This is a genomic window from Bacillus sp. LNXM65, assembly GCF_002998575.1.
Classification (GTDB): Bacteria; Bacillota; Bacilli; order Bacillales; family Bacillaceae; genus Bacillus.
Genome location: NZ_PVRB01000002.1, coordinates 1 through 57671, shown reverse-complemented (window position 1 = coordinate 57671; position 57671 = coordinate 1). Strand labels below are relative to the sequence as shown.

General features: G+C 41.8%; 50 protein-coding genes, 1 rRNA gene and 1 pseudogene (1 of these 52 running past the window's edge). 24 read left to right on the top strand and 28 right to left on the bottom strand.

From position 1 onward, the window contains the following. The 11 genes from C6Y03_RS03875 to C6Y03_RS03825 all read left to right on the top strand — a co-directional run. On the top strand, positions 1–412 hold the 3' portion of the coding sequence (locus C6Y03_RS03875) for a 2,3-dihydro-2,3-dihydroxybenzoate dehydrogenase (protein WP_066031476.1). 374 nt of this gene lie to the left of the window's left edge; 412 of the gene's 786 nt are visible here — the last part of the coding sequence; the start codon falls outside the window, past its left edge; it ends in the stop codon at positions 410–412. 26 nt (positions 413–438) lie between these two features. Then, a complete protein-coding gene (dhbC, locus tag C6Y03_RS03870) occupies positions 439–1620 on the top strand; it encodes an isochorismate synthase DhbC (RefSeq protein WP_066031475.1) in 1182 nt (393 codons plus the stop codon). A gap of 23 nt (positions 1621–1643) precedes the next feature. Further along, a complete protein-coding gene (locus tag C6Y03_RS03865; protein WP_106031724.1) occupies positions 1644–3263 on the top strand; it encodes a (2,3-dihydroxybenzoyl)adenylate synthase in 1620 nt (539 codons plus the stop codon). A 19-nt stretch (positions 3264–3282) separates the two neighbouring features. Further along, positions 3283–4188 carry an isochorismatase family protein gene (locus C6Y03_RS03860; protein ID WP_106031723.1) on the top strand — a complete coding sequence of 302 codons (906 nt, stop codon included), beginning with the start codon at positions 3283–3285 and terminating at the stop codon, positions 4186–4188. A 15-nt stretch (positions 4189–4203) separates the two neighbouring features. After that, positions 4204–11352 carry an amino acid adenylation domain-containing protein gene (locus C6Y03_RS03855; protein ID WP_106038855.1) on the top strand — a complete coding sequence of 2383 codons (7149 nt, stop codon included), beginning with the start codon at positions 4204–4206 and terminating at the stop codon, positions 11350–11352. A 20-nt stretch (positions 11353–11372) separates the two neighbouring features. Beyond that, the gene (locus C6Y03_RS03850) at positions 11373–11600 is read left to right on the top strand and encodes an MbtH family protein (protein WP_025093680.1); all 228 of its coding nucleotides are present in this window, start codon (positions 11373–11375) and stop codon (positions 11598–11600) included. Positions 11601–11724: 124 nt separating this feature from the next. Next, positions 11725–13350: an AraC family transcriptional regulator gene (locus C6Y03_RS03845; RefSeq protein WP_106038854.1), complete on the top strand. Its 1626-nt coding sequence runs from the start codon at positions 11725–11727 to the stop codon at positions 13348–13350. Between the two features lie 98 nt (positions 13351–13448). Next, positions 13449–14414 (top strand): ABC transporter substrate-binding protein, encoded by a 966-nt coding sequence (locus tag C6Y03_RS03840; RefSeq protein ID WP_106038853.1) that lies wholly within the window; start codon positions 13449–13451, stop codon positions 14412–14414. 114 nt (positions 14415–14528) lie between these two features. Next, positions 14529–15263, top strand: a complete 735-nt coding sequence (locus C6Y03_RS03835; RefSeq protein WP_106038852.1) for an alpha/beta hydrolase — start codon at positions 14529–14531, stop codon at positions 15261–15263. Positions 15264–15335: 72 nt separating this feature from the next. Next, a complete protein-coding gene (locus C6Y03_RS03830) occupies positions 15336–15482 on the top strand; it encodes a YycC family protein (RefSeq protein ID WP_003214589.1) in 147 nt (48 codons plus the stop codon). A gap of 22 nt (positions 15483–15504) precedes the next feature. Then, entirely contained in the window at positions 15505–16719 is a 1215-nt protein-coding gene (locus tag C6Y03_RS03825) for a CynX/NimT family MFS transporter (protein WP_060597692.1), read from the top strand. A 41-nt stretch (positions 16720–16760) separates the two neighbouring features. Here the strand turns inward: C6Y03_RS03825 and rplI are convergent, their stop codons facing one another. Genes rplI through C6Y03_RS03810 form a run of 3 tightly spaced genes read right to left on the bottom strand, consistent with a single transcriptional unit; the run spans position 16761 to position 20155 of the window. Next, a complete protein-coding gene (gene rplI, locus C6Y03_RS03820; RefSeq protein WP_034323903.1) occupies positions 16761–17210 on the bottom strand; it encodes a 50S ribosomal protein L9 in 450 nt (149 codons plus the stop codon). Continuing rightward, the gene (locus C6Y03_RS03815; protein ID WP_060597693.1) at positions 17207–19186 is read right to left on the bottom strand and encodes a DHH family phosphoesterase; all 1980 of its coding nucleotides are present in this window, start codon (positions 19184–19186) and stop codon (positions 17207–17209) included. The genes rplI and C6Y03_RS03815 overlap by 4 nt, the downstream gene beginning before the upstream one ends. Before the next feature lie 30 nt (positions 19187–19216). Then, a complete protein-coding gene (locus C6Y03_RS03810; protein WP_142393299.1) occupies positions 19217–20155 on the bottom strand; it encodes a YybS family protein in 939 nt (312 codons plus the stop codon). A gap of 302 nt (positions 20156–20457) precedes the next feature. Here C6Y03_RS03810 and C6Y03_RS03805 point away from each other — a divergent pair, with 302 nt between their 5' ends. Then, the gene (locus C6Y03_RS03805) at positions 20458–21384 is read left to right on the top strand and encodes a manganese-dependent inorganic pyrophosphatase (protein ID WP_106038850.1); all 927 of its coding nucleotides are present in this window, start codon (positions 20458–20460) and stop codon (positions 21382–21384) included. Positions 21385–21431: 47 nt separating this feature from the next. On the opposite strand, the gene rsiV is transcribed toward C6Y03_RS03805, so the two are convergent. The 3 genes from rsiV to C6Y03_RS03790 form a co-directional block, all read right to left on the bottom strand. Continuing rightward, the gene (rsiV, locus tag C6Y03_RS03800) at positions 21432–22289 is read right to left on the bottom strand and encodes an anti-sigma-V factor RsiV (RefSeq protein WP_106036341.1); all 858 of its coding nucleotides are present in this window, start codon (positions 22287–22289) and stop codon (positions 21432–21434) included. After that, positions 22290–22784 (bottom strand): RNA polymerase sigma factor SigV, encoded by a 495-nt coding sequence (sigV, locus tag C6Y03_RS03795; protein ID WP_060597696.1) that lies wholly within the window; start codon positions 22782–22784, stop codon positions 22290–22292. Between the two features lie 149 nt (positions 22785–22933). Continuing rightward, on the bottom strand, positions 22934–23590 hold the full coding sequence (locus C6Y03_RS03790; RefSeq protein WP_106038849.1) for a hypothetical protein: 657 nt from the start codon (positions 23588–23590) through the stop codon (positions 22934–22936). A gap of 194 nt (positions 23591–23784) precedes the next feature. Between C6Y03_RS03790 and katX the strand changes: the two genes are divergently transcribed. Then, the gene (gene katX / locus C6Y03_RS03785; protein ID WP_252067886.1) at positions 23785–25284 is read left to right on the top strand and encodes a catalase KatX; all 1500 of its coding nucleotides are present in this window, start codon (positions 23785–23787) and stop codon (positions 25282–25284) included. A gap of 48 nt (positions 25285–25332) precedes the next feature. Here the strand turns inward: katX and wrbA are convergent, their stop codons facing one another. From wrbA to C6Y03_RS03735, 10 genes and pseudogenes are all read right to left on the bottom strand, one after another. Further along, positions 25333–25947, bottom strand: coding sequence for an NAD(P)H:quinone oxidoreductase (gene wrbA, locus C6Y03_RS03780; protein ID WP_189318274.1), 615 nt, complete (start codon positions 25945–25947; stop codon positions 25333–25335). A 72-nt stretch (positions 25948–26019) separates the two neighbouring features. Beyond that, positions 26020–26628 carry an alpha/beta hydrolase gene (locus tag C6Y03_RS03775; protein ID WP_142393298.1) on the bottom strand — a complete coding sequence of 203 codons (609 nt, stop codon included), beginning with the start codon at positions 26626–26628 and terminating at the stop codon, positions 26020–26022. Beyond that, complete coding sequence (locus C6Y03_RS03770) at positions 26625–27596, bottom strand: ring-cleaving dioxygenase (RefSeq protein WP_045210176.1); 972 nt, start codon at positions 27594–27596, stop codon at positions 26625–26627. The genes C6Y03_RS03775 and C6Y03_RS03770 overlap by 4 nt, the downstream gene beginning before the upstream one ends. Positions 27597–27787: 191 nt before the next feature. After that, positions 27788–29294, bottom strand: a pseudogene (locus C6Y03_RS03765) (ABC transporter permease/substrate-binding protein). Then, entirely contained in the window at positions 29287–30252 is a 966-nt protein-coding gene (locus C6Y03_RS03760; RefSeq protein ID WP_106038846.1) for an ABC transporter ATP-binding protein, read from the bottom strand. Before C6Y03_RS03760 ends, C6Y03_RS03765 begins: the two are co-directional and overlap by 8 nt. Positions 30253–30464: 212 nt before the next feature. Continuing rightward, the gene (gene rpsR, locus C6Y03_RS03755) at positions 30465–30704 is read right to left on the bottom strand and encodes a 30S ribosomal protein S18 (protein ID WP_008347556.1); all 240 of its coding nucleotides are present in this window, start codon (positions 30702–30704) and stop codon (positions 30465–30467) included. A 40-nt stretch (positions 30705–30744) separates the two neighbouring features. Continuing rightward, entirely contained in the window at positions 30745–31290 is a 546-nt protein-coding gene (ssbA, locus tag C6Y03_RS03750) for a single-stranded DNA-binding protein SsbA (protein WP_034660649.1), read from the bottom strand. A 36-nt stretch (positions 31291–31326) separates the two neighbouring features. Next, complete coding sequence (gene rpsF / locus C6Y03_RS03745) at positions 31327–31614, bottom strand: 30S ribosomal protein S6 (RefSeq protein ID WP_003215073.1); 288 nt, start codon at positions 31612–31614, stop codon at positions 31327–31329. Between the two features lie 108 nt (positions 31615–31722). Beyond that, positions 31723–32823: a redox-regulated ATPase YchF gene (ychF, locus tag C6Y03_RS03740; protein WP_034660650.1), complete on the bottom strand. Its 1101-nt coding sequence runs from the start codon at positions 32821–32823 to the stop codon at positions 31723–31725. A 216-nt stretch (positions 32824–33039) separates the two neighbouring features. Further along, the gene (locus C6Y03_RS03735) at positions 33040–33246 is read right to left on the bottom strand and encodes a DUF951 domain-containing protein (RefSeq protein ID WP_012011910.1); all 207 of its coding nucleotides are present in this window, start codon (positions 33244–33246) and stop codon (positions 33040–33042) included. 294 nt (positions 33247–33540) lie between these two features. Here C6Y03_RS03735 and C6Y03_RS03730 point away from each other — a divergent pair, with 294 nt between their 5' ends. Then, the gene (locus C6Y03_RS03730) at positions 33541–34860 is read left to right on the top strand and encodes a hydrolase (protein ID WP_106038845.1); all 1320 of its coding nucleotides are present in this window, start codon (positions 33541–33543) and stop codon (positions 34858–34860) included. A gap of 15 nt (positions 34861–34875) precedes the next feature. Next, positions 34876–35286, top strand: a complete 411-nt coding sequence (locus tag C6Y03_RS03725) for a hypothetical protein (protein WP_106038844.1) — start codon at positions 34876–34878, stop codon at positions 35284–35286. A 25-nt stretch (positions 35287–35311) separates the two neighbouring features. Here the strand turns inward: C6Y03_RS03725 and C6Y03_RS03720 are convergent, their stop codons facing one another. Then, positions 35312–36367, bottom strand: a complete 1056-nt coding sequence (locus C6Y03_RS03720) for a YkvI family membrane protein (protein WP_106038843.1) — start codon at positions 36365–36367, stop codon at positions 35312–35314. Positions 36368–36439: 72 nt separating this feature from the next. Between C6Y03_RS03720 and yyaC the strand changes: the two genes are divergently transcribed. After that, entirely contained in the window at positions 36440–37066 is a 627-nt protein-coding gene (gene yyaC, locus C6Y03_RS03715; protein ID WP_034660655.1) for a spore protease YyaC, read from the top strand. A gap of 25 nt (positions 37067–37091) precedes the next feature. Here the strand turns inward: yyaC and C6Y03_RS03710 are convergent, their stop codons facing one another. The 11 genes from C6Y03_RS03710 to rpmH all read right to left on the bottom strand — a co-directional run bounded on the left by C6Y03_RS03710 (position 37092) and on the right by rpmH (position 47414). Further along, positions 37092–37946, bottom strand: coding sequence for a ParB/RepB/Spo0J family partition protein (locus tag C6Y03_RS03710; RefSeq protein WP_106038842.1), 855 nt, complete (start codon positions 37944–37946; stop codon positions 37092–37094). Further along, positions 37939–38700, bottom strand: a complete 762-nt coding sequence (soj, locus tag C6Y03_RS03705; protein ID WP_034620351.1) for a sporulation initiation inhibitor protein Soj — start codon at positions 38698–38700, stop codon at positions 37939–37941. The genes C6Y03_RS03710 and soj overlap by 8 nt, the downstream gene beginning before the upstream one ends. A gap of 237 nt (positions 38701–38937) precedes the next feature. Beyond that, positions 38938–39762 carry an orthopoxovirus pf05708 family protein gene (locus tag C6Y03_RS03700; RefSeq protein WP_106038841.1) on the bottom strand — a complete coding sequence of 275 codons (825 nt, stop codon included), beginning with the start codon at positions 39760–39762 and terminating at the stop codon, positions 38938–38940. 118 nt (positions 39763–39880) lie between these two features. Continuing rightward, a complete protein-coding gene (gene noc, locus C6Y03_RS03695; RefSeq protein ID WP_034660661.1) occupies positions 39881–40756 on the bottom strand; it encodes a nucleoid occlusion protein in 876 nt (291 codons plus the stop codon). Between the two features lie 105 nt (positions 40757–40861). Next, entirely contained in the window at positions 40862–41581 is a 720-nt protein-coding gene (gene rsmG / locus C6Y03_RS03690; protein ID WP_034660662.1) for a 16S rRNA (guanine(527)-N(7))-methyltransferase RsmG, read from the bottom strand. 13 nt (positions 41582–41594) lie between these two features. Beyond that, positions 41595–43481, bottom strand: a complete 1887-nt coding sequence (gene mnmG, locus C6Y03_RS03685) for a tRNA uridine-5-carboxymethylaminomethyl(34) synthesis enzyme MnmG (RefSeq protein ID WP_066031461.1) — start codon at positions 43479–43481, stop codon at positions 41595–41597. A 17-nt stretch (positions 43482–43498) separates the two neighbouring features. Beyond that, on the bottom strand, positions 43499–44878 hold the full coding sequence (gene mnmE / locus C6Y03_RS03680; RefSeq protein ID WP_060597707.1) for a tRNA uridine-5-carboxymethylaminomethyl(34) synthesis GTPase MnmE: 1380 nt from the start codon (positions 44876–44878) through the stop codon (positions 43499–43501). 402 nt (positions 44879–45280) lie between these two features. Continuing rightward, complete coding sequence (gene jag, locus C6Y03_RS03675) at positions 45281–45904, bottom strand: RNA-binding cell elongation regulator Jag/EloR (RefSeq protein ID WP_066031460.1); 624 nt, start codon at positions 45902–45904, stop codon at positions 45281–45283. Continuing rightward, the gene (gene spoIIIJ / locus C6Y03_RS03670) at positions 45901–46683 is read right to left on the bottom strand and encodes a YidC family membrane integrase SpoIIIJ (protein WP_095286180.1); all 783 of its coding nucleotides are present in this window, start codon (positions 46681–46683) and stop codon (positions 45901–45903) included. The genes jag and spoIIIJ overlap by 4 nt, the downstream gene beginning before the upstream one ends. Positions 46684–46841: 158 nt before the next feature. Beyond that, on the bottom strand, positions 46842–47201 hold the full coding sequence (rnpA, locus tag C6Y03_RS03665) for a ribonuclease P protein component (protein ID WP_034660668.1): 360 nt from the start codon (positions 47199–47201) through the stop codon (positions 46842–46844). 78 nt (positions 47202–47279) lie between these two features. Beyond that, complete coding sequence (rpmH, locus tag C6Y03_RS03660) at positions 47280–47414, bottom strand: 50S ribosomal protein L34 (protein ID WP_008360908.1); 135 nt, start codon at positions 47412–47414, stop codon at positions 47280–47282. Positions 47415–48033: 619 nt separating this feature from the next. Here rpmH and dnaA point away from each other — a divergent pair. The 8 genes from dnaA to C6Y03_RS03620 all read left to right on the top strand — a co-directional run. Further along, complete coding sequence (gene dnaA / locus C6Y03_RS03655) at positions 48034–49374, top strand: chromosomal replication initiator protein DnaA (RefSeq protein ID WP_034660669.1); 1341 nt, start codon at positions 48034–48036, stop codon at positions 49372–49374. A 196-nt stretch (positions 49375–49570) separates the two neighbouring features. Then, a complete protein-coding gene (dnaN, locus tag C6Y03_RS03650; protein WP_034660670.1) occupies positions 49571–50707 on the top strand; it encodes a DNA polymerase III subunit beta in 1137 nt (378 codons plus the stop codon). A 150-nt stretch (positions 50708–50857) separates the two neighbouring features. Then, positions 50858–51073: a S4 domain-containing protein YaaA gene (gene yaaA, locus C6Y03_RS03645; RefSeq protein ID WP_003215257.1), complete on the top strand. Its 216-nt coding sequence runs from the start codon at positions 50858–50860 to the stop codon at positions 51071–51073. A gap of 16 nt (positions 51074–51089) precedes the next feature. Further along, positions 51090–52202: a DNA replication/repair protein RecF gene (gene recF / locus C6Y03_RS03640; protein ID WP_106038840.1), complete on the top strand. Its 1113-nt coding sequence runs from the start codon at positions 51090–51092 to the stop codon at positions 52200–52202. 17 nt (positions 52203–52219) lie between these two features. Next, positions 52220–52465, top strand: a complete 246-nt coding sequence (gene remB / locus C6Y03_RS03635) for an extracellular matrix regulator RemB (RefSeq protein ID WP_008360920.1) — start codon at positions 52220–52222, stop codon at positions 52463–52465. A 57-nt stretch (positions 52466–52522) separates the two neighbouring features. Next, positions 52523–54439: a DNA topoisomerase (ATP-hydrolyzing) subunit B gene (gyrB, locus tag C6Y03_RS03630; protein ID WP_095286181.1), complete on the top strand. Its 1917-nt coding sequence runs from the start codon at positions 52523–52525 to the stop codon at positions 54437–54439. Between the two features lie 232 nt (positions 54440–54671). Then, the gene (gene gyrA, locus C6Y03_RS03625; RefSeq protein ID WP_060597709.1) at positions 54672–57176 is read left to right on the top strand and encodes a DNA gyrase subunit A; all 2505 of its coding nucleotides are present in this window, start codon (positions 54672–54674) and stop codon (positions 57174–57176) included. Positions 57177–57541: 365 nt separating this feature from the next. After that, a 16S ribosomal RNA gene (locus tag C6Y03_RS03620) occupies positions 57542–57671 on the top strand; the annotation flags it as partial.

Here is a 57671-nt window from a genome sequence, read left to right as displayed (position 1 = left end):
AGCTGTCTCCAAATACATGATGAAAAGATCAGAAGGGGTCATTGTGACCGTCAGCTCTAACGCAGGTGCCATCCCTAGAATGAATATGGCTGCCTATGCCGCATCAAAAGCCGCAGCTACTTCCTTTACAAAAACGCTTGGATTAGAGCTAGCAGCCTATGGAATCAGATGCAATGTCGTCTCTCCTGGCTCTACCGCAACACCTATGCAATGGGCTTTATGGTCTGATGAACAAGGAGCAGATCAGGTGATTAAAGGTTCATTAGAGACGTATAAAACCGGTATTCCTTTACAAAAAATCGCTGATCCTCAAAACATCGCTGATGCAGTAATCTTCTTTGCATCTGAGCAATCCAGTCATATTACGATGCAGAATCTCACGATTGATGGTGGCGCAACACTCGGAATCTAGCATTTCATCAAAAAGGAGGCCTTTTCATGAAACATTCAATATTGTCGTCAGAAGAAAAAGTACAGTTGATTCAAGACTATCAGCCAGGCGCTTTTTTCCTTGCTTCCCCTAAACGTACGATACTGGCAGAAGGGATTTTCCAGCATATTGAAACCAATCAGCTAAATGAACTATCCACAAGGGTAGCTCACGTATTTGACGCTGCCAAACAAGCTGGTATTCGAACACCGATTGTTGCTGGTGCTGTTCCGTTTGATCCGGCGCAACCCGTTCGTTTAAGTGTTCCAATCCATGTACAGTTTAGTGATCCACTCGAATTTCATCAAGGTGATGAGGAGTCGGAAATGGCAGCTCCATCCTATGAGGTGACACCTGTCCCCTCTCCAGATGTCTACATGAATGGTGTGAACGAAGGGTTAGCTAAAATTGAGAAAGGAGAGCTTAGCAAAATCGTACTCTCTAGATCTCTCCATCTCAAATCAAATCGAGAAATTAATACGAAAGCAATACTTGAACGACTTGCTCGTCATAATACGACTGGCTATACGTTTGCTACAAATGTAGCTGACCCGGAATCTTCCCAAAAGCGCACACTGCTTGGGGCAAGCCCTGAGCTGCTTCTTTCAAAAACTGGTTCAACTGTTATTTCCAATCCACTTGCTGGTTCTCGGCCACGCAGTTCAGATCCAGTAGAAGACCAGCGTCGTCACGATGAACTCCTTACTTCAGCGAAGGATTTACACGAGCATGCAGTGGTTGTCGATGCTGTCACTAAAGCGCTTGCTCCTTACTGTCATACACTAGATGTGCCTGCATCACCATCCGTCATACAAACAGAAACGATGTGGCATTTATCTACTGTCGTTAAAGGTGAATTAGCAGATTCAGGTGTATCCTCAATTGATTTAGCGCTTAGCCTTCATCCAACACCCGCAGTATGCGGAACACCTACAGCAGATGCTCGTGAAGCAATCCAAGCGATTGAACCCTTCGATCGAGGATTTTTCACAGGAATGATCGGTTGGTCAGATGCAAATGGTGATGGTGATTGGATTGTCACCATTCGTTGTGCAGAAGCTGAGGGGCACTCCCTTCGCCTCTTTGCTGGTGCAGGAGTGGTCAAAGGATCAAAGGCAGAAGAAGAGCTAGCCGAAACATCTGCAAAATTCAACACGATGCTTCATGCGATGGGCATCCATCAGTTATAAAAATACATAGGAGATGACAAAACATGTTTGTTCAACCACCTACATGGCCAGAAGAATTTGCAAAACGCTACCGTGAAAACGGCTGTTGGCGTGGGGAAACCTTTAGCGGCATGCTTCGTGAACGCGCCGCATCGTTAGGGAATAAAACAGCAATTACATATGCTGATACGCACATGAGCTACCAAGAACTTGATGAGCGCGTCAGCAGTCTTGCCGCCGGTTTTCATCAGCTTGGAATTCAAAAGGGAAGTCGAGTTGTCGTTCAGCTTCCTAACATTCCTGCTTTTTTTGAAGTCATTTTCGCTTTATTTCGAATCGGTGCTTTACCCGTCTTCTCGCTACCATCTCATAGAAGCAGTGAAATCACTTATTTCATTGAGTTTGCCGAAGCAGACGCATATGTCATACCAGATATCGATGGCGGCTTTGATTATCGATCACTCGCACGTCAAGTGAAAGAAAAGCTTTCCTCATTACCTCATGTCATTGTCGCAGGGGAAGCTGAGGAATTCCTTTCCTTGGATGATCTGCGCAAAGACCCATCACTCGATCCTCAAATTCATGTAGAGGCAAGCGATATTGCGTTTCTTCAGTTATCTGGAGGCAGCACAGGCCTTTCAAAGCTCATTCCTCGCACACATGATGACTATATGTATAGTCTTTGGAAAAGCAATGAGGTGTGCGAGCTTACACAAGATAGTGTGTATCTAGCTACACTTCCAGTTGCACACAACTATCCATTAAGCTCGCCTGGAGTCCTTGGGACGTTATACGCAGGTGGAAGAGTCGTTCTTGCACCTGGATCAAGCCCTGATGTAGTCTTTCCACTCATTGAAAAAGAACGAGCAACCATTACCGCTGTCGTTCCACCTATCGCATTGATTTGGCTAGAGGCTGCTCCTCATCGATCAGATGACTTATCCAGCCTTGAGGTCTTGCAAGTAGGTGGTGCTAAATTCAGTGCTGAGGCAGCAAAACGAGTGATGCCTGCCCTTGGGTGTAAATTACAGCAAGTTTTTGGCATGGCAGAAGGTCTGGTCAACTATACCAGATTAAATGATCCTGAACATGTCATTATTCATACACAAGGACGCCCGATGTCTGAATATGATGAGGTACTAGTGGTAGATGATGAGGACAAGCCCGTCCCGAATGAAGTGGCTGGACATCTTTTAACAAGAGGACCTTATACGATTCGTGGCTACTATAAAGCTGATGAACAAAACAAAAAAGCATTTACACCCGATGGCTTTTACAGAACAGGTGACATCGTGCGATTAACCAAAGAAGGAAATGTTGTTGTAGAAGGCAGAGACAAGGATCAAATCAATCGTGGTGGCGAAAAGGTTGCCGCTGAAGAAGTTGAGAACCATTTACTTGCGCACCCTGACATTCATGATGCCGCCATGGTGTCCATGCCAGATCCATTTCTTGGCGAACGCTCATGTGCCTTTGTTATTGCAAAAGGAAACAACAAGCCAGCACCACATGCATTAAAGTCATTTCTAAGAGAACGCGGGCTCGCTGCCTATAAAATTCCCGACCGCATTGAATGGATCGATGCGTTCCCACAAACAGGTGTAGGCAAAGTCAGTAAAAAAGCATTAAGAGAATTAGCTGCAATCCATACTGCCAACGTATAAAAAAAGAGGAGTGAAAACCATGGCAATCCCTACTATTCCTGCGTATCCAATGCCGAGCACACAAGATTTACCCGAAAATAAAGTGAACTGGATACCGGATCCGAAACGTGCTGTTCTGCTGATACATGACATGCAACAATATTTTTTAAATGCATTTCAACAAGATACATCACCGATCACAGAGTTAGTTCAACATATTGAACAATTACGTAATACATGCAATGAACTTGGAATTCCAGTCGTCTATACAGCTCAACCTGGTGACCAAGACCCGAAGGATCGTGCCTTATTAACAGATTTTTGGGGACCTGGACTTGGTGATGATGAAGCATTGACAAAAATCATTGATCAGCTTGCTCCATCTGAAGCAGATACAATGCTGACAAAATGGCGTTATAGCGCATTCAAAAAATCCAATTTTTTAGATATTCTTCAAGAAGGCGGGCGTGATCAACTGATCATTACTGGCGTATATGCACATATTGGCTGTATGCTGACAGCCGCAGAAGCATTCATGCTCGATATTGAAACCTTTTTTGTCGCCGATGCCGTTGCTGACTTTTCACTTAAGCATCACAAAATGGCAATGACCTATGCAGCTGAACGCTGTGCGGTCACCACAACGACAAACCAAATCATTAGTCGTTTAACAGGACAGGAAGCAGAAGATGACCTATCTTTTGAGGCCATCCTTCACCAAGTAGCTGAGTATCTCGAAATCAAGCCGAATGAAATACCGCTTGACGAGAATCTCGTCTACCTTGGGCTTGATTCTATTAGAATGATGAGCCTAGCGGAAAAGTGGAGACAGCAAGGAATGACAGTCAATTTCGTTGAGCTTGCAGCAAATCCAACGCTCACTCATTGGCGAACTCTTCTTTTCCCAGAAAAACAGCCATCTATCCCAAATATCGATTACATGTAAAGGAGGTATAGACCCTTGTCGATCCAGTCAGTCGATTCATTCCCACTAACCGGTGCCCAATCAGGCATATGGTATGCGCAGCAGCTTGATCCATCTAATCCCATTTTCAATACAGCTGAGTATATAGATATTAAAGGTTATATTGACCCCATACACTTTGAAGCAGCCATTAGAAAGACTGTCTTAGAAGCAGATTCCTTGTATATGCGCTTCGTTGAGGATACTGACGGTCCAAAGCAATGGTTTACATCTAAGAAAGAGATTCCATTTCAATATATCAATTTACAATATGAAAAACAGCCGCTTGATGCGGCTAAAGCATGGATGAATGCAGATCTTTCAACATCAGTCTCTTTAGAGAAAGATGTATTATTCCGTGAAGTACTTTTTCAACTTGCTGACGACCGATTTATCTGGTATCAGCGCATTCATCACATTGCCATTGATGGATTCGCCTTTTCGCTCATTGCACGCCGTGTTGCTGAGGTCTATTCAGCCCTATCGAAAGGGACACCTGTGCCTCCTCAAACATTTGGAGCCTTACATGACGTAGTCCAAGAGGAGATCACCTATCAACAGTCCAATCGGTATGAAGAGGATCGAGCGTTTTGGAAAAATCGCTTTGCTGATCAACCTGAAATTGTGAGCCTTGCTGAGCTTGCCCCAAGAACTTCAGATGATTTTATCCGAAAAACCGCTAGCTATGATGCTGAAAAGGTAAGCAAAATGAAAAAAATTGCTCAAGCTTTCGGTTGTACCTGGCATGAAATGATTCTTGCCGCATCCGCTCTATATATGCATCGTATGACTGGTGCACACGATATTGTTTTAGGATTGCCTGTTATGATGCGCCTTGGATCTTGCGCCTTGCAAACACCCGGAATGGTCATGAACCTAGTACCGCTTCGTTTAACATGCAAACCAGAAATGACGCTCTCAGCACTTGTTCGCCAGGTATCTGATGAACTGAAAGCCATTCGGCCTCATCAAAGATATCGTCACGAAGACATGCGGAGAGACTTTAAACTCATCGGAAGAAATCAACGATTATTCGGCCCACAGATCAATATCATGCCATTTGATTATGATCTCATGTTCGATCAGAGCATTGGTCAAGCACATAATCTTTCAGCAGGACCCGTAGATGATTTATCGATCAACATATACGACCGCGCGGACGGGAACGGATTTCAAATCGACTTTGATGCAAACCCTGCCGTTTACAAAGAGCAAGCAGTTGACGCTCATCAGCATCGTTTTCTTCAATTGCTCGAGGAAATAACTGGACTAGAACAAGATCAGACAATCAGTCAATTCAACCTTCTTTTGTCTAAAGAAAAAGAGAACATCCTCAAGCACTGGAATGATACAAAACGAGAATTACCAAAAGAATCTTTACGGGAACTATTTGAAAAACAAGTCAGCAAAACACCACAAGCAAAAGCAATACAGTTTGAAGGAACCACTTTGACCTACGAAGAGTTAAATCAACGGGTAAATCAATTAGCTCATTATTTGAAAAGGCATGGCATCGGACCAGAACAATTTGTCGCAATTGCTCTGCCTCGATCCATCGATATGGTCGTAAGTCTGTTGGCCGTCGTCAAAACAGGAGCCGCATATCTGCCATTAGACCCTGATTACCCTAGCGATCGTGTCGCCTATATGCTAAATGATGCCAAACCAGCGTGCTTGCTCACAGTCAAAGAGACTGCAGACCGTTTGGACCATCCACACATCGTTCAACTCGATGATTCAACTGTTTATCAGGAGATCGTAGGGAGTCCGCATCTCAATCCGACCTGGAACGAAGGCTCTCCACATCACCCGGCTTACATCCTCTACACGTCAGGATCGACAGGCAAACCAAAGGGTGTTGTTGTAACAAAACGAAATGTGATCAACTTTATATTGTCCATGCAAGATTCATTTTTATTAGATCAAGGAGACCAGCTTTTAGCGGTAACGACCATTGCCTTTGATATTTCCGGGCTAGAAATGTTCCTCCCACTCTTACATGGGGCTGCTCTTTTATTGGCAAAAAAAGAAATCATACAAGAGCCAGCAAAGCTTTCAGACATGATTCGTTCTCATCATGTCACAATCATGCAGGCAACACCAACGTTGTGGCATGTATTGGCAGATGAATACCCTGACGTGATAACAGGTATGCGTGTTCTTGTTGGAGGAGAAGCACTCCCTGCCTCCCTTTTGCACACATTGCAATCTCTTCAATGCGACATTACCAATTTGTACGGACCTACAGAAACGACGATCTGGTCTACGATGGAAAATGTCACAGCACATCAAGAGAATAGCGGGCCGCCAATTGGCAAACCCATTTGGAATACGAGTATTTACATTTTAGATGAAGGGCTAAACCCTGTCCCAGCAGGATCAATCGGTGAACTTTATATTGCAGGTGAAGGAGTATCCAGAGGATATCTTGGACGATATGATTTAACGGCTGAACGTTTTGTGGCTGATCCATTCGGTACAAAAGGCACGAGAATGTATCGTACTGGTGATTTAGCCAGATGGCGTGAGGATGGTTCAATTGATTATATCAGCCGTGCCGATCATCAAATTAAAATCCGCGGCTTCCGTATTGAACTAGGTGAAATCGAAACCGTGATTATGCAACACCAATCCATAAAGCATACATCTGTTATCGTTCGTGAGGATCAACCTGGACAACAGCTGCTTTGTGCGTATGTTGTGCTGACAGATGGCACTTCTCTGCACCCTTCAGAGCTCAGGCAGTTTGTGGCTGCATCACTTCCTGATTACATGGTGCCTTCTGCTGTTGTCGTTTTGCCAGACCTTCCACTTACACCAAACGGCAAAATCGATCGCAAAGCATTACCAGCACCAAATATGTCTTTAGTTAGTTCTGACCGTACACCTAGAACGCCCCAAGAAGACATGTTATGTAGTTTATTTGCAGAAACCCTTGGCCTATCTCAAATTGGCATAGATGATAGTTTCTTTGACTTAGGCGGACATTCCTTACTCGCCGCTCGTCTGCTTAGACGTATACGCGATACACTTGGTGCAGACCTAAGCATGAGTACCATTTTTGAATCACCTCGAGTTGCTGAGCTTGCGCAGCACATTGACAAAGCGAAGGACATTCGGCCGCCGCTTCAGGTAGAAAACAAGCCAGATGAGATTCCGTTATCCTTTGCCCAAAAACGGCTCTGGTTCCTTCATTGCCTTGAAGGGCCAAGTCCAACTTACAATATCCCACTTGTCATTCAGCTGACAGGTACACTAGATCAAAAAGCTTTAATTGGTGCATTGGCAGATATCACTGAAAAACATGAAACCCTTAGAACCATTTTTCCAAATAAGAACGGCATGCCAAGACAGGTCATTTTACATCCAAAAAGTGTTCAGCCTGAACTCCATGTCACAGCTTCAAGCGATCAACAAATTGAGAATCAGTTAAACGAAGCCATTCGCTATAGCTTTAAGATTGAAGAAGAACCCGCACTGCGAGCAGATTTATTCAAGCTTGATGCAAATCGATCCGTACTGCTTCTATTGCTACATCACATCGCTGGTGACGGCTGGTCACTTGCACCATTGACACGAGACTTAGCTGCTGCTTACGAAGCACGTATACAAGGGAAATCACTCTCCTTGCCAGCCGAACCTGTTCAATATGCTGACTATGCTATTTGGCAACAGAAGCTGTTGGGCAGTGAAGAAGAGACGGATAGTCTATTTGCCAAGCAACTAAGCTATTGGACAGGTGCCTTACAGGACCTGCCAGAAGAACTGGAGCTTCCCTATGACTTCCCGCGTCCACAGGAAGGAAGCTTCAACGGTGCTACGATAGACTTTACGATTGAGCCCGCTTTACACCAGCTGCTCCTTGAGCTTGCAAAGCAGCATCAAGTGAGTTTGTTCATGGTGCTTCAAGCATCACTTGCAGCATTACTGACACGCCTTGGGGCGGGGACAGATATCCCAATTGGCAGTCCAATTGCTGGACGGAATGACGATGCACTTGACGACATTGTGGGATTGTTTGTGAACACACTAGTATTACGTACAAATACAGCTGGTAATCCAACCTTTAGTGAGCTATTGAAGCGAGTTCGAGACGTTGACTTAGCAGCCTATGAGCATCAGGATCTGCCATTTGAACGGCTAGTCGAAATCCTAAATCCAACCCGATCCAGATCACGCAATCCATTGTTCCAGGTCATGCTTGCCTTCCAAAATACACCGAAGGCGGAAATGAAGCTGACACAACTTGACTCAGATCTCTACGTGAAACCAGTAGGGTCAGCTAAATTTGATCTGACCATCGAATTGACAGAACAAAGAACTGAAACTGGATCAGCAGCAGGATTAACAGGTTTGTTTGAATTCAGTACAGATGTATTTAAACAAAGCACCATTCGAGCAATCGCTGACAGAATGAAGCGCTTTTTAACAGAAGTAGCTGAGCGCCCACACCTGCCGATTGGTCAAGTGAACATTTTGTCGGATAAAGAACGACAAACATTTTTCCCTGACAAAAAGACATTCGCTCAGTTAGACCAAGCACCTAGTCTCCCAGCCTTATTTGAAAAAACGGCGCAGCAATACCCTGATCGAGTGGCTGTAACGGATGGCAATCAACAGCTTACCTATGAAGAGTTAAACAACAAAGCCAATCGACTTGCTCATTTATTAATAGAAAGAGGCGTTGGACCAGAACAGTTCGTTGCACTTGCCCTGCCTAGATCAATCGATATGCTCGTAAGCTTATTAGCCGTTCATAAAGCAGGCGCAGCCTATGTTCCGCTTGATCCTGACTATCCAGCAGACAGGCTGGCTTACATGATACAAGATGCCAAACCCGTTTGCAGCATCACAACAAAAGCAGATGCAGTGCATCTCCCTGCTGATTGCGATTTGATTTTGTTAGACGAAAAAGAAACGAGCGATCAATTGCTGACTACGCCAAATCACAATCCGGCTGATATAGACAGAATTGAGCCACTATCTTCTCTGCATCCGGCCTATATTATTTATACATCCGGTTCTACAGGGAAACCAAAAGGAGTGGTCATCCCACACCAAAATGTCATCCGTCTTCTGACATCTACTGCACATTGGTTCCATTTTGATGAAGAAGATGTTTGGACAATGTTTCATTCGTATGCCTTTGATTTTTCAGTATGGGAAATATGGGGACCACTTTTATATGGAGGTCGACTTGTCATTGTACCTCATACCATCTCTCGCTCTCCAGAAGAGATGCTGCAGCTTCTAGTCGAGGAAGGTGTGACTGTGCTTAATCAAACACCTTCTGCCTTCTATCAGCTCATGCAGATAGACAAGGAACAACAGACACTTGGTCAAGCATTATCACTCCGCTATGTCATCTTTGGCGGTGAAGCATTAGAGCTTAGCAGATTAGAAGATTGGTACAGCCGTCACCCAGACTGTAAGCCAAAGCTAATTAACATGTACGGCATTACAGAAACCACCGTACACGTTACGTACAATATACTCAATCGAGACATGATCGCAAAGAAATCCAGTAGCTTAATAGGCGAACCGATTCCTGATCTACACGTTTACGTACTAGATGAATACCTACAACCTGTTCCCCCTGGGACGACAGGTGAAATGTATGTAGCTGGAGCTGGCTTGGCAAGAGGTTATCTAAGCAGGCCTGACCTGACCTCAGATCGATTCCCTGCCGACCCTTATGGAGCACCTGGCACAAGGATGTATCGTACAGGTGACCTCGCACGCTGGACAGAAGAAGGGGCCCTTGATTACATTGGCAGAGCTGATCACCAAATTAAAATACGCGGGTTTAGGATTGAACTTGGAGAAATCGAAGCCGTTCTGGCACGCCACGATGCAGTTGCACAAGTTGCCGTCATTATGCGAGAGGATCAGCCTGGTGACAAACGCTTAGTCGCATATATCGTAACAACTGAAGAAGACTGTTTCGATACAGAGACCCTTCGTCATTTTGCCGCAGCCAGTCTTCCTGATTACATGGTGCCTGCGGCATATGTACAGATTGATACCATGCCACTTACAGCAAACGGGAAGCTTGATCAAAAATCACTGCCGGCACCTCAATTGCATATAAAGCAAACGGATGGCCGCGGCCCAAGAAATCCGAAGGAGGAAATCCTATGTCATCTCTTTGAAGAGGTGCTTGATTTGCCAAAAATCAGCATTGACGATCGCTTTTTTGACATTGGCGGGCATTCCTTACTTGCGGTTCGTTTAATCAGCCGCATTCGTGATGCACTTGGTGTCAAACTAAGCATCGGAACGTTGTTTGAAGCACCAAATGTTGCAAGTTTGGCAGAGAAACTAGAAACAGGAAGCGATGAAAACGCACTAGAAATCTTGCTGCCACTACGAACAAATGGAGAAAGATATCCTCTCTTCTGTGTTCACCCAGCAGGTGGTCTTAGCTGGTGCTATGCAGGTCTCTTGAATACATTAGAGAAAGACATCCCTATTTATGGATTACAGGCACGAGGAATCGCAAGAAAAGATGACTACCCGCGCACACTAGATGATATGGCTGCGGATTATATCAAGCACATCCAAACGATTCAGCCAAAAGGCCCTTATCATCTTCTTGGCTGGTCACTAGGCGGAAACGTTGTACAGGCAATGGCTACACAGCTCCAGCAGCAAGGTGAAGAAATCTCACTCGTTGCGATGCTGGATGCCTATCCGAACCATTTCTTACCGATTAAAGAAGCACCTGATGAAGAAGAAGCACTAATCGCTCTTCTTGCGCTCGGCGGTTATGATCCAGATACCTTAACAGATGAACCGCTCACAATGAAAAGTGCCGTCGACATCTTGAAAAAAGATGGCAGTGCACTAGCAAGCTTAAGTGAAGATGCCATTAGAAATCTAAAAGAAACCTATGTCAATTCAGTTCGATTGCTCGGAGAATATCAGCCAAAAACTTATCATGGAGACATATTATTCTTTAGATCTACCATTATCCCAGATTGGTTTACACCAATTGATCCCGAAGCATGGGCACCTTATATCAACGGAAAAATTGAACAGCACGACATTCATTGCCGGCACAAAGACATGTGCCAGCCTAAACCCCTAGCAGAAATTGGTGTCATCTTAGACAACACACTGCATCGGGTCAAACAAAAGCACTAAGAATAAAGGAGAGATGACAAATGACAAATCCCTTTGATCGTGAAGACGGTGTCTTTCTTGTGCTTGTCAATGAACAAGGACAGCATTCACTTTGGCCATCATTTGCACCAGTGCCAGATGGATGGGAAAAGGTCTTTGGTGAAGACACTAGAAATGCCTGCATCGATTATATCCAGACACACTGGCAGGACTTACGGCCTTTAAGCTTAACAAAAGAACCTGCCCTAGCACATGGAAAAACGGAATAAATCATCGCACCCTGATCTCACTCAGGGTGCTTTTTTGACAGAATAAACATCACCATCTTTCCAGCCCTTTCTGCTACAATTTAATTGAGAATGTTTATCAATCATTAAGAGATCAGGTGGTTTTATGGGAAATAACAATCAATTACGTACAATGGCAAATGCCGAACAATTCATCTATCGATTAACATATACTGAAAAAATAAATAATGCAGAGCTTCCGCATACGGAGCAACAGCTATCAGATACATTCTGCCTCCTCTTCAGCATAAGCGGCAGCGGTTTACTCACATTGAACGATCAAAAATGGCGATTGAAAAATCTGACACTCTATACGATCATGCCTGGGGAAACATTTATGTTGAAAACAGAGCCTTATCAAAAACACGAGCTCTATCTGTTTCGCTTTCAGCTCTACACGCTGCAAGATCAAAACATAGGAGAAGTATCAACTGAACATGCCCGTTCTTTACTGAATGTATGGCAATTTGTCGATATTAGCTCGATTGAACAAATTCATTCTTTACTGCCTGAAATGACAGAGGAATGGAAAAGACCTGAATCCATTAGCTTTTTTAGAAGCCAAACTCTTTTTCAACAGCTCATTATGCAGCTTTTCACACTGCATCAAGAAGATATTTGTGACACGGCACATGCCCTTTTCAAAACAAAACAATATATTGATCAACATTCCGAAGAACCCCTCAGCCTTACAAGTCTATCTCATATGGCTGGCATCAGCGCCAATCATTACAGTGAGCTATTTAAAAAGCATTTTGATGTGAGTGTCACTGATTATATCACCAAGAAAAGGATGGCTAGAGCCAAACAGTTAATGGCAAAAAGCAATGCAAAGCTCAAAGACATTGCACTGGAAATCGGCTATCAAGATCCCTATTACTTTAGCCGCATCTTTAAGAAAAAAACTGGCATGACCCCTTCTGCTTATATGAAAAGCCGTCAGCGGAAAATTGCAGCCTATGGTCATTCCATACTCGGTCAGCTCACACCAATTCATATCATCCCATATGCTGCCCCTCTTCATCCTAAATGGACAGCACATGATTTTGAGCATCATGCAGAAGAAATTCCGATTCACCTGAGTGCACATCGTATCAACGAGCACGCTGAAGCCAATTTACAGCAATTAAAGGAAACAAAACCTGAGCTGATCATTGCCAATGATCATGTGACAGAGGAAGAAAAACAAGTGTTGAAAACCATCTGTCCTGTTCACTTTGTTCCATTCACACAATTGAATTGGCGCGCTCAATTCAGACAAACAGCTATGTTCCTGAACGAAGCGAAGGAAGCAGAAGAATGGTTGCTTCATTACGAGGAAATCGTCATTCAAGCGAAAAAGGCATGCCTTGTTGATCATCCACCAAAAACCGTCCTGCCTCTTCGTATCTTTCAAGATCAGCTCTACTTGTCTGTAAATCGCACCATGTCAGAAGTGATTTTTCATGACATTGGTCTTCTGCCAGCTTTTCAGAATGATGGTCAGCTAATAGAAAAAAAAATCAGCATTCGCTCCATACAACAGCTAGACCCAGACGCCATCTTCCTCTTCTTGCATAAGGAGCCAAAAACCATTGCATTTTATCAAAAGTTAAAGCAACAGGAGGCTTGGCAAAATCTCAAGGCTGTGAGTCAACAAGCAGTCTATCCACTCGCTTCTGACCCTTGGCGTGAATACACAGCAGCCAGTCATCAACGAGTCATTCAGGACCTTTTATCTTTTTTTCCGTAAAAAGTCCATCATTTGATAGAGAATTGTCTATGGCTAAAAGGACGAAAGCCTATTACAATCTTTAATTGAGAACAATTATCAGTTAAAGGAGAAAACAAATGAAAAAATGGTTAGCATTGCTTACCCTTTGTATCATGACGATCACCACAGCAGCCTGTGGTGCTACAGAAAATAAACCTGCTTCAAACACAGCCAAAAGCAAGTCAGCTGAAGCAACAGAAACAAAAATCAATTACTTAGATCAAACGTACAAGCTCAAAACACCAGTGAAACGAATCGTCATTGCTGGAAGCCTAGAATCAATGGAAGATGCAAAATTACTTGGTATCCAACCTATTGGTGCTTCTACCGTAGGCGGCACATTCCCTGAATTATTTAAAGACATCACAGCGAAAACAGAAGGCATCGGTGAAAAAACAGAACCAAACCTAGAGAAAATCTTAAAACTAAAACCAGACGTGATACTCGGATCAACAAAGTTCCCACCTGCAACAATTAAAAAACTGGATAAAGTCCAAACGACGATTCCGGTATCCCATGTCTCTTCTGACTGGGAAAGTAATCTTTTATTGCTCGGTACACTGACTGGAAAAAGTGAAGAAGCCAAAACCCTCATTTCTGATTATCAGAAAGATCTCAAACAGGCGAAAGAAACCCTGAAAGACAAAAGCAACAACAAAACAGCTGTCATTTTACGCATTAGACAGGGAGACCTGTACGTGTATCCTGAAGATGTATACTTCAACTCTACCTTATATGGGGACTTAGGATTTACAGCACCAAGTGATATCAAAAAAGCCAAAGCACAAGCGATGATTTCAATGGAGCGACTTGGCGAACTAAATCCTGACTATATTTTTGTTCAGTTCTCTAAAGAGGAAAACTCATCGAATCCAAACGCATTGAAGGACTTAGAGCAAAATAAAATTTGGACAAGCCTAAAAGCTGTGAAAAATGGGCACATCAATGCAAATGTCGTTGATCCTATGCTTCAAGGAGGAACAGCACTAAGCAAAACAACCTTCCTTGATAAAGCTGTCAAATGGTTAGAGAAAAACAACTAAAAAAGAAGCGCCAATTTGCGCGATCAGATGGTTGACAAAGAGCTAAAATGATCTTTATTTTTAGCTCTTTGTCTTCTTTTCAGCGTAGTTGAAAACCTTGAGGAGAGAATACACATGAACGGAACGTTTCTATATGACGAGTTTAATGGGCGTCAGCTTGATATTTACCTTCCACAGGACACCTCTATTGATGTTCCAGCTGTCTTTGTACAAGATGGCTCTTCTTTGTTTAGAACACATCTGCTAGAGATCGAAAGAATGATCGAAGCCAATACCATCTCGCCAATCATCATTGTCGGCATACACCCCTTCAATCGACTTGATGAATATACACCATGGAAGGCGTCATCACTGCGTTCTGAGTTTCCTGACTTTAATGGCGAGGCACAGACGTATATGTCATTTTTAGCAAATGACTTGCTCCCATATATCAAAAGAGAATATCCAGTCAAGCAGACCTGTCATCAACATAGTCACGTAGGTGCTTCATTAGGTGGACTATTTGCTATTTATACCCTATTGATGCACCCTGCCCTTTTTAAAAACATCGCATCTATCTCTGGGTCATTTTGGTATCAAGATTTTCTACCGTTTGCTAAACAACAAAGCATTCAGTGTGTGGATCACCTTGTCTATTTATCTGTAGGCAGTGAAGAAGGTAAAGGCAAAACATCTGCTCAACAGCACATGCCTTTATTCAACAAACAACTACATGACCTTTTATTACAGAAAGGGATGCAGGATTGGCAGCTGCAATATCACATCGAACAAGGGGAGGGCCATCATCTGAAACAATTTCAAAAAAATTTCTTATCGGCCATAAAGTGGTTTTATAAAAGAGAACTCTAATTTTTTATCAGCATGGTACAAAGCTGATATGTTATATTGGAACGTATAGATTGAAAGAGGAGGGATTTGCTCATGAGACCTTTACAAATCTCAGCCGATACAGCACAAAAACTTGCGGCATCACTCAATGTACCCATTGAACAAATCATGCACATGCCGCAGCATATCTTAATCGCTAAACTAGCAGAACTTGAACAGAAGAAAGATCGTTCTTCTTAAAGAAATAAAGGAGTTTACATTCATGGAACAACATCTAGAACAATCAACATTACATCCTCGCAGTAAAGGACAAACCATCCTGCTGATTGCTGGGATTTTACTCATTGCATTTAATCTGCGGCCTGCCATTACGTCCGTGGGGCCTCTCATCGGCGCCATTCGTTCCGATTTACAGCTTTCAAATGGACTTGCGGGTTTTCTCACAACATTACCACTGCTCTCATTCGCATTGCTTTCTCCAATTGCACCTAAAATCGGAAAACGTCTTGGCAATGAACGAACCCTTTGGCTTGGGCTTGCTGTCCTTTTATTTGGGATTGTGATTCGCTCGTTTGGCACGATCATCTTCTTAATGATGGGAACCGCGCTTGTCGGTGTCGGGATTGCAATATGTAATGTGCTCTTACCGGGGCTCGTGAAGCATAAATTTCCTGCACATGCTGGATTGATGACGAGCGTGTATACGACCTCGATGTCCGTCTTTGCGGCACTTGCATCAGGTGTCAGTGTTCCACTCAGTCATACGATGCCTGGCGGCTGGAATACATCATTCCTCGTATGGGCTGGCCTTGCTCTTCTCGCGATGATGGTCTGGGCGCCACAGCTTCTTCATCAGAACACAGCGGCCGTCAAAAGCATTTCGCTCACAGAGCAGCCAATATGGCGTTCACGTGTCGCATGGCAGGTGACCTTTTTTATGGGGTTGCAGTCATTCCTTTTCTATAGCAGCATCGCCTGGTTTCCCGATATTTTAACATCACATGGAATGAACCTGTCGACAGCCGGCTGGATGCTGTCCATTATGCAGTTTGCTGGGCTGCCATCCACCTTTTTAACGCCTGTTTTTGCAGAAAAATTAAAAACACAAAGACCGCTTGTGTTCGGACTTGTCCTTGTGTATTTACTCGGCATGATCGGACTTCTTCTCGGAGGATCGTCGCCTATTCTCGTGATCTCTGTTTTATTGATCGGTATTGGACAAGGTGCCAGCATCAGTCTGGCGCTCACATTTATCGGATTACGGACGACCAATATGGAGCAAGCCGCTGCCCTTTCCGGAATGGCGCAGTCTCTCGGTTATTTATTAGCCGCCGTTGGTCCGTTCATGATCGGTATCCTTTTTGATCTCACACATACATGGACGCCATCCATTATCATCTTTATCATCATCCTATTTTTCATGTTTTTATCCGGTATGCGAGCCGGACGAAGCGTCTATATTTCAGATCCATCATAAAAAAAGAACCCGCCTCCTCATGAGACGGGTTCTTTTCTGCTTTATGCTTGTTCTGTCACATGAACCTTTAACGTTGCTTGTACCTCTGGATGAAGCTTCACCGGTACATTTGTGTAACCTAATGCACGGATGGCGTCATTCAGCTCGATTTTGCGCTTATCGAGTTTGATTTGATGATCTTTTTGTAATTTATCAGCGATTTGTTTGCTTGTAATCGATCCAAACAGACGACCGCCTTCACCTGATTTTGCAGTGAGCTCCACTGTTAACGCCTCAAGTGTCTCTTTTAGTTGCTTCGCTTGTTCAAGCTCTTGGATGGCATTCTTTTTCTCTTTGTTTTTCTGCCCTTCCAATGCGCTTAGGTTCGTTGGATTTGCTTCAACCGCTAACCCTTGTTTGATGAGAAAGTTGTGAGCGTATCCGTCAGCTACATTCTTGACTTCGCCTTTTTTCCCTTTGCCTTTTACGTCTTTTAGAAAGATGACTTTCATCTTTGAACCCCTCCTTCGAAATATTCATCAATGGCAGCTTTTAACTGCTCTACCGCTTCTTCAATGGTTATACCATACATTTGGGTGGCAGCGTTAGTCAAATGACCGCCGCCATCTAACGCTTCCATGATAATTTGGACGTTGATATCTCCTAATGATCTCGCACTAATGCACACCGTGTTGTCATCTCGTCTAGCGACAGCAAATGACGCTTCTACCTCACTCATTGACAACAGAGAATCAGCCGTCTGGGCAATCGTAATTTGATCATAATACTCCGAGCTGTCTGACGGCAATGAAGCAATCGCCACCTGATTTTGATACAAATCTGTATGTTGAATGAGTTTTGCCCGTTTGATGTAATGATCAACTGTCTCTTTTAGGAATTTTTGCACAAGGACAGGATCTGCCCCCTTCGCACGAAGATAGGATGCTGCATCAAACGTTCTTGATCCCGTTCTCAGCGAGAAACTCTTCGTATCCACGATGATCCCTGCGAGAAGCGCAGTAGCTTCAATCATGTTAATACGCAATTTCTTCGGCTGATACTCTAAAAGCTCTGTCACAAGCTCTGCTGTGGATGAAGCATACGGCTCCATATAGACAAGTAATGGATCACGGATAAACTCTTCGCCGCGTCTATGATGGTCAATGACCACGACATTTTCAATCTTATTGAGCAGTCGTTCTTCCATGACGAGAGACGGTTTATGTGTATCCACGACCACAAGCAATGTATCATCCTCTGCAAGCTCCATGGCTTCCTCTGGGGTGATAAAACGTGACCAAAGATCTTCATAATTCTTAATCTCACTAATCAAGCGTTGAACACTGTCACCAATCTGGTTGGCATCAATGACAATATAGCCTTCTTTCCCATTGGCCTGGGCGACCTTTAAAATTCCAATTGATGCACCGATCGAGTCCATGTCTGGGAACTTATGCCCCATGATCATGACATTTCCGCTTTCAGATACAATTTCTTTTAAAGCATGAGAAATGACTCGTGCGCGTACACGTGTCCGTTTCTCCATTGGATTCGTTTTCCCGCCGTAGAATTTCACTTTTCCATTTGGCTGCTTAATGGCTACCTGATCCCCGCCTCGTCCGAGGGCAAGATCAAGACTCGACTGCGCAAGTGCCCCAAGCTCTTTTAAAGAAGGAACGGACGCACCAATCCCGATACTCAGAGTAAGCGTCGCACTATGCGCCCCTGTTTTCTCACGGACCTCGTCTAAAATGGAGAACTTCGACGCTTCAAGCTCTGCTAAGATGCTCTCATTTAGAACCGCCATAAATCGTTCAGACGAAATTCGCTTCAGGAAAATGCCATATTCTTGTGCCCAATTGTTTAACAGCGACGTCACTTCACTATTAATGGTGCTGCGCACCTGATCATCAAGACCTTGCGTGACATCATCGTAATTGTCTAAAAAGATATAAGATAACACCGTTCGTTCATTTTCGTACTGTCTTTCAATCTGCACCTGTTCCGTGACATCAAAGAAATATAAAAGGCGCTCTGACCGTTTAATAATGACTTTGAATTTCCGATCATTCAGCGTCACATTTTCTGTCTCGACCTCTTGTTTAATAAGAGGCACAACGGACTCGAATGTATCATACAAAGATCTGCCGACAAGCGTGCTTTCATGAAAGCACGAAGCGAGAAATGGATTTGTCCATTCGATATAATACTGGTCATTAAACAGCATAATACCAATTGGCATTTCCATTAATGCTTCTTCTCCAACCTTTTTGACTCGATAGGATAATGTTGAAATATATGAATCAATCTCTTTTTGCACTTGCGTATCTGCCCACTTTAAGAAGTAGAGCACACCTGCAAGAACGAAAAGACCAACCGCTCCTATGATCCAATTATAATAAAGGTTGAGGAGGACTGTGACCACCGCAAGGACAATCAAAGCGATGATCGGATACTTGATGACAGGTTTTCTATAGAAGCTTGGCACTGATATCAACTCCTCAACATTCAGAGTGAATTATTTGTTTTTTACTTTCTCTCTTAAATCAAAGCCTATGTCAGCAATCCCTATAATACGCACAATCACACCGACTGGCGGATAGAGAACCCCTAACACGATAGCGAAAATGGGCACCGCTTTTGAGATGCTTTTTTCGTGGCAATAATAGAAGATAAAAGAAAATCCCTGAATAAGCACCAGTATAAATAAAATTTGAAAAGCACTCGTTTGAACAAGCCATAAAAAGCTGCCTTTTTCCGTCTGAATCAGCATCAAAAGCAGTGTGAGTAAATAATACCATACCATGCTTTTTGGCAGCCGCATATCCTTAAATTTCTTCAAGACCGGCATGTCTTTGACAAACCGTTTGATCAGAGGCTGCACGAACCAGTGATTCACGAACGCCAGCAATGTGACACCAATTAACAGCGCTACAGGCAAAGCACTCAATGCAGCATCCTGCATCTCTCTGAACTGCTTCAGCTGCTTCGTAATGTTCTGCTCAGAAGCGCCGGATTGCTTTAAGACACTCTCTAACATCGGAATCATTTGTTCAATCGACTCTTTCGCGATACCCATGATATCGACTTGAAAAAGCTGAACACTGACAATAAAGGAGATAAGAAAAATGAATAAATAGATCAGCGCACCTGTAATGATGGCATTCCCAGGCTGCCTTCTGCTGTAGAAAACACCCATGCCTAATCCGGCAGCAATCAGAATTGGCGCACTCATGAGTCCAGCAAGAGACCCAATTAAAAAGCTGATCACTATCCCAATAGCGCCAGCAGCAATTCCTTTTTTCAAGCCGTGCCTGATTGTATAGAGGATAATCGGTATCGGAGCAGCTAGAAAGAAAATAATGGATAATAGCGGCACATACAAATAAAACAGCATCATGACAGAAAAAATACTGATCATGATAGCGCTCTCTACTAACGCTTTTGTTTGTTTCACACCTTCACCTCTATCCAATCCTTTTTCTATATCTTGCTCAATGTGTCCTTCTATGTATACGTACGATGTAAGCTACACCATGTCTTACCCCAACCTTTATTTTACCATAGCGGCAAATCGCAAGTAAAATGCAGGCTATCTTAGGAGCGTTTCACGTGGAACACCGATATAGATTCGAACATGCAACTTTTCAATCAGCATGTTACAATTTTTTAGATTATTCTTAGCTATAAACCCTGAATTCAAGGTCAAAAGCTGTTAGAATAGAAACATCATCAATAAATGTAAGAAGGAGAATTCACATGGGAAAAACACTCGTATTCGGACACAAAAACCCTGACACAGACACGATTTGCTCTGCTATCGCTTACGCTGATCTGAAAAACAAAATCGGCCTTCAGGCAGAAGCGGTCAGACTTGGAGAAATCAATGGAGAAACACAATACGCATTAGATTTCTTTAAACAAGAAGCACCTCGTTTCATTGAAACAGCTGCAAACGAAACAAAGCAAGTCATTCTTGTCGATCATAACGAATTCCAACAAAGTGTAAGCGATATTGATCAAGTACAAGTGACTGAGGTCATTGACCATCACCGTATTGCCAACTTTGAAACAAGTGAACCTCTATACTATCGCGCTGAGCCTGTTGGCTGTACAGCAACAATCTTAAACAAAATGTACAAAGAGAACCAAGTGAAGATTGAAAAAGAAATCGCTGGTTTGCTTTTATCTGCAATCATTTCTGATTCCTTGCTATTCAAATCCCCAACATGCACACAGCAAGACATTGATGCTGCGCATGAGCTAGCTAAAATTGCAGGGGTAGATCCAGAAGTTTACGGCCTAGACATGCTGAAAGCTGGCGCTGACCTAAGCCAAAAAACGGTTCAAGAATTAATTACAATTGATGCAAAAGAATTCGCACTAGGCAATAGCAAAGTGGAAATTGCGCAAGTTAATACAGTAGATATCGCGGAAGTAACAGCAAGACAGGCTGACATTGAAGCGAAAATCAATGAAGTCATCGCAGCGAAAGGTCTTGATCTATTCGTTCTAGTGATCACAGACATCTTAGAAAATGACTCCCTTGCTCTTGCACTCGGTACCGAAGCTGAAAAAGTAGAAAAAGCATTTAATGTCACACTTGAAAACAACACCGCTTTACTAAAAGGTGTTGTATCAAGAAAGAAACAAGTGGTACCTGCACTAACAGACGCACTTTCTTAATCAACACAACAAGACTGCTGACATGTTCAGCAGTCTTTTTTCTTCTTTTAATGAATGTACATATCGCTGACAAGAATATCCTTTAGCACACTTGTTGGAATCGTGAATTCAACTACACCCATGTAACCAGGTGCCACATCATATTCATTAAAGGAAATCACCAGTTTGCCTTTTGAATTGATATAGAAGCTTTGATCCGGCTTAATTTTCTTAAATGGATCCGCCATATCTTGCTTGCCAATCCAGTAAATCTTATTTGAATCCTCTTTCATCTGTTTCTTCATTTGATCTTTAATATTTTCACTAATGACATCTATATACCGATCATCTTTAAACAAGCTTGGTAATGTAATCAGTACATGATTTTTCTTATCCACCGTATCATATGTCATTTCCTCTGCCGCAGAAGCTTGAGTCGTCACCTTGTATCGACCTAGTGAGAGAATTTGGTCATTGTTCGTTCTCACTTCATATCCGCTCTCTACACTTAAATGACCATTTTTATAACCCTTTGTTTCCTTTTCAAAATCTTGATACAGCTTTTTGTTTTCAGCTAAATATTTTTGATTCAGGCTGTCTTGTAATTTTCCGTCCCCAAGCCCTGAAACGTGTGGTGTTTTAAGGTCAATATTCGTTCCTTGATCGCTCTTTTTAAATTCTGTGAATGTCACGACTTTCACCAGCTCGCCAATGACAGGCACCTCTGAAATGGCTCTTGCCGCCTGTGGACTGACATTAACAGTCGTGACAAATAGAGCAGCCGCAGCAACAAGTCCGATGGTCCATTGCTGAAAATGAGGTTTTTTGTTTTTTCGTTTCAATGTCCGTTCAACCATAGCATCATATTCCGGTGGAATAGGGATTTCTAAATATTCCTCTTTTAACTGTTCCAAATGCTTATCCATTTATATTTCCTCCTGCGATAATTCTACTTTTAAAAGCCGCAACGCCTTATATAATCTTGTTTTGATGGTGTTTTCGTTTTCTTCGAGAATATGGGCGATGTCCTCTAATTTTAAATCTTCAAAGAATCTCAAAATGATGATAACCCGGTACATCTCAGGCAAATCCTCTATGGCTCGTCTGACATCTTGATCCTCATAGACATCTGACTCACCCTTTGACAAGAATTCGAGTGTGTCATCATCTGTCACTTGCACCCGCTTCTTCTTTCGTAAAAAGTCTAGGGCAGCGTTCACCACGATTTTATAAAACCAGCTATGCATCTTGGTCGCATCCTCTAATCGGTGAACAGATTTGAGTGCTTTATGAATCGCCTCTTGAACGACATCCATCGCATCCTCTGGGTTTTTGACATAACTATAGGACAATCGATAAAAACTGTGTTTATGCTCCATTACGTAATCAGCAAATTGATCCTCAATCTTTCGTTTCTTCATTTTACAAAGAGCTCCTTTATCTTAAATGCGCATCGGTTATTTCTTACAATGGATAGACGCGCGCCTTTTGAAAATAGTTTGCGCTCGGTTATTTTTTTAACATGTCATCCCATTTCCGTTTCTATACAAAAAGAGCGAACCAGACAGGTTCACTCTTTCAAAGCAGATATTGTTTGATGGACAAACTGTTTAAGTGGAGAAAGCGGATGAATGATCGGAACGCCTGTCTCCTCTTCCATCTGCTGTGCCGCATGAACCATCGATAGCTGCATCACGCAAATATCTCCGCTTTTTTTCATACATCTTCTGAGCTGCTTTTTGATTTGCTCCTCATAAGCCTGTATATCACCATTTAGGCAAAGGTGAAAGACATCCTCCATCACCATAACTTCTGCATCAATCTGTTTGCCGTGCTCTTTTGCATATGATTTAAGCCGCTTCATCGTCCCTTCCACTGTATCCGGGTTTGAAAACACAAGTTGAAGAGGCCCTTTTCCCTGACAAATCAGCTCAAATAACGGTTCATCGATCGGAACAATCGGTCGTTTAAAAAGATGCTGCTGATCACCCAAAGCGGCAATGTATTGTGTACACGTGAGCAGAATGAGATCGGCTTCATCTTCTTGCATCAATTTGTTGATGACATAGGCTTGCTGCTTGTGTTGATCAAAAGTGGGATCTTGTGTAGCGCGTTCTATAAATGATGAATCGACCGTGTGATAAAGCGCAATATCGGTATCGCCAAAAACATCTTCTATATATGACTGATTGGACGGATGGGCGTGAAGGCAGTGTAATCGAATCATCAGGTTCGCTCCTCGTGAAAGTTTTCAATCATTATATCAATCCTTGTATGAAATAGGGAGCATGATGACCATATTGTTAGGGAGGTATTGAAGGAGGGATTTAATTGAAAGAAGAACAACACCCTAAATCATCTTCAGAGTCAGAAGACACTTTAACAAATCGGCAAGGTCATCCCGTAACAGACAATCAAAATATGAGAACCGTTGGGAATAGAGGACCAACTACGCTTGAAAACTACGATTTCCTAGAGAAAATTAGTCATTTTGATCGTGAACGCATTCCTGAACGTGTCGTCCATGCGCGCGGGGCCGGAGCTCACGGTTATTTTGAAGCCTATGGCACATTCGGTGACGAACCCATTTCCACTTATACAAGGGCAAAATTATTTCAGGAAAAAGGAAAAAAGACACCTGTTTTCGTTCGTTTTTCTTCTGTGATTCACGGCGGTCATTCACCAGAAACATTGCGTGACCCTAGAGGATTTGCGATTAAATTTTATACAGAAGAAGGCAACTGGGATCTCGTGGGGAACAACCTCAAAATTTTCTTTATCCGAGATGCTTTGAAATTCCCTGATTTGGTTCATGCCTTTAAGCCTGATCCTGTCACCAACCGTCAAGACGGCGAGCGTATTTTTGACTTCGTCTCGCAATCACCTGAAGCGACGCATATGGTGACATTTCTCTTTTCACCATGGGGCATCCCAGCAACCTATCGGCACATGCAAGGCTCAGGTGTCCATGCCTACAAATGGGTGAACCATGAAGGAAAAGCAGTGCTGGTCAAATATCACTTTGAACCGAAGCAAGGCATTCGCAACCTGACGCAAGAACAAGCTCAAGCGATTCAAGGAGAAAACTTTAATCATGCCACACAGGATTTGTATGAAGCCATTGAGCAAGGAGATCATCCTGAATGGGAGGTATATGCGCAGATCATGGAAGATGATGCCCATCCTCACCTTGACTTTGACCCGCTTGATCCGACAAAGCTTTGGTACAAGGATGACTATCCATGGAAACCGATTGGACGAATGGTGTTAAACAAAAATCCAGAAAATTATTTCGCAGAAGTCGAGCAGGTCGCCTTTGGGACTGGCGTTCTCGTAGACGGTTTGGATTTCTCAGATGATAAGTTGCTTCAAGGGCGCACCTTCTCCTATTCTGACACGCAGCGATATCGTGTGGGGCCAAACTATTTACAGCTGCCGATCAATGCACCGAAAAAGCATGTGGCCACGAATCAAAGAGATGGGCAAATGGAATACCATGTCGATCAAGGCAAAGAACAAAACCCTCATGTGAATTATGAACCATCGATCCTCGGCGGATTAAAAGAAGCCAAGCAGGATGGAAAAGATCATACGCCTTTTGTAGAGGGTGACGTCAAACGAGAAGCCATTGACCGCCCGAACAACTTTGGCCAAGCAGGAGAAACGTATCGCCGCTTCAATGATTGGGAACGTGAGGAACTGATTAAGAACTTAGTCAACACCCTTGCGACCTGTCAAAAGGACATTCAAGAGCAAATGATCGAAAACTTTACAAAGGCTGACCCTGATTACGGAAAGCGCGTCGCTGACGGCTTAAAAGCCTTCAAACAAGAACAGCCAAGCGGACCTATAGGCTCTACAGGCGCCGCACAAGCCGTGGACGAAGCGATCAACAACAGCACACCTTCTGATCCCTATTAAATAAAAAAGAATGCAGCGCCTAGGCTGCATTCTTTTTGTATCCATCGATTAAGCGTTTTGACCTTTTTTGATCCATTCTGCCACATTGACTGTACGTTTTGCCTGATGTTTTGCAGCAGCTTCTGCATCCTCTTGGATCTTTCCATTTTGGTCAACAGTGACACTCACGCCGTAAGGGTTGCCCCCTGCACCGTATAATGAGTCATCTGTGTATCCAGGAGCGGCAATAATCGCTCCCCAGTGGAACATCGTTGTGTAAAGGCTAAGAATGGTCTGTTCCTGCCCGCCATTCGGGTTTTGTGCAGAGGTCATCGCACTCACTGCTTTGTTTGCCAATTTTCCTTGGAACCATAAGCCGCCAGTTGTATCTAAGAATTGCTTCATTTGAGCCGGTAAGTTACCGAAACGTGTCGGCATGCTAAAGATGATAGCATCTGCCCACTCTAAATCACTTAATTGAACCTCTGGGACATCCTTTGTTTCGTCTAAATGTGCTTTCCATGCTGGATTTGATGCCACAACTGATTCTGGTGCCAATTCAGCAACCTTTAATACCTTCACTTCTGCGCCAGCTTCTTTCGCTCCAGCTTCAGCCCATTTTGCCATCTGATAGTTTGTACCTGTTGAACTATAATAAATAATCGCTAATTTTACGTTTTCCATTTGTTCCATCTCCTTTTGTTTGGTTTGCCCAAAAAGCTTCTGTAAAAATCCCACCTGTATTCCCCACCTTCATTAAAATTGACGACGATACCATAATGCCGCAGCATCGACTTCTTCTCTCGTTAGCTGATGTCCGCGATTTTCCCAATGAAGCGTAACTGAAGCGCCTGCGCCTTGCAGCAACTGCTCGAGCTCCTGTGATTCTTCTGGACGGCACATTGGGTCATTTTTACCAGCTGCTATAAAGACTTGTTTCCCCGCTAATGAAGGCAATGAAACCCCGCGTCTTGGGACCATTGGATGATGCAGGATAGCTCCTTTTAACGCATCCTCGTAATGGAATAAAAGACTTCCAGCAATGTTTGCCCCATTAGAATATCCGATAGCCACCACATTGTGACGATCGAACCCATATTCATCTGCTGCTTCTCCGATAAATGTATATAGTTCCTCTGTACGCTCAATTAAATCCTGCTCATCAAATACACCCTCTGCCAAACGCCTGAAAAAGCGCGGCATACCGTTTTCCAACACATTTCCTCTCACACTAAGAACGGATGCGTCAGCATCTACTAAATCGGCAAGCGGCAATAAATCTTCTTCCGTCCCGCCAGTACCATGCAGTAATAACAAAACAGGTCTTTGTTCATTCTTTCCTTTTCGAAAAAGATGCTTCATCATGAATCTCCTTTCCCTTTAATCTCTCTCACTTCTATTGGCAGCACAATTTGTTCAATCTGACTGCGCTGCGCCTCATATTGCGGTGGCAGTTTCAATGCTTCACCCATTGTTTCCACTGATTCATCGTGTGCAAACCCTGGAGGATCAGTCGCAATTTCAAATAATATGCCGCCAAGCTCTCTAAAATAAATAGCATTGAAGTAATTTCGATCTTGCACAGGTGTCACTTGATACCCGCTTTGCGCAATATGTCTTTGCCAATCTAATTGATCCTGATCATCTGTCGCTCTCCATGCAATATGATGCACAACCCCAACACCCATACGTCCGCGTGCAACAGGTGTCTTGTTCACATCAATCACATTGCCTATCTCACCAAACGAACGGAATCTCACATAGTCCTCTTCTGCTCCAACTCGTTCAAAACCCATTGTTTGTTCTAGCAGCTGCATCGTTTGCTCCGGCTGTGATGTTAACAAAACAGCTCCGCCAAATCCTTTTATCGCGACATCTGGTGTGACCCCGTTAAATGTCCACTCATTTTGTTTTCCCTCCGCTCGTTCTACTAGCTCAATCAACAAGCCGTGTGGATCTTCAAATGAGAGAAAGGCTTCATCAAAACGTTCAACCATTTCATAAGAAATATCAAACTGCTCAAGACGTTCCTTCCAGAAAGAGAAAGCGCCTGGCGGTACGACATATGTCGTCACGCCCACTTGACCTGCGCCAATTTGTCCCTTTTGTGCACCTGGCCATGGGAAAAACGTGATAATCGTCCCCGGAGATCCCCCTTCATTTCCAAAATATAAATGGTACGTACCCGGATCATCAAAATTAACGGTCTTCTTCACGAGACGAAGTCCTAAAACACCTGCATAAAAATCAACGTTCTCCTGAGGATGACCTACAATTGCTGTGATATGGTGAATTCCTTCTGTTTTCTTCACTTCTAATGACCTCCTCATCATGAAGTACAAGCCTCTATTCATTATGTCTTTACTGACGTCTTTATATTATCTCGAATTCGAGATATTAAATCAAAAAAATATATTTATCTCGAATTAAGGATATGATGTTTTTAAATAAATGTCAACGGTTTTTGTTTTCCCTTTTAAAAAAGCAGGTCTGCTTTTTACATAACAGACCTGCTCTTCCTTGATTATTGCAGTAATTTTTTCTTTTTTAAATAGGCTTTCGCAACCTGAAATGCATCCTTACCTTTCACATTTACTTCATAATTCATTTCTCTCATCTCATCATCTGTGATTTGACCACCAAGCTTATTGAGAGAGGTCTTGATCTCAGGGAACTCAGTTAATGTCTCCTGTCTTAGCAGCGGTGCTCCTTGATATGGCGGGAAAACATGCTGATCATCATCAAGCACCTTTAATTTGTATTCCCTCAATTCACTGTCTGTCGAATACGCATCGACTAAATTGATATCTCCTTTTTGAATCGCTCGATACCGAAGCTTCGGTTCCATCGTCAAAGGAAAATTGATAGGTCTTTTGAATACCTAGATACCCATCCTGTCGATCAGAAAATTCTAAGGTGAATCCAGCCTTTATGCGATTCTTGATCTTGCCTAGATCTGAAATATTGGATACATCATATTGATCAGCCAGCGACTGAGGCACGGCTAAAGCATACGTATTGTTGTAAGCCATCGGCTCAAGAAGGCGGAGCTGAAAGGATGATTCCAAACCACGCCGCGCTTGCTCATACACTTTTTCTTTATCTGTGCTTTTCGCTGTTTGTTTGAGGAACTCAGAAATCGCAGTACCGGTAAACTCAGGATAAATATCAATATCACCAGACCGTAAAGCTTGAAAAACAAAGGACGTCTTGCCAAGACCAGGCTTAAGATTGACTTGAATATCCGTATCCTGTTCAATTAAAAGCTTATACATCGAGATCAGGATTTCAGGCTCTGATCCTAACTTTCCACCGATGGTGATTTCTTTCTTTTCTTGTTGAAACAGTAATGGGCCTGCGACAACTGCTCCTGCAATCACAGCAAAAACCGTCACAGAGATCACAGTCTTTTTAAAAGAGATTTTCTCAAAAGTGCGCAGCACCACATCAAATAAGAGTGCGAGTAAGGCAGCTGGTATAGCCCCAATGACAATGAGCGACATATCATTTCGATCAATTCCCAGCAAAATCAGACTTCCTAACCCCCCAGCTCCGATCAGTGCGGCAAGAGTGGCAGTTCCCACAATGAGAACCATCCCGGTTCTGATACCTGCCATGATTACTGGCATGGCCAAAGGCAGCTCCACCTTTAATAACCGTTTGCGGTGATTCATTCCCATGGCAAGCGCCGCTTCTCTCAGGGAAGGGTCGACCTCCTGAATGCCTGTATATGTATTTCTTAAAATAGGGAGTAAGGCATAGACGACAAGCGCAATAATGGCAGGCACTTGTCCAATCCCAACGAGAGGAATCAACAAGCCAAGCAGCGCGAGCGACGGAATTGTTTGCAAAACCGCCGTCACCCCAATCACCCACTCTGCAAGCTTTGGCACCCTCGTTAAATAGATACCTAATGGAATGGCAATCAAAATGGCTAAAAATAAAGCAATAAACGAAATTTGAATATGCTCAAGTAAGGCGTGTCCCAATTGTTCTTTTCGGTCCAATAACACACTGATCCAATCATTCATGTGACTCGCCCCTCTCTCTAGGAGAATCAGCTAAAAACTGAATCACCGCTTGACGATTCACTAGTCCAATTCGCTCCCCGTCCTTTTCTACAGCCAATTCCTCATGCTTTGCCAATTGGGATAAGACCTCATCCAGCGTGGCATGTGCTGTGATCACTTCATAGCCTAAAAGAGACTCATGAGCCATTGGTCTAGCCATGGCCTCTAGCTCAAACGCTTGATGTCCCACATGGCGAGCAGCCCCTGAAACAAACTCCCGAACAAAAGCATTGACTGGGTGTTGAACCAATTCCTCTGGACGACCAATCTGCACCACTTCCCCTTCCTTCATGATACAAATTCGATCACCAAGCCTCATCGCTTCCTGCATATCATGCGTCACGAAGACAATGGTCTTTTGAATACGGCGCTGCAAATCAAGCAGATCATCCTGCAATTTCTCCCTCGTTAGTGGATCTAACGCACTAAAGGGTTCATCCATCAGGACAATCTCAGGATCAGCTGCAAGTGCACGTGCCACACCGACACGCTGCTGCTGTCCACCAGATAGCTCTGATGGCTTTCGAAGTCGATACATAGCAGGATCAAGCCCAACCATCTGCATCAATTCATCCACCCGCTTATTGGTCTCATTTCGGCTCCACTGTTTGAGCTCTGGCACCACGGCGATATTTTCTTCAATGGTCATATGAGGAAAAAGAGCAATTTGCTGCAGAACATACCCAATTTCCCAGCGCAGCTCATACATATCATAATCATTTATTTTTTGACCCTTTATGTAAATCTCACCTTCTGTAGAAGAAATGAGACGATTGATCATTTTCAATGTCGTCGTTTTCCCGCTTCCACTAGGTCCGATAAATACAAAAAATTCACCTTTCTGAATCTCTAAATCAACCGATTGAACGGCATAGCGCTCATCAGAAAATTGCATCGATACCTTCTTAAATTCAATCATCTTCCCACGCCCTGACTGCAATTATTTTCTAGACTATCAATATGACAGATTGACCCCGTATTTGTATAGAACAAACTGTCACTTTCTCTCTCTTTTACATACTTCCCCTAGGATGCCCGCCAAAAACAGCTCTAGCCAATTCGGATGAGATTCTTAGTGAAACAAATAAAAAAAGCGAAGAGCTCGAGGCTCTCCGCTTTTAAGTCAACGACTTACTCACCAGTAACGTATGGAAGTAATGCCATTTGACGTGATTTTTTAATCGCTAATGTCAATTTACGTTGATACTTAGCGCTAGTTCCTGTTACACGACGAGGTAAAATTTTACCACGCTCAGAAACAAACTTTCTAAGAAGATCAACATCTTTGTAATCGATGTGCGTGATACCGTTAGAAGTAAAGAAACATACCTTACGACGTTTCGCACGACCGCCTCTGCGTCCACCTGCCATTTGTTTTCACACCTTTCCTTTAGTCAATTTTTCAGATCAATTAGAATGGCAAATCATCATCGGAGATGTCAATCGGTTTACCATCATTCGCAAATGGGTCATCATTGAAGCTATTTCCCTGATTACGATTTTGTTGGTTGCTCTGATTGCCATATGGATTTTGATTTGGTTCATTTCCGAATGGATTCTGATCGTTTTGGCTACCGCCATAATACTGGCCTCCGCTATTGCCACCGCCGCTGTATCCACCTGAACCAGCACCGCCGCTCTTAGGCTCAAGAAATTGAACACTTTCAGCTTGAACCTCTGTCACGAAGACACGCTGTCCTTGCTGATTTTCATAGTTTCTTGTCTGCAAACGACCGTCTACACCGGCAAGACTTCCTTTTTTCAAGAAATTAGCCACGTTCTCGGCTTGTCTTCTCCAAGTAACACAGTTAATGAAATCGGCTTCACGCTCTCCAGATTGATTCGTAAACGTACGATTCACAGCTAGAGTAAACGTGGCTACAGCCGCACCATTAGGCGTGTAGCGAAGCTCAGGGTCTTTTGTTAGTCTTCCGACCAATACAACACGGTTTAGCATATTGAAAGACCACCTTTAAATATATATTTCAATGATTTATACTTCTTCTTTAACAACAATGTGGCGAATGATATCGTCACTGATCTTAGCTAAGCGGTCAAATTCTTGAACTGCTGCAGCGTCAGATTGAACGTTTACGATTTGGTAGAAGCCTTCACGGAAATCGTTGATTTCGTATGCAAGACGACGTTTACCCCAATCCTTTGTTCCAGTGATCTCCGCACCGTTAGAAGTTAACACGTTATTGAAACGCTCGATAACTGCTTTTTTAGCCTCATCGTCAACTGTTGGGCGGATGATGTACATAACTTCGTACTTTCTCATCTGATTGCACCTCCTTTTGGTCTAAGCGGCCCTAAACGGGCAAGGAGCAATAAATTATATTACTCACAATTGTATATTATAACAAATCTCTTGGCCTATGACAAGAACCTATACATTAAAACGGAAATGAATGACGTCTCCATCTTTCACTACATATTCTTTACCTTCTAGACGGACTTTTCCAGCCTCTTTTGCAGCAGACATGCTTCCACCAGCAAGTAAATCTTCATATGCAACCGTTTCAGCACGAATAAACCCACGTTCAAAGTCCGTATGAATGATTCCAGCACATTCCGGTGCCTTCATTCCTTTTTTAAACGTCCAAGCGCGTACTTCCTGCTCACCTGCTGTGAAATAAGTAGCTAAACCAAGAAGTGAATAAGATGCTTGAATCAGCTGATCTAGACCTGACTCTTTGATGCCAAGCTCTTCAAGGAACATCTGCTTCTCTTCTCCTTCAAGCTCTGCAATTTCAGACTCGATCTTCGCACAAACGACGATGACTTCAGCATTTTCACCAGAAGCAAACTCACGGATTTGCTGCACATATTCGTTACCGTCATGATCCGCTACTTCATCCTCACTCACATTTGCTACATAAAGAACTGGTTTAGATGTGAGTAAATGAAGCTGTTTCACAAGCTTCTGCTGCTCATCTGTAAATTCTACAGATCTTGCCGATTTCCCAGCTTCAAATGCGTCCATTAGCTTCGACAAAATATCAAATTCAGCTACCGCTTCCTTATCCTTTTGTTTTGCAAGCTTACTCACACGAGCCAAACGCTTTTCAACTGTTTCTAAATCAGCCAAAATTAATTCTAAATTAATGGTTTCGATATCTGACACAGGGTCAACCTTACCTGATACGTGTGTGATGTTATCATCTGCAAAAGCTCTCACCACGTGACAGATCGCATCTACTTGACGAATGTGAGAAAGGAATTTATTTCCTAAACCTTCACCTTTAGAAGCCCCTTTGACAATACCGGCAATATCAGTGAATTCAAAAGCAGTAGGAACTGTCTTTTTCGGCTGCACCAATTCTGTTAGTTTTTGCAAACGCTCGTCTGGAACTTCTACAATTCCGACGTTTGGATCAATGGTACAAAACGGATAGTTAGCAGACTCCGCTCCAGCCTGTGTAATTGCATTAAATAGCGTTGACTTCCCGACGTTAGGTAAGCCAACAATACCAGCTGTTAAAGCCATTCTTTCATCTCCTCTATATCAAACGTGCTCGTTATACTGCGTAATATGAACCTAGAGCAATTATAAGTAGGTTTACATGAAAAGACAAGCTAACCGTTATGCATTATCAATAGAAGAAACATTGCCAAAAAGGATAAATCAGTGCTTTAAAACGCGAATTCACACCTGCTTCTTCTATACAAAAGACGAATTTCATCAAAAAAGCATGAGGCCTACTTAAGCAGTTGGCTCCTCATGCTTGACGAGAATTTTCTTCATTTTTCGTTCAAAGTCTCTTCTTGGGATCATCACGCTGTGCCCGCAGCCTTCACATTTAATGCGAATATCCATGCCCAATCGAATAACTTTCCACCGATTGACACCACATGGATGGGGTTTCTTCATTTCAACGACATCATGTAACCCAAACGCTTTGTCTGCCATCAGCCTTCACCTCTCTTGCTCACTTCATTGAATCTATTGTACAAAAAAACGGCGATGAAGAGCAATGTACAAAACAAAGAACCTCTTTCAATCATTCATCCTATTCTTTTTTATAGAAAAAACCCTTCTTTTAGATCATTTTATTTGTGACCAATAGTTACTTAAACTCCGCTTTTTTTCAATATTGTCACAAACACTGTAGGTCAAAAGGTTTTTATTGGTAGAACGCTGTGGTTTTTCCATATTTTTTGATTTATGATATCTGCATAAATGTTATGTGAGGGAGCAGGTACGATGGTCAATCGAAAGGATAGATTAACTGATAAAGAATATAAAATCATATCCGATCATGCTGGAAACATAGACAATTACCAGCAGCACCATACGATAGAAATAGGTCAGCAAACGCTCACTGTCCATGATTTTCTCAAGGTCGATCATCAGTTATATGGTTTAACGATGCAGCCGGAACAATCAGACGAGTTCATCGTCGCTTTTCACTGTCCACAGCCAAATCAAATGCCGGTGACCTCGCCACAAGATGTACACACCGCGGCACAGTCATTGCTTAAAACGGATTATGCCTATCCCATTGAAAGGAAGTCCCTTGATGGCAATCAAGATCATGTCTTTTTTAAAGGAAAGGAATACATAGAGCAAGTCTGTCAGCAGCATCCAAATGCAGGTATCTATCTCACTGGACAAGCCCTTGCCGGTGCTGTTTGTGCTTATGTTGCAACAGAACAGCCAGCTGTCAAAAAAGCCGTCACCTTTGATAGCCCAAATATATGGAGCAGTCTGTCGCCTGCGATTCAGCAGAAAGCGCAGCAAGGTCAATACACACGGATATTGACTGAATATATTCAACCTAGTCATTATGTAGGTTTACTCAATCGTCATGATCATGGGGTTGGTCAAGTCAAGTATACTGTACCGCCACGGCAGCAAGACGCCGTCCAAGAACCCGTTAAATACAAGAAAAGAGAAATTGATACCTTTTTAAAATCAGCTTTTGCGTCTATGAATATAGAATGGAACGAATCCTTTGATACAAATGCTTTTTTAGCTCTTATTTCTGGGAGTTACAAAGTAAATGGGTATTCATTCCACACAGATGGGTCTGCCCGTATTTTAGATGAACAGCTTGATCATAATACAAGTTTTACAGCCATGCTGTTGCAAGAAATCCATTCTGGACGTGCATATGCACAAAGCGGCCTTGAAATTATCATAAAATCCCATTTACTTAAAAATTCATCTTACGATCTCCAAAGCGTGATTGAACATGAAGTACACACTATATTTGAGAAAATCGATGGGATCGATGAAAGTGTAAAAGACGCCGTCCAGCATGTAAAACAGGAGCTCAAAGGACTCGTCGGCTTTGGTCACTATGATTTACTAAGTCCTAGTGATGTGGAAGCACTAGTAGAGGAAGTGAGGATGGAACAACATCATTCCTCCTTTTATTCACACGAAAAACAGCTGAATGCCTTGTACACCCTGAGAGATTACGAACAAGAACTTTCTACCCTTTCAAGACATATGTACACAATGGGTGATGACTACGCCAAGGCAGATAGACGCCTTGCGATGCAAATGGGTATTCATTAAGAAAGGAGTCATCGCATGATCAATCAAAATAAACCTCCTAGTGACGCTCAGCGTTTCTTGCAAAATGTGAGTGCCCGCCGATCCATGTCTGTATTTGAAAATCAATCGGCACCGCAAACACAAACGCAGTCCCCAGAAGAAATGGCCGCAATTCAGGCCATACGCAGAGAAGGACAGCGAAAGGATCTAAAACGGCTGCTCAAAATGCGGCTTCATAACGAATTAGCAAACACTCGCGTGCACTTGGAGTATCAATTGTCTAAAACCGAAGATATGATCAACCAAACGACCATTGTCAAACAACACATCTCCCAGCATTTAAAGGGACAAGCCATTTCAGAATTAGAGGAACGACTTCAGCGTCTCAAGCAAATGCCAGTCTATGATGATATCAAAGACGCCATTGATTCTATTCGGATAAAATAAGCACCGCTCTGACAAAGAGAGGTGCTTATTTTATTTTATCAATATAATTTTTAGAGCGAGAAAATATCTTTTTACTTAAAATCGGATATAGCATTAAACAGACAAGCAAATAAAGATTCAGCAAGCTATATATCGGATACAAGAAAGCAATCAAATCGGCAAACCCAAGAGATGTTAAAGGCGCCATCAACAGAAGCATCACGAGCACAACCAGCCAGCGAGGCATTGATACAAAAGAAAGTATCCGGCTGGATAAACCAAATAAACCTGCCGCTGTCGTCGTATAAATAGCTAGACAAAGGACAACAGTCATAAACACAAACAATGATGTCGGCGCTCCTTCTAATACTGTAAACAAAGGAATGCCTTCTGCTGATAGGCTCCCAGAAATATCAACCAGTATTTCGTTATACACGTACGAGATGACCCCAAAAATCAGGCCGCTTAATATACTCGCCACTTTGGCCTCTCCAAGCCCCTTCATTTCTTTCCCAACCGAAGACAATACTGCGACAACAGATAATATATTCAAAGAAGCAAAGACAATGCTGGCAGGCCAATTGTACTGCTGCCCAAAATCAATCCGCCACATATGATCATGGTTCATATAATAAAAAACAAACGCATAGATGAGCCCCGCCACCAAAATTGGTATAATGAAAGCATTCACAGATAAGAGCCCTTTCACATCCCAGAAAAAAATCATAAATGAAAACAGACAAAATGCACCGATGCCAATCCAAAATGGCACATGATACATCTCGAGTGTTACCCCGCCACCGGCAATCATGACTGTCGTTGTCGTGAATAAATAAAGGACAATTAAAACGTCATACACTTTAGCCAGCCATGGACCGACAAGCCGCTCTAGCACTGGCACAAAGTGATCGGCACGTACCTCATAACTGATTTTCAACACCACATAGGTAGACAGCATGAACATCAATGTAAACAATAGAATGGCTAGTCCGCTATCAATGCCAAAAAACTGCCAAATTTCTTGGCCGGAAGCATACCCCGCTCCTATTAAGCTTCCTAAAATTAAAAGCGTCCACCTTGAACCAGCCTTCCACACAATCATCACCTCATAGGTATAGAATTAAGCTTGTTTCCGTATACTGTTACTAACTACTATGACAAGGAAGTGAGACCTATGAATAGCAAGAACGGTCTTTTTTTTAGAAATAGGGTGAAAGAATACGTGTCCCATACGGATACAAACGCCATTCAACAGCTTAAAAGTATTTTATTCTCGCATCTTCAGAAAGCAGGAAAAAGACCCGTTGCCATCGTTTGTATTGGAACAGACCGCTCAACAGGCGACTCTCTAGGTCCACTTGTTGGTACAAAACTTTCAGGTCTTGATTTGAAAAAGCTTCATGTATATGGAACGCTCTCTGACCCAGTTCATGCGGTCAATTTAAAAGAAAAGCTCGCTGAAATTGAACAAGCTCATAAACATCCGTTTATTGTAGCGATTGATGCCTGTTTAGGAAGAGTGAAAAGTGTAGGCTCCTTCCAAATTGGAGATGGCCCGTTAAAGCCTGGGGCGGGTGTACAAAAGGAGCTGCCAGAGGTAGGAGATATTCATATTAATGGAATCGTCAATGTGAGCGGTTTTATGGAATACTTCGTTCTCCAAAACACACGTCTTCATCTTGTCATGTCTATGGCCAATACACTTTCTGAAAGTCTATCTCACATCGATCAAATGGATTGGACAAGAGAAAAAAACCGGTCCCTTTTCGCTCCTATTCAAAATATCACTGGGAGAATATAAAAAAGACCATCTCGTATCAAGATGGTCACTCTGATGATTCTCTCGTAGAAAGCAATTCGAGGATTCTTTCTAAATCTTCGTTGGAGAGAAATTCAATCTCAATTTTTCCTTTTTTCTTCTGTTTCTTGATCGTCACTGAAGTGCCAAAGTAGTTTTGTAAGAAAGACTCTCTTTCTTTCAACACTCGATCCTTTGGTGCTTCTTTTTTCTTTGTTTCACGTGGAACATTTTCGTTTAACTGCTGAACAAGTTTCTCAACCTGGCGTACGTTTAACCCCTCATCCACGATTTTCTTTACCAATGGCGCTAGCTTATTTTTGTTTTTCAAGCTAAGCAATGTTCTTCCATGTCCCATCGATAATGTTCCATCTGCAATCAGCTTTTGTACTTCATCCGGTAAAGTCAAAAGACGGAGATGGTTCGCAATATGCGGTCTGCTCTTCCCTAATCGCTTCGCTAATTCCTCTTGCGTCACACTTAGATGATCTAGTAAGGAAGCATAGGCTTCCGCTTCTTCTAATGGAGATAAATCCTCGCGCTGCAGGTTTTCTAAAAGGGCAATCTCTCTCATCAGCGTTTCTGAGAATTCTCTAACGATCGCAGGAATTGTTGTCAGACCAGCTTGTTGCGCTGCACGAAAACGGCGCTCTCCTGCTACAATGTCATATCCTTTAATCGATTTACGGACAATGATCGGCTGTAAAACACCGTGCTGCTGAATTGATTCTTTCAGATCAGACAATGCATCATCATCAAACGTTTTCCTTGGCTGATAAGGGTTCGGACGCAAATCCTTTATTTTGATTTCTTCGACCATTTCTTCATTTGAGTCTACATGGTTAAATAGTGCATTAATACCCTTTCCAAGACCTTTAGCCATTCGCATCCACTTCCTTTGCTAAGTCTAAATAGACATCTGCACCTCTTGAACGTGGATCATACAAGATAATCGGTTTCCCATGACTAGGCGCTTCACTCAGTCTCACATTTCGCGGAATCACGGTCTGATAGACTTTATCTCTAAAGTATTTCTTCACTTCTTCGATGACCTGAATCCCAAGATTTGTTCGTGCATCAAGCATTGTCAGCAAGACACCTTCAATGGCAAGATCAGTATTTAAATGTTTCTGCACGAGACGAACTGTGTTTAACAATTGGCTCAATCCTTCAAGCGCATAATATTCACACTGTACCGGGATTAAAACGGAATCGGATGCTGTTAACGCATTAATCGTCAGTAATCCGAGTGATGGCGGGCAGTCAATAATCATATAATCATAATTTTGCTTAACAGATTCAAGTGCTCTCTTCAATCTCACTTCACGTGAAATCGTAGGCACAAGCTCTATTTCAGCCCCTGCAAGCTGTATCGTCGCAGGAATGACATCAAGATTTTCGACCTCTGTCGTCTTAATCACATCAAGGACATCTGCATCATCAACTAAAATATCATACACACACTTCTCTACGTCGGCCTTCTCAATCCCAATACCACTCGTGGCATTGCCCTGCGGATCAATATCAACTAACAACACTCGTTTACCTATGTATGCTAAACACGCACTCAAATTAACAGAAGTTGTCGTCTTCCCGACGCCGCCCTTCTGGTTGGTAATCGCTATGATTTTCCCCACGATGTCACCCACTTTCAACTTAACAAGTTTCTCATTTTATTCATACTTCCTATTCTATCAAAAAAAGTATGAAACGTTTGCTTTTTTTGTTTCTCCATTATATATTCGTCAGCAAATGTCTATTTTCGTACATGAAAGGACGAACCAAAACGGTTTAAAAAATATATCGATATATCTTTTTGGTGGAAAAGACAAGCATAAAAAACCCTCACTTTCATCAAAAGTGAGGGGCACATGTCAAAAATGTAATCCACCAATTTTACGGCCTTCGTTCACAATGACTTTAGGAGTCACTGTATGATAGCTTCTCTTTTTTAAGAATCCGTAGGGGGTTTTAATGGTATATGTCGCATGTCCCAAAGCGTCACCTGTTTTGGCATAGGCCTGCCACACAATCTTTGAACAATAAGTCGGGTCCAGTGATTGAATTGACAGGGTGATGGAGTATCGAGCCTTTGGATGAGTTTTCACATAATCGTGCGCCCATTCCCCTGCCAGGTCTGCTGTTTCCTCTTGATTAATCCGAATTACCTTTGTATTGGCATTATAGCGAAACCAGTTAAGAATGGAATCAAGCTGAGGATGCTGTCGAAACCCTGGAATAGAAGCAAAGCTTTTCTCATTAATGACGATACCTGCATGTCCAACGATACCCTTCAAAGCATCAGTACTTGTCACCAATATATCTCCTTTTTTAGGCATAATATCGGTACCAGGATACGGCTTTCCTAAAAGGTGCTTGATGGTGTGCGGCTTTTCATCCGTTACCAACTCATCCTGCTTGTTTTGTTGTAAGCCATAATCCTTCAAATCATCGCTAGCTGAAATCAAGTCAATTGTGTCGTCCTGAGACTCATGCTCATGATTTAATTGCTGTAAAGTGACCTCCTTAGAAACAACACCTTGTTTCTTCAGAACGTTCAGTTCTTTTTTGGCCAGCGGGCTTTCTTCTGCAGGAGCCGTTGGCGAATTCACAGCAAATATGGTTGTTTCATTTGTAAAAAGAGAAAAAGAAAATAGTAAATAACAAATAATAACAAATTTCGTCTTTTTCATTTTCATCGAGTCATGTCACCTCCTTTCTTCTATGAAAATCACATTTTACCAATTTATGAATAATAAGTAAATATAATGTGGAACCAATAAAAAAAGCTGACGAGTGGCTCTCATCAGCTTTTTTCTATTTAGGAATCCGAATCGTTAATTGGATATATTCCTCAAACTCTTCTTCCTCGGTATTTATTTTAAGCCCGCTGTCTTCTACCATATGGAGAGACTGACGAATGGTATTCATCGCAATTCGTGTATCACGACTAAACGCCTTACGTTTTGGCTTCGGTTTGCGATCTGTTTTTTGTTCAAGCATTTTCACTACACGCTCTTCAGTCTGTTTTACATTCAGCTGCTTTTCGATGATTTCCTGCAATAGCGCGATTTGTAATTCTGGAAGCTTTAGGGGTACAAGTGAACGTGCATGCCTTTCAGAGATTTTTTTCTCTAAAATGGCCTGTTGTACCTCTTCAGGCAACTTTAAAAGTCTTAATTTGTTTGCAACAGTTGATTGTCCCTTGCCTAAACGCTGAGCAAGCGCCTCCTGTGTTAAATCATGAAGCTCTAAAAGACGTGCATAAGCATGAGCCTCTTCAATAGCAGACAGCTCTTCCCTTTGCAAATTTTCAATCAATGCCACAGATGCCGTTTCCGTATCAGTAAAGTCTTTTATAATAGCGGGGATTTTCTCCCATTGAAGAGTCTGTACCGCTCTCCAACGTCTTTCGCCGGCGATCAGTTCATATTTACCTTCTTCTTCTGTTGGTCTGACAACAATAGGTTGGATAATGCCATGGGTATGAATCGTCGTGGCCAGCTCATGTATCTTTTCTTCTGAAAAAATGGTGCGTGGCTGAAAACGGTTTGGCATAATTGTGTCGACCGGGAGCTCCTGTATCTCTTCCTTTAATGTATCATGCTCAGCAATCTCTGCCTCTATTTCGGTTTCACGCTCAGGATGTTCTTTGTCACCAAGCCCGAAGAAGCGTGAGAGTGAATGCTTCATGAACCTACACCACCTTTAAAAACTACCTTTTTATAATTCTATTTTCTCATGTTTTTTCCTTCTGTAAAATCTTAAATATTGAAGAAAAACCGACCTTTTACATGATCAACCTTCTATTGGTGATTTATTAGGTGTTCCTGGTTTTCTAGGATATTTTTTTGGTGTTTGCTTTTTCTTTTCAATGACAATGATGTTCCGTTCGCTTTCTTCTAAAGGAAGAACAAAGGAATGCTTTTCAACAACCTCTCCTCCGAGGACAGTAACAGCTTTTTTCCCTGCTTGCATTTCTTCATCAGCGGCAGATGCTTTTAATGCAACAAACAATCCTTCCTTTTTTACAAGGGGCAGACATAGTTCGCTCAAGACGGATAAACGCGCAACCGCTCTAGCAGTGACAAGATCATAGCTTTCACGCTTTTCCTTACGTTGTCCAAACGTCTCCGCACGATCATGATAAAAAGTAGTATCTTGTAAGTTTAACCCTTTTGCTAACTCATTGAGAAACGTAATTCGTTTCTGAAGAGAATCAACAATGGTTACATGTAGATGAGGGAAGCAAATTTTAAGAGGAATGCTTGGGAAACCAGCACCAGCTCCAATATCGCAAATCGTCGTCACTTTGTGAAAATCAATAAAAAATGCTGCTGAAATTGAATCATAAAAATGCTTTAAATACACTTCTTCCTTTTCAGTAATGGACGTTAAATTCATTTTCTCGTTCCATTCTACAAGCATGCGGAAGTAAGTTTCAAATTGTTCAAGCTGCACAGGAGAAAGAGTCATTCCTTTCTCCTCTAGTGCTGCTGTAAATTGTTCAATGTTCATGCCGACATCCTTTCTATTCTGCTATCTTCGCAATACGTCCCTGCTCTAAATATACTAAAAGGATAGAAATATCAGCAGGGTTAACGCCTGAAATACGAGAAGCCTGTGCAACAGAAAGCGGTCGGACTTCTTTCAGCTTTTGTTTCGCTTCAGTTGCAATCCCTTTGATGGCATCATAATCAATACGATCAGGAATCTTTTTGTTCTCCATCTTTTTCAGCTTTTCAACTTGTTGGAGTGACTTTTCAATATATCCTTCGTATTTAATTTGAATCTCTACCTGCTCACACACATCAGAAGGAAGTGGTGTTTCAGCAGGAGCTAACGTCACAACAGATTCATAGTTCATTTCTGGACGCTTCATCAAATCACTTGCACGAATACCGTCCTTCAGCTCACTTCCACCAAGTGAACGAATAAATTCTTGTGTCTCTGCTGTAGGTTTGATGATGACAGAATATAAACGTTTTTTCTCTGCTTCAATGGCTTCTTTTTTCTGCTGGAATGTCTGGAATCTTTCTTGAGAAATTAATCCAATATGATAGCCAAGTTCAGTTAATCTTAAATCCGCATTGTCATGACGAAGAAGCAAACGATACTCTGCACGGGATGTCAAAAGACGGTAAGGTTCATTTGTTCCCTTTGTGACAAGGTCATCAATGAGAACACCGATATATGCATCAGATCGGCTTAAAATGACTTCTTCTTTACCCAATGCTTTTCTTCCTGCATTAATACCTGCCATAATTCCTTGACCTGCTGCTTCCTCATAGCCAGATGTACCATTAATTTGGCCCGCTGTATATAATCCAGAAATTTTCTTCGTCTCAAGTGTAGGCCACAACTGAGTAGGCACAATTGCATCATACTCAATGGCATAACCCGCTCTCATCATTTGTACATTTTCGAGCCCTGGGATGGTGGAAAGCATGCGCTGCTGTACATCCTCTGGAAGACTTGTAGACAATCCTTGAACATACACTTCCTGCGTATTACGACCTTCTGGCTCTAAGAAAATTTGATGTCTCGGTTTGTCATTGAAACGAACCACTTTATCTTCAATGGAAGGGCAGTATCTAGGACCAGTTCCTTTAATCATACCTGAATACATTGGAGAACGGTGAAGATTCTCATCAATAATTTGATGTGTTTCTAAACTCGTATATGTTAACCAGCATGGCAGTTGGTCTGTAATATATTCAACCGTTTCATAGGAGAACGCCCGCGGAACATCATCACCTGGTTGAATTTCTGTTTTACTATAGTCAATCGAGTGACTATTCACTCGAGGAGGTGTTCCTGTTTTAAAGCGAACCAAATCGAATCCTAACTCTGCTAGGTGATCCGATAATTTGATTGATGGCTGCTGGTTATTAGGACCACTTGAATACGATAGATCCCCTAAAATAATGCGGCCTTTTAAGAAAGTCCCAGTCGTTAATACAACAGACTTCGCACGATAGTTTGCTCCTGTTTGGGTAACGACACCTTTACATTCATCATCTTCTACAATTAAATGATCCACCATACCTTGAAGCATTGTCAGGTTCGGTTCATTTTCCATTGTTTTTTTCATTTCATGCTGATATTGGAACTTATCTGCTTGCGCTCTTAACGCACGGACAGCAGGTCCTTTCCCCGTATTCAGCATGCGCATTTGAATATGCGTCTTATCTATATTTCGTGCCATTTCTCCGCCCAGTGCATCAATTTCTCTAACGACAATCCCTTTTGCAGGACCGCCTACGGACGGATTACATGGCATAAAAGCAACCATATCGAGGTTGATAGTCAATACAAGTGTTTTAGCGCCCTGTCTTGCAGAAGCAAGAGCAGCCTCAACCCCAGCATGACCGGCACCCACGACGATTACGTCATAATTGCCAGCTTCATAACCCATTTCTTATGTTCCTCCCTTTACTTTCCTAAACAGAATTGAGAGAATAGCTGATCAATCAAGCTTTCATGAACAGCATCTCCTATAATTTCACCGAGCTGTTCCCAGCAGCGTGTTAAATCTATTTGAACAATGTCGATCGGTACGTCCATTTCAATGCCTTCAAGAGCATCCTCAATTGATTGTTTTGCTGCCTGAAGGAGGGCAATATGCCTTGTATTACTTACATACGTTAAATCTCCACTTTCAATTGATCCAGTGAAGAACAGTGATTGAATCGCCATTTCAAGCTCATCAATGCCCTTTTCTTGTAATAATGATGTGGTGACGACCGGACGATCCTTCGCTAACTGCTTGACCTTTTCTACATCAAGCTTAGGCTCAAGGTCTGTCTTATTCACAATCACGATGATATCCATACCTGAGACAGCCTCAAAAAGCTTCATATCTTCTTCTGATAATTCTTCGCTATAATTGAGCACAAGTAAAATCAGGTCAGCTTCTTTTAAGACCTGTCTAGATCGTTCAACCCCTATACGCTCAACAATGTCCTCAGTCTCACGTATACCCGCAGTATCGACTAGACGAAGAGGTACACCTCTTACATTCACATATTCCTCAATGACATCTCTGGTAGTTCCAGGAATATCTGTGACAATCGCCTTTGTTTCCTGTACAAGGCTATTCAGCAAGGAAGACTTTCCAACATTCGGCCTTCCTATAATCACAGTGGATAAGCCCTCTCGAAGGATTTTCCCTTGCTGAGAAGTCGAGAGCAGCGACTCAATTTCTTTTTTGACCGATGTCGCTTTTTCCACTAAGACGCGATGTGTCATTTCTTCAACATCGTCATACTCAGGGTAGTCAATATTGACTTCAATATGCGCCAGTGTTTCTAGGATCTCGCCGCGCAGTCGCTGAACCAAACCGGAGAGACGTCCCTCCATTTGAGTGATTGCTACGTTCATCGCACGATCAGTCTTTGCCCGAATCAAGTCCATGACAGCCTCTGCTTGCGAAAGATCTATTCTTCCATTTAAGAAAGCACGTTTTGTGAACTCACCTGGCTCCGCTAATCTTGCTCCTTCTCTTAAAGCAAGCTGCAATACTTTATTGACCGTTACAATTCCGCCATGGCAGTTAATCTCAATAACGTCTTCTCTCGTAAATGTTTTTGGCGCTCGAAGTACTGACACCATGACCTCTTCTATTACTTGATCAGTACTTGAATCCACAATATGACCATAATGAATTGTATGGGAATCCACTGATACAAGTTTTTTCTCCTTAGGCCCTTTATACATCCGATCAGCGATCTGTACCGCATCAGGCCCACTTAAACGAATAATCGCAATTGCTCCTTCACCCATCGGTGTAGAAATGGCTGCAATTGTATCCATCACTCAATCACCTCTTTCTCTACTTAATAGACAGTCTTTTATCTATTAAATGGACGTTGTCCATCTCTATATTAAAAACGCTTAATCCAAAATTTAAAGATACCATAAATGAAAGCGAAGTGAAAGTATCCCATATCTAATTATCCACAGCTTTGCATCCTATCTATTTTAACACTTAACTTATCCACATGTGAATAACGACGTTCTAAACTTATCTTCACATCTTACACCGAAATCCAATAAATTTAAACGCCCTGATCCCTTTGCTTACTTGTAAAAAAGGTGTTTTCCACTCATATCACACACTAATTTTTTAGAAATAAAGGATGAATCTTCTATAGAAAGACAATTTTTCAATAAAAAAAGACTAAAATCCAGCTTTGCTGAATTCTAGCCTTTCTGTTATTTTTTATACAGCACCACAACATGACGCTTGCTGCCTGTATCTTCCGATGCCGTTGCAAGTTCTTTAGAAAATGCGGCGATCGTATCATGAATTACTTTTCGTTCATTAGAAGGCATTGGTTCTAAATGAACCTTTCTCTTCGTTTTTAAAACTCTGTTTGCTGTCTTGATGGCATATTGTTCAAGTGCTTCTTGTCGCTTCTTCCTATAATCTCCAATATCAATGGTAATATGATGATACTGATCAGAATAGCGATTAAACACTAACTGTACCAATGTTTCTAAAGAGTACAAAGTTTGTCCTCTTTTTCCAATCATTAATGACGTTTTATCTCCATCAATGTGGAAAGAAATCTTTTTCGGTTCCTTTTTGGAAACAATCTTCGCTTTAGGATCAATTGATTTAACAATATTATCTAAATACTGTGTAGCTAATTTAAGAGCATTTCTCTTTTCTATCAACTTGACTACAGCTTGTCTTTTGCCAAATAATCCTAAGAAACCTTTATTTCCTTCATCAACTATTGTGATATCTACTTCTTCTTTTAGAAGTTGAATTTGTTTAAGTCCGGAATCTACTGCTTCTTCGATTGTGCGACCGACAGCAGTTATTTCCTTCATTTTTTATTCCCGCCAGCTTTTTCTTTTGTATCCAATTTTACTTGAGGAGTTTTAATCACTAATGTTTGGATGATCATGAAAATGTTACCTACAACCCAGTACAATGAAAGTGCTGCTGGGAAACTAATGGCAAATACAATGATCATAATCGGCATAACCCATAGCATGATAGCCATTTGAGGGTTGTCCGAAGGATTTCCAGCCATCATCAGTTTTTGCTGAATGAAAGTAGCTACCCCCGCAATGATCGGTAATAGGAACAATGGATCTGGACTGCCTAAGTCAAACCATAAGAATGTATGCTTTTTAATTTCTGCTGTTCTCATAATCGCATGATAAAAACCAATTAGGATTGGCATCTGAATTAAAATCGGGAAACATCCAGCTAATGGATTGACGCCATTTTTTTGGAAAAGGGCCATTGTTTCCTGCTGAAGCTGCTGCTGAGTTTTTTGGTCTTTAGAGCTATATTTTTCACGAAGCTTTTTCAATTCAGGCTGCAATGCTTGCATTGCTTTTGTACTTCTTAACTGCTTAATCATTAATGGTAGAATGAGCAAGCGGATTAACAGTGTCACAATAATGATCGCAACCCCGTAGTTTTCACCAGTCAAATTTGCCATGTACGTGATTAATTGAGATAGCGGGTAAACAATATAAGAATTCCAGAATCCCTTACTATCTGATGTGATTGGTTCATTGATTTGTGTACATCCTGCCAATAGAACCAACACGCCAATCAAGCTAAATATTAGTAATAATCGCCTTTTCAACAAGATTCCTCCCATTACTTCAAACTTTATTTAAGTTGGAATTGATTACGAAAGTGACTCACCTAATCAGTATGGTAACATTTTTTCATTACAAAGTGGTGGTTTCATTTTAATTCACTAGATGAAGGAAGCGCTTTTAAAAATTGATTCAACGAAAGTTTCTATTACGAAGACTTTTTCGGTTGTTGTTGATAAACAGCGGATTTTCTAAATAAATGTTGGAGAGACTTCTTTGTTTCTTCAAAGGTCAATTCACTTGCTGGTTTTCTTGCAATGACAATGTAGTCTTTTTCTTGCTTTAACTTATGACCTTCTTCTAAAAACACCTGGCGGATCAGTCGTTTAATTCGATTTCTCATCACTGCATTACCAATCTTCTTACTGACAGACAATCCCAAACGCAGTTCATCTTGATTTGGTTGATCCAGCTGGTAAATAACGAATTGACGATTCGCCATTGATTGACCTTTTCTGAACACTTTTTGAAACTCTTCATTTTTTTTTAGCCTGTTTCGCTTCTTCATGTTTTCTTCCACTCCGATAAAAACTGACAGTTCATTTACGATTTTATGTAAAAAAGACCACTGACATTATTCAGTGGCCTAAGCTGATAATTTTTTTCTACCTTTGCTGCGGCGTCGCTTTAAAACTAGACGTCCGTTTTTAGAACTCATACGGCTGCGGAAGCCATGAACTTTACTACGCTTACGGTTATTTGGTTGAAACGTTCTTTTCATTTATGACACCTCCCTGAGGAATAGCTGTTTAAGACAGTCTAACTCATTATATTTGTGTAACCCATCGATTGTCAATATCAATGATAAAACTCTTATTATCAACCTTATAAGCATAACATAATTTATCAAACGAAGAAACCTTCTTTTTCAGTTTCCAGCATTTTATTCTTTTTTCCTCCTAAAAGGCCTGCAAAACAAGGGTGTGGATATTTTTCCGGCATATTTAGACTATCCACATCCATTATCGACATTTTTTTCACACAAATAACCGATGTGGATAATTATTTTTCAACAGGATGTAAAGTGTGTGGATAAGTTTGTGACACCCATTGCACCATCTCGTTTATTTTGATATTATATTTGTGTTTTAACTCTTAATTACTTATCTGACCTATTTGCGTTATCCACAAACTGTGGATAAGCTGTGGAAAGATATTACACAGGCTGTTGAATTATTTATCCACAGACTGTGTAATTTGTCGAAAAGACGTTTTTCTACTATATTATTTGTTTTCAACAACGTATGTGCACGAATGGTGATGACCATTTGCTCTTTTTCGTGTTCTATAACAGTTTGATATTGGTCATTTTATAAAGAAAAGGAGGGGGGAGAAGCCTTATGGAAAATATTTTGGATCTGTGGAATAAAGCACTTCAAAAAATAGAGACAAAGTTGAGCAAACCCAGTTTTGAGACATGGATGAAATCGACAAAAGCCCATTCTCTTCAAGGCGATACGCTTACAATTACGGCACCTAATGAATTTGCTAGAGACTGGCTGGAATCAAGATATCTCCACTTAATTGCTGATACCATCTACGAACTGACAGGTGAAGAGCTCAGCATTAAATTTATTATTCCTCAAAATCAGGATGAAGTGGAAGCCATGCCAAAGTCTCCAATTAAAAAAATGTCTAAAGAAGAGGCCGTTGATATTCCACAAAATATGCTGAATCCAAAATATACATTTGATACTTTTGTTATTGGTTCAGGCAACCGATTTGCGCATGCCGCTTCACTTGCAGTTGCGGAAGCACCGGCAAAAGCATATAACCCGCTCTTTATTTATGGGGGCGTTGGTTTAGGAAAGACCCACTTGATGCATGCGATTGGTCATTATGTCATCGACCATAATCCATCAGCCAAAGTGGTCTATCTATCATCTGAAAAATTTACAAATGAATTTATCAACTCAATCCGAGACAACAAAGCTGTCGATTTCCGTAATCGCTATCGGAATGTAGATGTGCTTTTGATAGATGATATTCAATTTTTAGCAGGAAAAGAACAAACACAAGAAGAGTTTTTCCATACATTCAACACACTTCACGAAGAAAGTAAGCAAATCGTCATTTCTAGTGACCGGCCGCCGAAAGAAATTCCGACACTTGAAGACAGATTACGCTCTCGATTCGAATGGGGCTTAATCACAGACATTACCCCGCCAGATTTAGAAACACGTATTGCAATTTTGCGAAAAAAGGCAAAAGCAGAAGGCTTAGACATTCCGAATGAAGTCATGCTTTATATTGCCAATCAAATCGACAGCAACATTCGTGAACTGGAGGGTGCTTTGATTCGTGTCGTTGCTTACTCTTCTTTAATTAATAAAGACATCAATGCGGATCTAGCAGCTGAGGCCCTAAAGGACATCATTCCTTCATCGAAGCCAAGAGTCATTACAATTAAAGATATTCAAAGAATTGTAGGGCAGCAATTTAATATTCGCTTAGAGGATTTCAAAGCGAAGAAACGTACGAAGTCAGTTGCTTATCCAAGACAAATTGCCATGTATCTCTCTAGAGAAATGACCGATTCCTCTCTGCCTAAAATAGGAGAAGAATTTGGAGGTCGTGATCATACGACTGTCATTCATGCTCATGAGAAGATTTCGAAATTAATGGTTGAGGATGAACAGCTTCAGCAGCATGTGAAAGAAATCAAAGAACAATTAAAATAACCAAGCTGATATAATAAGTACGGGAAAATGTGAATAACTAGAGCATAGTCATACACAGTCTGTCCACATGTGGATAGGCTGTCTTTCCTTTCTTTTTACCGACTTATCCACATATTCACAAGCCCTACTATTACTTCTACGATTTTTATTAATAAAATATATATACATGTCATTAAGAAAATTTAGGAGGACCACTATGAAATTCACGATTCAAAAAGATCGCCTTGTCGAAAGTGTCCAAGATGTATTAAAGGCCGTATCCTCTAGAACAACGATACCTATTTTGACAGGGATTAAAATTGTTGCATCTGATGAGGGGGTTTCTCTCACAGGAAGCGACTCTGATATCTCAATTGAATCCTTTATTCCTCAAAGAGATGGAGATTTAGAAGTAATCACGATTGACCGTCCAGGGAGTATTGTGCTTCAGGCCCGCTTCTTTAGTGAAATTGTGAAGAAACTGCCAATGGCTACTGTCGAAATTGAAGTAGAACAAAATCACCTCACGATCATCCGTTCTGGTTCAGCGGAATTTAACTTAAACGGCTTAGATGCTGAGGAATATCCGCATCTGCCGCAAATTGAAGAGCATCATGCATTTCAAGTCCCGACAGATTTGCTTAAAAACTTAATTCGTCAAACCGTTTTTGCAGTGTCCACCTCAGAAACACGACCTATCTTGACAGGTGTAAACTGGAAGGTGGAGAAAGGTGAATTAATATGCACAGCGACGGATAGCCACCGTCTTGCTTTAAGAAAAGCGAAGTTGGATATTGACGAGGAAAGCTCATACAATGTCGTAATTCCAGGGAAGAGTTTAACAGAGCTAAGTAGAATCCTTGATGACGGACAAGATCTTGTGAGCATCGTGATTACAGAAACGCAAGTTCTCTTTAAAGCACAAAACGTGTTGTTCTTCTCAAGATTGCTGGATGGTAATTATCCAGATACAGCTCGCCTGATCCCGCAAGAAAGTAAAACGGATGTCGTGGTCAACACGAAGGAATTCCTTCAAGCTATTGATCGTGCATCACTTTTGGCAAGAGAAGGACGCAATAATGTCGTAAAGCTGTCAGCTGATCCTGAACAAAGCCTTGAGATTTCTTCTAATTCACCTGAAATCGGTAAAGTAGTCGAAACGGTTCAAGCGGATGACATTAAAGGGGAGGACCTCAAAATCTCCTTCAGTCCAAAATATATGCTGGATGCGTTAAAAGTATTAGAGGGAACAGAAATTCATGTAAGCTTCACTGGTGCCATGAGACCGTTCCTGTTGCGCACGCCAAATGATGATTCAATCTTGCAGTTGATTCTCCCAGTCAGAACATATTAATCCAATCTAAATTAGCTGCTGTGTGAGTGCACAGCAGCTTTTCTTCTCGTTTACCATGCTTTCTTTCATCCTAGTTCGCTTTCCCCCTTTCCTTCTTGTCTTGTTTTTTAGTACAATTAGATATTAGTGATATTGAAAGAGGTCGATATAATGCCTAATCTTATAACCATTGAGAAAGAAATGATTACATTAGGGCAGTTTTTGAAATTAGCCGAAGTCATCCAATCTGGCGGAATGGCGAAATGGTTTTTAAGTGAACATGAGGTGTTCATTAATCAAGAGCCAGATAATAGACGGGGACGCAAACTATACCCAGGAGATGTTGTCGAGATAGAAGGTTATGGCACATTTCAAGTTGTGAATTAGAAACGGGTGACAATACATGTACATTCAAAGTCTGGCGTTAACTTCATACAGAAACTATGAACACACTGAGCTTCAATTCGACAACAAGGTGAATGTCATGATCGGTGAGAATGCCCAAGGTAAAACGAACTTGATGGAAGCGATCTATGTATTGTCGATGGCAAAGTCGCATCGTACGTCAAATGATAAAGAACTTATCCGATGGGACCAAGACTATGCTAAAATAGAAGGTAGAGTCATCAAAAAAAATGGTCCACTCCCAATGCAGCTCGTGATCTCAAAAAAAGGGAAAAAGGGCAAGGTCAATCACATTGAACAACAGAAGCTCAGTCATTATGTTGGTGCGTTAAACACCATCATGTTTGCACCAGAGGACTTAAGTCTTGTGAAGGGCAGCCCGCAAATCCGCAGAAGATTCCTCGATATGGAGATTGGACAAGTTTCTGCTGTCTATTTGCATGATTTATCGCTCTATCAAAAAATCCTCTCTCAGCGGAATCATTACTTGAAACAATTGCAGACAAGAAAGCAAACGGATCAAGCGATGCTGGAGGTTTTAACAGAGCAGTTGATTGATGCGGCAGTGAAAGTTGTCAAAAGACGACTGACTTTTACGAAACAGCTCGAGAAATGGGCGCAGCCGCTGCATTTTGGCATTTCTAGAGAGCTAGAAACACTCACGCTCCAATACCAGACTTCGATAGAGGTATCAGAAGCGTCAGACTTGTCGAAAATAAAGAATAGCTATGAAGAATCGTTTCAGAAACTAAGAGACAGAGAAATAGACCGAGGAGTGACACTGTGGGGACCTCACAGAGATGACCTTCTTTTCTTTGTGAATGGTCGGGATGTTCAGACATATGGCTCTCAAGGGCAGCAAAGAACAACAGCTCTTTCACTAAAGCTGGCAGAAATCGACCTGATACATGAAGAAATCGGAGAATATCCCATTCTTCTACTCGATGATGTTTTATCTGAACTTGATGATTACAGACAGTCTCATTTGCTCCATACCATTCAGGGACGTGTACAGACCTTCGTCACCACAACAAGTGTTGAAGGCATCGATCACGCCACCTTGAAAGAAGCGGAAATTTTCAGAGTAGCCAGTGGAAAAGTAATTGACTGATAAATGAGGTGTGAGTCTTGTATATTCATTTAGGTGATGATTGTGTTGTTTCTACACGAGAGATTGTCGCAATTGTTGATTACAAAATGAGGTCGTCTTCTGTTGTAGAAGAGTTTCTCCAAAAACAAGAAGAACAAATCATTTCGTTATCACAAGGAACACCCAAATCCATCGTCGTCACAACTGAATCTGTTTATTACTCTCCTCTTTCCTCAAGCACGCTCAAAAAACGTGCTTCATTTGTGATTGAAATTGAAGTCTAAAAGCTCAATTCATATAAATATATCGTTTAAGAAAAGTGTAGGTGAATGTACGTGGCAATGGAACAGCAACATAATAGTTATGATGAAAATCAGATACAGGTGCTCGAAGGACTAGAAGCTGTTAGAAAACGTCCAGGAATGTACATCGGGTCAACCAGTGCAAAAGGACTTCACCATCTTGTATGGGAAATTGTCGACAACAGTATTGATGAGGCTTTAGCTGGATATTGCACAGATATTACGGTGCAAATTGAAAAGGATAATAGCATTACAGTGAAAGATAATGGCCGCGGGATTCCGGTTGGGATTCATGAGAAAATGGGACGTCCTGCTGTAGAGGTCATTATGACTGTTCTTCACGCTGGCGGTAAATTTGACGGCAGCGGTTATAAAGTATCTGGCGGTCTGCATGGCGTAGGGGCATCTGTTGTTAATGCGTTATCTACGACCTTAGACGTGACCGTATATCGTGACGGGAAAATTCATTATCAACAATTCAAACGCGGTGTTCCAGCTGGAGATTTAGAGATCATTGGTGAAACAGATGTTACAGGGACAACCACTCATTTTGTGCCAGATCCAGAAATTTTTACTGAAACCATTGAATTTGATTACGATACACTTGCCAACCGTGTACGTGAGTTAGCTTTCTTAACAAAAGGTGTAAACATCATTATTGAAGATTTACGTGAAGGTAAAGAACGACGAAATGAATACTGCTATGAAGGCGGTATTAAGAGCTATGTAGAACATTTAAATCGCTCAAAAGAAGTCGTTCATGAAGAACCCGTTTACATCGAAGGTGAAAAAGACGGAATCACGATTGAAGTGGCATTACAATATAACGATTCCTATACAAGCAACATCTATTCCTTCGCCAACAATATCAACACGTATGAAGGCGGAACGCACGAAGCAGGCTTTAAAACAGGTTTGACGCGTGTTATCAATGATTATGCTCGTAAGAATGGCGTATTCAAAGATGGAGACTCGAATTTGAGCGGTGAAGATGTGCGAGAAGGCTTAACAGCCATTATCTCCATCAAACATCCAGATCCTCAATTCGAAGGACAAACGAAGACAAAGCTTGGGAACTCAGAAGCAAGAACCATTACCGACTCCCTTTTCTCTGAAGCACTTGAGAAATTCCTCTTAGAGAATCCTGATGCTGCAAAGAAAATTGTGGAGAAAGGTGTGATGGCAGCTCGTGCGAGAATGGCTGCCAAAAAGGCACGTGAGCTGACAAGACGTAAAAGTGCACTGGAAGTCTCCAGCTTACCGGGGAAACTGGCGGACTGTTCTTCTAAAGACCCTTCCATCTCTGAACTCTATATCGTAGAGGGAGATTCTGCGGGCGGATCTGCTAAGCAAGGCCGTGATCGTCACTTCCAAGCGATCTTACCGTTAAGAGGGAAGATCCTAAACGTTGAAAAAGCGCGACTAGATAAAATTCTATCGAACAACGAGGTTCGTTCAATGATTACAGCATTAGGAACTGGAATCGGAGAAGACTTCACTTTAGAGAAAGCTCGCTATCACAAAGTTGTGATCATGACGGATGCCGATGTGGATGGAGCGCACATTCGAACGCTGCTTTTAACATTCTTCTATCGCTACATGCGTGAAATTATTGAAAACGGTTATGTGTATATTGCACAGCCGCCTTTATATAAAGTGCAGCAAGGAAAACGTGTTGAGTACGTGTATAACGACAAACAGCTAGATGAGCTGTTAAAATCACTTCCTCAAACACCAAAACCTGGACTTCAGCGTTATAAAGGTCTTGGAGAGATGAATGCTACTCAGCTTTGGGAAACAACAATGGATCCTGATGCGAGAACACTTCTTCAAGTCACACTTGAGGATGCGATCGATGCTGATGAGACATTTGAAATGCTCATGGGAGATAAAGTAGAGCCGAGAAGAAACTTTATCGAAGAAAACGCGCAATACGTGAAAAACCTCGATATTTAGATAGATCCCTACTGAGAACAACCTTATTTCTTGTTTGGAATAAGGTTGTTTTTCAAGAAATAGGGGCGTATAACCAATGTCCTGTTTTTCCGTGTTTTCGTTGATTTTCTAGTAAATAAATGTGTATAAAGACGAGATTATTGATATAATGGAGAATAGTCTTGTGAAGATAAATACATATTTTACTCCCACATAATTTATTTCATGTGATACGTAAAGGGAGGTTCTTATAGTGAGTGAACAACATACACCAAATGTACGCGAAGTGAATATTAGTCAAGAAATGCGTACGTCCTTTTTAGATTATGCAATGAGTGTGATTGTGTCGCGTGCATTACCAGATGTGCGAGACGGATTAAAGCCCGTGCATCGAAGAATTTTGTATGCGATGAATGACCTAGGTATGACAAGTGATAAACCATTTAAGAAATCTGCACGTATCGTTGGGGAAGTTATCGGTAAGTATCACCCTCACGGTGACAGCGCTGTATACGAAGCAATGGTTCGTATGGCGCAAGACTTCAACTATCGTTATATGTTAGTTGATGGTCATGGAAACTTTGGTTCAGTCGATGGAGACGGGGCAGCGGCGATGCGTTATACCGAGGCGCGTCTATCGAAGATTTCTATGGAAATCCTCCGTGATATCACAAAGGACACCATTGATTATCAAGATAACTATGACGGCAGTGAAAGAGAGCCAATGGTGATGCCTGCAAGATTCCCAAACTTATTGGTCAACGGAGCGACAGGAATTGCTGTAGGAATGGCGACCAATATTCCGCCGCACCAATTAGGTGAAGTGATTGATGGGGTATTGGCCATCAGTCAAAACCCGGAAATGACAACACAGGAGCTTATGGATATCATCCCAGGGCCAGATTTCCCAACAGCAGGTCAAATCATTGGCCGAAGTGGTATTCGAAAGGCGTATGAAACAGGGCGCGGCTCTATTACATTAAGAGCAAAATCGAATATTGAGGAAACATCTAGCGGAAAACAGCGCATTGTTATCAATGAGATCCCGTACCAAGTCAACAAAGCCCGTTTGATTGAAAAAATTGCTGATCTTGTGCGTGATAAAAAGATTGATGGCATTACAGATTTGCGTGATGAATCAGATCGTAATGGTATGCGTATTGTCATTGAACTGCGAAGAGACGCAAACGTCCATGTTCTATTAAACAATCTTTATAAACAAACGACACTTCAAACGTCATTTGGTATCAACTTATTAGCACTTGTTGATGGACAGCCGAAAGTCTTGTCCCTCAAACAATGTCTTGAATATTATCTAGAGCATCAAAAAGTGATCATTCGCAGAAGAACGGCGTATGAGCTGCGTAAAGCAGAAGCAAGAGCACACATTTTAGAAGGCCTCAGAATTGCACTTGATCACTTAGATGAAGTCATTGCTTTAATTAGAGGCTCTCAAACTGCGGAAATTGCGAGAAATGGTTTGATGGAAAACTATAGCTTGTCTGAAAAACAGGCACAGGCCATTCTTGATATGCGACTTCAGCGTTTGACTGGCCTAGAACGAGAAAAGATAGAAGATGAATATAAAGGACTTGTTGATTTGATTGCTGAATTAAAAGCCATTTTAGCAGACAATGAGAAAGTACTTGAAATCATTAGAGAAGAATTAACAGAAATTAAAGAACGCTTCAATGATACGCGCCGGACTGAAATTGTGACAGCGGGTATTGAAACAATTGAAGACGAAGATTTGATTCCTGTTGAGAACATCGTGATTACGCTGACGCATAATGGTTATATCAAGCGTCTCCCTGCATCAACATACCGCAGTCAAAAAAGAGGCGGTAAAGGTGTCCAAGGAATGGGAACCAACGAAGATGATTTCGTTGAACAGTTGATTTCAACATCGACCCACGATACGATTCTTTTCTTCTCTAATAAAGGGAAGGTTTATCGTGCGAAAGGGTATGAGATTCCTGAATTCGGACGGACAGCGAAAGGGATTCCGATCATTAACCTTCTTGAAGTAGAAAAGGGAGAATGGATTAACGCTATTATTCCAGTAAGCGAATTTGATGAAAATTCGTATCTCTTCTTTACAACAAGACACGGTGTATCAAAACGGACGACATTGTCTCAGTTTGCTAACATTCGAAACAACGGTCTTATTGCACTCAGCCTTCGTGACGAAGATGAACTGATGGCTGTTCGTTTAACCAATGGAGAAAAACAAATCATCATTGGAACGAAAAAGGGGATGCTGATCCGTTTTGACGAGACAGATGTTCGTGAAATGGGACGTACGGCAGCTGGAGTGAAAGGTATCACACTTTCCGAAGATGACATTGTCGTGGGTATGGAAATCCTTGAGCCAGATGCAAACGTATTGATTGTAACTGAAAAAGGATATGGCAAACTAACCCCTGAAAAAGAATACCGTGTTCAAAGTCGTGGAGGTAAAGGTCTTAAAACGTGCAAAATCACTGATAACAATGGTCCGCTTGTCACAGTGAAGGCAACTAATGCTGAAGCAGAAGAAGACTTGATGATTATTACAGGAAGCGGTGTAATCATTCGTATGGCCGTTTCTGATATTTCGACAACAGGTCGAGTCACTCAAGGTGTCCGCCTAATCCGCCTCGGTGATGAGGAACATGTCGCTACAGTGGCATTAGTTGAACAATCACAAGAAGACGATGAAGAGATTAGTGAAGAGAACGTAGAAAATATAGAGTCAGATCAAGAGCAACCTGAGTAAAATGAAGCCGGTTCTTCACCGGCTTTATTTTTTTTTGAAATAACATCATTTTTTTTGAAATTTATAATGCTTTTTTCATAGATATGTGTTAATCTTTCAAAGGAGCAAAAAGAGGCTCTATTTTTTATCTCATTCTCAGTAAAAACTTCTTAAAAAAACAAAATGTTTTTTAAGAAAAATGTTGACTGTTGATAGAGATACATGATATATTTAAGTGGTCGCTTTAAGAGAGTGGCACACAAGTTCTTTGAAAACTAAACAAGACAAAACGTACCTGTTAATTCGAGTTTTTATAAAAAAATCCTATGATACATCATAGGTAGTCAGTCAAACACTGACGAAAAACAAAACTTCGGTTTTGTACTTTTTCGGAGAGTTTGATCCTGGCTCAGGACGAACGCTGGCGGCGTGCCTAATACATGCAAGTCGAGCGGACAGAAGGGAGCTTGCTCCCGGATGTTAGCGGCGGACGGGTGAGTAACACGTGGGTAACCT

Excerpts from the sequence above, each read along its gene's own strand:
- noc (WP_034660661.1), bottom strand. The coding sequence starts at position 40,756 with ATGAAGCATTCACTCTCACGCTTCTTCGGGCTTGGTGACAAAGAACAT.
- C6Y03_RS03850 (WP_025093680.1), top strand. The coding sequence starts at position 11,373 with ATGACAAATCCCTTTGATCGTGAAGACGGTGTCTTTCTTGTGCTTGTC.
- C6Y03_RS03865 (WP_106031724.1), top strand. The coding sequence starts at position 1,644 with ATGTTTGTTCAACCACCTACATGGCCAGAAGAATTTGCAAAACGCTAC.
- C6Y03_RS03805 (WP_106038850.1), top strand. The coding sequence starts at position 20,458 with ATGGGAAAAACACTCGTATTCGGACACAAAAACCCTGACACAGACACG.
- ychF (WP_034660650.1), bottom strand. The coding sequence starts at position 32,823 with ATGGCTTTAACAGCTGGTATTGTTGGCTTACCTAACGTCGGGAAGTCA.
- C6Y03_RS03700 (WP_106038841.1), bottom strand. The coding sequence starts at position 39,762 with ATGAAAATGAAAAAGACGAAATTTGTTATTATTTGTTATTTACTATTT.
- C6Y03_RS03760 (WP_106038846.1), bottom strand. The coding sequence starts at position 30,252 with ATGATTGAATTTAAGAAGGTATCGATGCAATTTTCTGATGAGCGCTAT.
- dhbC (WP_066031475.1), top strand. The coding sequence starts at position 439 with ATGAAACATTCAATATTGTCGTCAGAAGAAAAAGTACAGTTGATTCAA.
- C6Y03_RS03710 (WP_106038842.1), bottom strand. The coding sequence starts at position 37,946 with ATGGCTAAAGGTCTTGGAAAGGGTATTAATGCACTATTTAACCATGTA.
- C6Y03_RS03770 (WP_045210176.1), bottom strand. The coding sequence starts at position 27,596 with ATGATGAGGAGGTCATTAGAAGTGAAGAAAACAGAAGGAATTCACCAT.
- C6Y03_RS03730 (WP_106038845.1), top strand. The coding sequence starts at position 33,541 with ATGGTCAATCGAAAGGATAGATTAACTGATAAAGAATATAAAATCATA.
- rpmH (WP_008360908.1), bottom strand. The coding sequence starts at position 47,414 with ATGAAAAGAACGTTTCAACCAAATAACCGTAAGCGTAGTAAAGTTCAT.
- C6Y03_RS03735 (WP_012011910.1), bottom strand. The coding sequence starts at position 33,246 with ATGGCAGACAAAGCGTTTGGGTTACATGATGTCGTTGAAATGAAGAAA.
- dnaN (WP_034660670.1), top strand. The coding sequence starts at position 49,571 with ATGAAATTCACGATTCAAAAAGATCGCCTTGTCGAAAGTGTCCAAGAT.
- katX (WP_252067886.1), top strand. The coding sequence starts at position 23,785 with ATGAGAACCGTTGGGAATAGAGGACCAACTACGCTTGAAAACTACGAT.
- C6Y03_RS03825 (WP_060597692.1), top strand. The coding sequence starts at position 15,505 with ATGGAACAACATCTAGAACAATCAACATTACATCCTCGCAGTAAAGGA.
- C6Y03_RS03790 (WP_106038849.1), bottom strand. The coding sequence starts at position 23,590 with ATGATTCGATTACACTGCCTTCACGCCCATCCGTCCAATCAGTCATAT.
- rpsF (WP_003215073.1), bottom strand. The coding sequence starts at position 31,614 with ATGAGAAAGTACGAAGTTATGTACATCATCCGCCCAACAGTTGACGAT.
- rplI (WP_034323903.1), bottom strand. The coding sequence starts at position 17,210 with ATGAAAGTCATCTTTCTAAAAGACGTAAAAGGCAAAGGGAAAAAAGGC.
- C6Y03_RS03840 (WP_106038853.1), top strand. The coding sequence starts at position 13,449 with ATGAAAAAATGGTTAGCATTGCTTACCCTTTGTATCATGACGATCACC.
- rsmG (WP_034660662.1), bottom strand. The coding sequence starts at position 41,581 with ATGAACATTGAACAATTTACAGCAGCACTAGAGGAGAAAGGAATGACT.
- C6Y03_RS03845 (WP_106038854.1), top strand. The coding sequence starts at position 11,725 with ATGGGAAATAACAATCAATTACGTACAATGGCAAATGCCGAACAATTC.
- rpsR (WP_008347556.1), bottom strand. The coding sequence starts at position 30,704 with ATGGCAGGTGGACGCAGAGGCGGTCGTGCGAAACGTCGTAAGGTATGT.
- C6Y03_RS03860 (WP_106031723.1), top strand. The coding sequence starts at position 3,283 with ATGGCAATCCCTACTATTCCTGCGTATCCAATGCCGAGCACACAAGAT.
- C6Y03_RS03830 (WP_003214589.1), top strand. The coding sequence starts at position 15,336 with ATGAGACCTTTACAAATCTCAGCCGATACAGCACAAAAACTTGCGGCA.
- recF (WP_106038840.1), top strand. The coding sequence starts at position 51,090 with ATGTACATTCAAAGTCTGGCGTTAACTTCATACAGAAACTATGAACAC.
- C6Y03_RS03775 (WP_142393298.1), bottom strand. The coding sequence starts at position 26,628 with ATGATGAAGCATCTTTTTCGAAAAGGAAAGAATGAACAAAGACCTGTT.
- rnpA (WP_034660668.1), bottom strand. The coding sequence starts at position 47,201 with ATGAAGAAGCGAAACAGGCTAAAAAAAAATGAAGAGTTTCAAAAAGTG.
- rsiV (WP_106036341.1), bottom strand. The coding sequence starts at position 22,289 with ATGGATAAGCATTTGGAACAGTTAAAAGAGGAATATTTAGAAATCCCT.
- yyaC (WP_034660655.1), top strand. The coding sequence starts at position 36,440 with ATGAATAGCAAGAACGGTCTTTTTTTTAGAAATAGGGTGAAAGAATAC.
- ssbA (WP_034660649.1), bottom strand. The coding sequence starts at position 31,290 with ATGCTAAACCGTGTTGTATTGGTCGGAAGACTAACAAAAGACCCTGAG.
- sigV (WP_060597696.1), bottom strand. The coding sequence starts at position 22,784 with ATGAAGAAACGAAAGATTGAGGATCAATTTGCTGATTACGTAATGGAG.
- mnmE (WP_060597707.1), bottom strand. The coding sequence starts at position 44,878 with ATGGATACAATTGCAGCCATTTCTACACCGATGGGTGAAGGAGCAATT.
- C6Y03_RS03835 (WP_106038852.1), top strand. The coding sequence starts at position 14,529 with ATGAACGGAACGTTTCTATATGACGAGTTTAATGGGCGTCAGCTTGAT.
- jag (WP_066031460.1), bottom strand. The coding sequence starts at position 45,904 with ATGAAGGAAATAACTGCTGTCGGTCGCACAATCGAAGAAGCAGTAGAT.
- mnmG (WP_066031461.1), bottom strand. The coding sequence starts at position 43,481 with ATGGGTTATGAAGCTGGCAATTATGACGTAATCGTCGTGGGTGCCGGT.
- yaaA (WP_003215257.1), top strand. The coding sequence starts at position 50,858 with ATGCCTAATCTTATAACCATTGAGAAAGAAATGATTACATTAGGGCAG.
- dnaA (WP_034660669.1), top strand. The coding sequence starts at position 48,034 with ATGGAAAATATTTTGGATCTGTGGAATAAAGCACTTCAAAAAATAGAG.
- wrbA (WP_189318274.1), bottom strand. The coding sequence starts at position 25,947 with ATGGAAAACGTAAAATTAGCGATTATTTATTATAGTTCAACAGGTACA.
- C6Y03_RS03720 (WP_106038843.1), bottom strand. The coding sequence starts at position 36,367 with ATGATTGTGTGGAAGGCTGGTTCAAGGTGGACGCTTTTAATTTTAGGA.
- gyrB (WP_095286181.1), top strand. The coding sequence starts at position 52,523 with ATGGAACAGCAACATAATAGTTATGATGAAAATCAGATACAGGTGCTC.
- C6Y03_RS03725 (WP_106038844.1), top strand. The coding sequence starts at position 34,876 with ATGATCAATCAAAATAAACCTCCTAGTGACGCTCAGCGTTTCTTGCAA.